50 protein-coding genes (2 of these 50 only partly in view) are annotated in these 57,170 nt (G+C 71.8%); 18 read left to right on the forward strand and 32 right to left on the reverse strand.

What is annotated here, in order from left to right:
- A protein-coding gene (locus ACZ4N5_RS22300) for a bifunctional FO biosynthesis protein CofGH (protein ID WP_467758805.1) crosses the window boundary here: on the reverse strand, nt 1–488 show its 5' portion. The gene continues 2,107 nt to the left of window position 1, outside the view; only the first 488 of its 2,595 coding nucleotides appear in the window; it begins with the start codon at nt 486–488; its stop codon lies off the left edge, out of view.
- 194 nt (nt 489–682) lie between these two features.
- On the opposite strand from ACZ4N5_RS22300, the gene ACZ4N5_RS22305 reads away from it, so the two are divergent.
- Nucleotides 683–2,197, forward strand: coding sequence for a CehA/McbA family metallohydrolase (locus ACZ4N5_RS22305; RefSeq protein ID WP_467758806.1), 1,515 nt, complete (start codon nt 683–685; stop codon nt 2,195–2,197).
- Between the two features lie 231 nt (nt 2,198–2,428).
- Here ACZ4N5_RS22305 and ACZ4N5_RS22310 read toward each other — a convergent pair whose 3' ends face one another.
- From ACZ4N5_RS22310 to ACZ4N5_RS22345, 8 genes are all read right to left on the reverse strand, one after another.
- Nucleotides 2,429–3,112 (reverse strand): TetR/AcrR family transcriptional regulator, encoded by a 684-nt coding sequence (locus tag ACZ4N5_RS22310; protein WP_467758981.1) that lies wholly within the window; start codon nt 3,110–3,112, stop codon nt 2,429–2,431.
- 153 nt (nt 3,113–3,265) lie between these two features.
- On the reverse strand, nt 3,266–4,015 hold the full coding sequence (locus ACZ4N5_RS22315; protein WP_467758807.1) for an SDR family oxidoreductase: 750 nt from the start codon (nt 4,013–4,015) through the stop codon (nt 3,266–3,268).
- 175 nt (nt 4,016–4,190) lie between these two features.
- Complete coding sequence (locus ACZ4N5_RS22320; protein WP_467758808.1) at nt 4,191–5,669, reverse strand: aldehyde dehydrogenase family protein; 1,479 nt, start codon at nt 5,667–5,669, stop codon at nt 4,191–4,193.
- Nucleotides 5,666–7,396: an N-acyl-D-amino-acid deacylase family protein gene (locus tag ACZ4N5_RS22325; RefSeq protein ID WP_467758809.1), complete on the reverse strand. Its 1,731-nt coding sequence runs from the start codon at nt 7,394–7,396 to the stop codon at nt 5,666–5,668. The genes ACZ4N5_RS22320 and ACZ4N5_RS22325 overlap by 4 nt, the downstream gene beginning before the upstream one ends.
- Before the next feature lie 14 nt (nt 7,397–7,410).
- The gene (locus tag ACZ4N5_RS22330) at nt 7,411–8,529 is read right to left on the reverse strand and encodes an LLM class flavin-dependent oxidoreductase (RefSeq protein WP_355847288.1); all 1,119 of its coding nucleotides are present in this window, start codon (nt 8,527–8,529) and stop codon (nt 7,411–7,413) included.
- A gap of 98 nt (nt 8,530–8,627) precedes the next feature.
- Nucleotides 8,628–9,404 (reverse strand): SDR family NAD(P)-dependent oxidoreductase, encoded by a 777-nt coding sequence (locus ACZ4N5_RS22335; protein WP_467758810.1) that lies wholly within the window; start codon nt 9,402–9,404, stop codon nt 8,628–8,630.
- 11 nt (nt 9,405–9,415) lie between these two features.
- A complete protein-coding gene (locus tag ACZ4N5_RS22340) occupies nt 9,416–10,357 on the reverse strand; it encodes an LLM class F420-dependent oxidoreductase (protein WP_467758811.1) in 942 nt (313 codons plus the stop codon).
- A 145-nt stretch (nt 10,358–10,502) separates the two neighbouring features.
- Entirely contained in the window at nt 10,503–11,762 is a 1,260-nt protein-coding gene (locus tag ACZ4N5_RS22345; protein ID WP_467758812.1) for an amidohydrolase family protein, read from the reverse strand.
- Nucleotides 11,763–11,997: 235 nt separating this feature from the next.
- On the opposite strand from ACZ4N5_RS22345, the gene afsR reads away from it, so the two are divergent.
- On the forward strand, nt 11,998–14,952 hold the full coding sequence (gene afsR / locus ACZ4N5_RS22350) for an SARP-family global regulator AfsR (RefSeq protein WP_467758813.1): 2,955 nt from the start codon (nt 11,998–12,000) through the stop codon (nt 14,950–14,952).
- A gap of 207 nt (nt 14,953–15,159) precedes the next feature.
- Entirely contained in the window at nt 15,160–15,339 is a 180-nt protein-coding gene (locus tag ACZ4N5_RS22355) for a hypothetical protein (RefSeq protein WP_467758814.1), read from the forward strand.
- A gap of 140 nt (nt 15,340–15,479) precedes the next feature.
- Here ACZ4N5_RS22355 and ACZ4N5_RS22360 read toward each other — a convergent pair whose 3' ends face one another.
- The 4 genes from ACZ4N5_RS22360 to ACZ4N5_RS22375 are packed head-to-tail and all read right to left on the reverse strand — an operon-like array spanning nt 15,480 to nt 17,827.
- On the reverse strand, nt 15,480–15,722 hold the full coding sequence (locus ACZ4N5_RS22360) for a hypothetical protein (RefSeq protein WP_467758815.1): 243 nt from the start codon (nt 15,720–15,722) through the stop codon (nt 15,480–15,482).
- Entirely contained in the window at nt 15,719–15,874 is a 156-nt protein-coding gene (locus ACZ4N5_RS22365) for a hypothetical protein (protein WP_467758816.1), read from the reverse strand. The genes ACZ4N5_RS22360 and ACZ4N5_RS22365 overlap by 4 nt, the downstream gene beginning before the upstream one ends.
- Entirely contained in the window at nt 15,874–16,161 is a 288-nt protein-coding gene (locus ACZ4N5_RS22370) for a ribbon-helix-helix domain-containing protein (RefSeq protein WP_467758817.1), read from the reverse strand. The genes ACZ4N5_RS22365 and ACZ4N5_RS22370 overlap by 1 nt, the downstream gene beginning before the upstream one ends.
- 19 nt (nt 16,162–16,180) lie before the next feature.
- Nucleotides 16,181–17,827: a fatty acid--CoA ligase family protein gene (locus ACZ4N5_RS22375; RefSeq protein ID WP_467758818.1), complete on the reverse strand. Its 1,647-nt coding sequence runs from the start codon at nt 17,825–17,827 to the stop codon at nt 16,181–16,183.
- A gap of 98 nt (nt 17,828–17,925) precedes the next feature.
- On the opposite strand from ACZ4N5_RS22375, the gene ACZ4N5_RS22380 reads away from it, so the two are divergent.
- The 3 genes from ACZ4N5_RS22380 (at nt 17,926) to ACZ4N5_RS22390 (ending at nt 20,531) form a co-directional block, all read left to right on the forward strand.
- Nucleotides 17,926–19,074, forward strand: coding sequence for a lipid-transfer protein (locus tag ACZ4N5_RS22380; protein ID WP_467758819.1), 1,149 nt, complete (start codon nt 17,926–17,928; stop codon nt 19,072–19,074).
- Between the two features lie 36 nt (nt 19,075–19,110).
- Nucleotides 19,111–19,584, forward strand: coding sequence for a Zn-ribbon domain-containing OB-fold protein (locus ACZ4N5_RS22385; protein WP_467758982.1), 474 nt, complete (start codon nt 19,111–19,113; stop codon nt 19,582–19,584).
- A 188-nt stretch (nt 19,585–19,772) separates the two neighbouring features.
- Nucleotides 19,773–20,531: an enoyl-CoA hydratase/isomerase family protein gene (locus ACZ4N5_RS22390; RefSeq protein ID WP_467758983.1), complete on the forward strand. Its 759-nt coding sequence runs from the start codon at nt 19,773–19,775 to the stop codon at nt 20,529–20,531.
- Nucleotides 20,532–20,901: 370 nt separating this feature from the next.
- On the opposite strand, the gene ACZ4N5_RS22395 is transcribed toward ACZ4N5_RS22390, so the two are convergent.
- Together ACZ4N5_RS22395 and kbpA are read right to left on the reverse strand one after the other, a co-directional pair.
- A complete protein-coding gene (locus ACZ4N5_RS22395) occupies nt 20,902–23,232 on the reverse strand; it encodes an outer membrane protein assembly factor BamB family protein (RefSeq protein WP_467758820.1) in 2,331 nt (776 codons plus the stop codon).
- 395 nt (nt 23,233–23,627) lie between these two features.
- Nucleotides 23,628–24,362: an AfsK-binding protein KbpA gene (kbpA, locus tag ACZ4N5_RS22400; protein WP_467758821.1), complete on the reverse strand. Its 735-nt coding sequence runs from the start codon at nt 24,360–24,362 to the stop codon at nt 23,628–23,630.
- A gap of 588 nt (nt 24,363–24,950) precedes the next feature.
- Here kbpA and ACZ4N5_RS22405 point away from each other — a divergent pair.
- The gene (locus ACZ4N5_RS22405; RefSeq protein ID WP_261701778.1) at nt 24,951–25,598 is read left to right on the forward strand and encodes a TetR/AcrR family transcriptional regulator; all 648 of its coding nucleotides are present in this window, start codon (nt 24,951–24,953) and stop codon (nt 25,596–25,598) included.
- A 231-nt stretch (nt 25,599–25,829) separates the two neighbouring features.
- On the opposite strand, the gene ACZ4N5_RS22410 is transcribed toward ACZ4N5_RS22405, so the two are convergent.
- Together ACZ4N5_RS22410 and ACZ4N5_RS22415 are read right to left on the reverse strand one after the other, a co-directional pair.
- Nucleotides 25,830–26,420, reverse strand: coding sequence for a nitroreductase family deazaflavin-dependent oxidoreductase (locus tag ACZ4N5_RS22410; RefSeq protein WP_467758822.1), 591 nt, complete (start codon nt 26,418–26,420; stop codon nt 25,830–25,832).
- A gap of 98 nt (nt 26,421–26,518) precedes the next feature.
- Nucleotides 26,519–27,706, reverse strand: coding sequence for an acyl-CoA dehydrogenase family protein (locus ACZ4N5_RS22415; protein ID WP_467758823.1), 1,188 nt, complete (start codon nt 27,704–27,706; stop codon nt 26,519–26,521).
- Between the two features lie 209 nt (nt 27,707–27,915).
- On the opposite strand from ACZ4N5_RS22415, the gene ACZ4N5_RS22420 reads away from it, so the two are divergent.
- Nucleotides 27,916–29,109 carry a thiolase C-terminal domain-containing protein gene (locus tag ACZ4N5_RS22420; protein WP_467758824.1) on the forward strand — a complete coding sequence of 398 codons (1,194 nt, stop codon included), beginning with the start codon at nt 27,916–27,918 and terminating at the stop codon, nt 29,107–29,109.
- Between the two features lie 97 nt (nt 29,110–29,206).
- A complete protein-coding gene (locus tag ACZ4N5_RS22425; RefSeq protein ID WP_467758825.1) occupies nt 29,207–29,863 on the forward strand; it encodes a pyridoxine/pyridoxamine 5'-phosphate oxidase in 657 nt (218 codons plus the stop codon).
- A 64-nt stretch (nt 29,864–29,927) separates the two neighbouring features.
- Here ACZ4N5_RS22425 and ACZ4N5_RS22430 read toward each other — a convergent pair whose 3' ends face one another.
- From ACZ4N5_RS22430 to ACZ4N5_RS22445, 4 genes are all read right to left on the reverse strand, one after another.
- Nucleotides 29,928–30,803, reverse strand: a complete 876-nt coding sequence (locus tag ACZ4N5_RS22430; RefSeq protein ID WP_467758826.1) for a GNAT family N-acetyltransferase — start codon at nt 30,801–30,803, stop codon at nt 29,928–29,930.
- A 259-nt stretch (nt 30,804–31,062) separates the two neighbouring features.
- Entirely contained in the window at nt 31,063–31,665 is a 603-nt protein-coding gene (locus ACZ4N5_RS22435) for a GNAT family N-acetyltransferase (RefSeq protein WP_467758827.1), read from the reverse strand.
- Nucleotides 31,666–31,771: 106 nt separating this feature from the next.
- The gene (locus ACZ4N5_RS22440) at nt 31,772–32,218 is read right to left on the reverse strand and encodes a Zn-ribbon domain-containing OB-fold protein (RefSeq protein WP_467758828.1); all 447 of its coding nucleotides are present in this window, start codon (nt 32,216–32,218) and stop codon (nt 31,772–31,774) included.
- A 116-nt stretch (nt 32,219–32,334) separates the two neighbouring features.
- Entirely contained in the window at nt 32,335–32,787 is a 453-nt protein-coding gene (locus ACZ4N5_RS22445; protein ID WP_467758829.1) for a DoxX family protein, read from the reverse strand.
- A 351-nt stretch (nt 32,788–33,138) separates the two neighbouring features.
- On the opposite strand from ACZ4N5_RS22445, the gene ACZ4N5_RS22450 reads away from it, so the two are divergent.
- The 3 genes from ACZ4N5_RS22450 to ACZ4N5_RS22460 all read left to right on the forward strand — a co-directional run bounded on the left by ACZ4N5_RS22450 (nt 33,139) and on the right by ACZ4N5_RS22460 (nt 38,274).
- Nucleotides 33,139–34,347, forward strand: coding sequence for a flavin-containing monooxygenase (locus tag ACZ4N5_RS22450; RefSeq protein ID WP_467758830.1), 1,209 nt, complete (start codon nt 33,139–33,141; stop codon nt 34,345–34,347).
- A 590-nt stretch (nt 34,348–34,937) separates the two neighbouring features.
- Entirely contained in the window at nt 34,938–37,163 is a 2,226-nt protein-coding gene (locus tag ACZ4N5_RS22455; protein ID WP_467758831.1) for an acetate--CoA ligase family protein, read from the forward strand.
- Nucleotides 37,164–37,404: 241 nt separating this feature from the next.
- Nucleotides 37,405–38,274 carry an enoyl-CoA hydratase/isomerase family protein gene (locus tag ACZ4N5_RS22460; RefSeq protein WP_467758832.1) on the forward strand — a complete coding sequence of 290 codons (870 nt, stop codon included), beginning with the start codon at nt 37,405–37,407 and terminating at the stop codon, nt 38,272–38,274.
- 265 nt (nt 38,275–38,539) lie between these two features.
- Here ACZ4N5_RS22460 and ACZ4N5_RS22465 read toward each other — a convergent pair whose 3' ends face one another.
- Complete coding sequence (locus tag ACZ4N5_RS22465) at nt 38,540–39,448, reverse strand: hypothetical protein (protein ID WP_467758833.1); 909 nt, start codon at nt 39,446–39,448, stop codon at nt 38,540–38,542.
- A 223-nt stretch (nt 39,449–39,671) separates the two neighbouring features.
- Here ACZ4N5_RS22465 and ACZ4N5_RS22470 point away from each other — a divergent pair, with 223 nt between their 5' ends.
- The gene (locus tag ACZ4N5_RS22470) at nt 39,672–40,301 is read left to right on the forward strand and encodes a flavin reductase family protein (RefSeq protein ID WP_467758834.1); all 630 of its coding nucleotides are present in this window, start codon (nt 39,672–39,674) and stop codon (nt 40,299–40,301) included.
- 102 nt (nt 40,302–40,403) lie between these two features.
- Here ACZ4N5_RS22470 and ACZ4N5_RS22475 read toward each other — a convergent pair whose 3' ends face one another.
- Complete coding sequence (locus ACZ4N5_RS22475) at nt 40,404–41,738, reverse strand: MFS transporter (RefSeq protein WP_467758835.1); 1,335 nt, start codon at nt 41,736–41,738, stop codon at nt 40,404–40,406.
- 71 nt (nt 41,739–41,809) lie between these two features.
- Here ACZ4N5_RS22475 and ACZ4N5_RS22480 point away from each other — a divergent pair, with 71 nt between their 5' ends.
- Nucleotides 41,810–42,847, forward strand: coding sequence for a GlxA family transcriptional regulator (locus ACZ4N5_RS22480; RefSeq protein ID WP_467758836.1), 1,038 nt, complete (start codon nt 41,810–41,812; stop codon nt 42,845–42,847).
- Between the two features lie 16 nt (nt 42,848–42,863).
- Here the strand turns inward: ACZ4N5_RS22480 and ACZ4N5_RS22485 are convergent, their stop codons facing one another.
- The 3 genes from ACZ4N5_RS22485 to ACZ4N5_RS22495 form a co-directional block, all read right to left on the reverse strand.
- On the reverse strand, nt 42,864–43,913 hold the full coding sequence (locus tag ACZ4N5_RS22485) for a Zn-dependent alcohol dehydrogenase (RefSeq protein WP_467758837.1): 1,050 nt from the start codon (nt 43,911–43,913) through the stop codon (nt 42,864–42,866).
- 77 nt (nt 43,914–43,990) lie between these two features.
- Nucleotides 43,991–45,160 carry an acyl-CoA dehydrogenase family protein gene (locus tag ACZ4N5_RS22490; protein ID WP_467758838.1) on the reverse strand — a complete coding sequence of 390 codons (1,170 nt, stop codon included), beginning with the start codon at nt 45,158–45,160 and terminating at the stop codon, nt 43,991–43,993.
- 58 nt (nt 45,161–45,218) lie between these two features.
- Nucleotides 45,219–46,130, reverse strand: a complete 912-nt coding sequence (locus ACZ4N5_RS22495) for an SDR family oxidoreductase (protein WP_467758839.1) — start codon at nt 46,128–46,130, stop codon at nt 45,219–45,221.
- Between the two features lie 96 nt (nt 46,131–46,226).
- Here ACZ4N5_RS22495 and ACZ4N5_RS22500 point away from each other — a divergent pair, with 96 nt between their 5' ends.
- Nucleotides 46,227–47,162: a cyclase family protein gene (locus ACZ4N5_RS22500; RefSeq protein WP_467758840.1), complete on the forward strand. Its 936-nt coding sequence runs from the start codon at nt 46,227–46,229 to the stop codon at nt 47,160–47,162.
- A 677-nt stretch (nt 47,163–47,839) separates the two neighbouring features.
- On the opposite strand, the gene ACZ4N5_RS22505 is transcribed toward ACZ4N5_RS22500, so the two are convergent.
- The 4 genes from ACZ4N5_RS22505 to ACZ4N5_RS22520 form a co-directional block, all read right to left on the reverse strand.
- Entirely contained in the window at nt 47,840–48,298 is a 459-nt protein-coding gene (locus ACZ4N5_RS22505) for an ATP-binding protein (protein ID WP_467758841.1), read from the reverse strand.
- Nucleotides 48,299–48,777: 479 nt separating this feature from the next.
- A complete protein-coding gene (locus ACZ4N5_RS22510; RefSeq protein ID WP_467758842.1) occupies nt 48,778–49,830 on the reverse strand; it encodes an acyl-CoA dehydrogenase family protein in 1,053 nt (350 codons plus the stop codon).
- A gap of 9 nt (nt 49,831–49,839) precedes the next feature.
- Complete coding sequence (locus tag ACZ4N5_RS22515; protein ID WP_467758843.1) at nt 49,840–50,994, reverse strand: acyl-CoA dehydrogenase family protein; 1,155 nt, start codon at nt 50,992–50,994, stop codon at nt 49,840–49,842.
- Entirely contained in the window at nt 50,994–52,181 is a 1,188-nt protein-coding gene (locus ACZ4N5_RS22520; RefSeq protein WP_467758844.1) for an amidohydrolase family protein, read from the reverse strand. The genes ACZ4N5_RS22515 and ACZ4N5_RS22520 overlap by 1 nt, the downstream gene beginning before the upstream one ends.
- A gap of 193 nt (nt 52,182–52,374) precedes the next feature.
- Here ACZ4N5_RS22520 and ACZ4N5_RS22525 point away from each other — a divergent pair, with 193 nt between their 5' ends.
- Nucleotides 52,375–53,907 carry a class I adenylate-forming enzyme family protein gene (locus ACZ4N5_RS22525; protein WP_467758845.1) on the forward strand — a complete coding sequence of 511 codons (1,533 nt, stop codon included), beginning with the start codon at nt 52,375–52,377 and terminating at the stop codon, nt 53,905–53,907.
- A 145-nt stretch (nt 53,908–54,052) separates the two neighbouring features.
- Here ACZ4N5_RS22525 and ACZ4N5_RS22530 read toward each other — a convergent pair whose 3' ends face one another.
- Nucleotides 54,053–54,565, reverse strand: coding sequence for an EF-hand domain-containing protein (locus ACZ4N5_RS22530; RefSeq protein WP_467758846.1), 513 nt, complete (start codon nt 54,563–54,565; stop codon nt 54,053–54,055).
- A 277-nt stretch (nt 54,566–54,842) separates the two neighbouring features.
- Nucleotides 54,843–55,202 carry an STAS domain-containing protein gene (locus ACZ4N5_RS22535; protein WP_355847427.1) on the reverse strand — a complete coding sequence of 120 codons (360 nt, stop codon included), beginning with the start codon at nt 55,200–55,202 and terminating at the stop codon, nt 54,843–54,845.
- A gap of 515 nt (nt 55,203–55,717) precedes the next feature.
- On the opposite strand from ACZ4N5_RS22535, the gene ACZ4N5_RS22540 reads away from it, so the two are divergent.
- Entirely contained in the window at nt 55,718–56,299 is a 582-nt protein-coding gene (locus ACZ4N5_RS22540; RefSeq protein WP_467758847.1) for a sigma-70 family RNA polymerase sigma factor, read from the forward strand.
- Nucleotides 56,300–56,472: 173 nt separating this feature from the next.
- On the forward strand, nt 56,473–57,170 hold the 5' portion of the coding sequence (locus ACZ4N5_RS22545; protein WP_467758984.1) for a zf-HC2 domain-containing protein. Its footprint extends 598 nt past the window's final position; 698 of the gene's 1,296 nt are visible here — the first part of the coding sequence; its start codon is at nt 56,473–56,475; the stop codon falls past the right edge of the window.

Consider the following 57,170-nt stretch of genomic DNA (forward strand, 5'->3'; position numbering starts at 1 on the left):
CGTACGTACGCGATCGTGTCGTCGTAGCCGTGCGCGTCGAGCCACTCGCGGGCCTCGGGCCAGCGGTCCTCCGGCTTGTCGCCGAGGGTGATCAGGGCTTCCTTGCAGCCGAGTTCGGCGCCCCGGCGGGCGATGTCGAGGACCTCGTCCGGGGACATGAACATCCCGTGGCCGGCCCGGCGCAGCTTGCCGGGGACGGTGACGAAGGTGCAGTAGTGGCACTTGTCGCGGCACAGCCGGGTCAGCGGGATGAAGACGCTCTTGGAGTACGTGATGAGACCGGGGCGGCCGGCCGCTTCCAGGCCGGCGTCCCGCACCCGCGCGGCGGAGGCGGTCAGGTCGTCGAGGTCCGCGCCGCGCGCCCGGAGCAGCACCGCCGCCTCGGTCACGTCGAGCGCGACGCCGTCCCGCGCGCGCCTCAGCGCACGCCGCATGGAGTTCGCCGTCGGACCGGATCCGGGAGTCGCGCCCGTAGCGGAGGTCGTCATCCTTCGAGCATACGGTCGAGGTGATCAGGTATCGGCGGGCCTGCCCCATTCGGGCGGCGCGGTATCTGTCGGTCTCCCCGAAAGCCGCCGATTCCCCTGGCGTGCACCTCTGTTCACAACCTGCTCCCACAGTGGTAGACGACACTTCGCACCACTCATGTCACTGTCACGCTCGACACCCGGGGAGCAGCAGTATGTGTGAGGACGACCACGGCATAGGCAGACGCGCGCTGTTCGTGACGGGAGCGGCGGCCGCGCTTACGTTGGGAAGCGTGACCTTCCCCAGCGGTGCGCACGCGGAAGCGGCGGACGACCAGGAGACGAGGACCGTGCGCGGCACCCTCCCCACCGGCTCCCCCGACTTCGTGTATCTCCCGGTCGAAGTACCGGCCGGGGTCGCGGAGATCAAGGTCTCCTACACCTACGAGAGGCCGTCCGTCCCGGCCGGCACCGCGGGCAACGCCCTGGACATCGGCATCTTCGACGAGCACGGCACGGAACTGGGCGGCCGGGGCTTCAGGGGCTGGTCGGGCGGCGCGCGCACGGAGTTCTTCATCAGCTCCGACGACGCGACCCCCGGTTACATCCCCGGACCGGTCCGCCCCGGCACCTGGCACATCGCGCTCGGCCCGTACACGGTGGCGCCGCAGGGACTGACGTACGAGGTCACCATCACGCTGACGCACGGCAAGGGGGCCGCGGCCCCGGAGCCGGTGTACCCGCCCTCGCGTGCCAAGGGCCGCGGCCGTGCCTGGTACCGCGGCGACTGCCATCTGCACTCCTGGTACTCGGACGGCCGGCGCACCCCCGCGGAGATCGCGGCGCTGGCGCGGGCGGCGGGCCTGGACTTCATCAACTCCTCGGAGCACAACACGCATTCCTCGCACCCGCACTGGGCGGACCAGGCGGGCGATGATCTGCTGATCATGCTCGGCGAGGAGGTCACCACGCGCAACGGGCACGTGCTGGCGCTCGGCACGGACCCCGGCACCTTCGTCGACTGGCGCTACCGGGCCCGCGACAACCGGTTCGGCCGGTTCGCACGCCGTATCCGCGCTGCCGGCGGGCTCGTGGTGCCCGCGCATCCGCACGCCACCTGCGTCGGCTGCGGCTGGAAGTTCGGCTTCGGTGAGGCGGACGCGGTCGAGGTGTGGAACGGCCCGTACACCCCCGACGACGAGATCGCCCTCGCCGACTGGGACAACACGCTGGTCGCCTCCGTGCGCGGGGGACACGACTGGCTCCCGGCCATGGGCAACAGCGACGCGCACCGCGACCCCGACCCGGTCGGCAGCCCGCAGACGGTCGTCCTCGCCGACGACCTGACCCGCGAGGCCATCCAGGAGGGCCTCCGCGCGGGCCGCTCCTACGTCGCCGAGTCGAAGCTCGTCTCCCTCTCCTTCTCGGTGTCCGGCGCCAAGGGCGAACACGCGGGCATCGGGGAGCGGTTGAGGGTCGCTCCGGACGCCCCGGTCACCGTCCGCCTGGAGGCCACCGGCGCCCCGCGCTGCACCGTCCGCTTCGTCACCGACCAGGGCGTGCTGTTCACCAGCGACCCGCTGCCGGTCGCTGGCTCCGGAACGGTGGAGTGGCGTACGACGGCTCAGTACGCGGCCTACGTACGAGCGGAGCTGCGCCACGAGACGGCGGCGGGACCGGTGCCGGGGGCGCTGGCGGCGTTCACCAACCCGATCTTCTTGGGGGCGTAGGCGAGCCGACCCACGAGCGGCATTCGTGCCTGTCAGGGCCTACCGGTGGATCGCGGAAGTAGTACACGACGGTCACTCCCAGCCCGGGGGTGTGCGTGTGGACGACGGTGATCGCTTCGGCCGAGTCCCGGGCCGACGGCGTGGTGTACGGGTACTCCACGGAGGGAGGATGCCGGCCGGGGATCTCGCGGCCGACCGCCGGAGCGGCTGAGATCGCGATCCGAGTACGGCCTACTGCGGCGTCGCGTTGGAGAGGCGGTCCAGCCACTCGGTGAACATGGCCGCCTCCGCCGCGGTGAACGCGGGGCTCGGGTTCTGGCGGAGCTGTGCGCCGAGGCGGGTCGCGGTGGCCGGGACGCCGGAGACGACGACGTCCGCTCCCGTTCCGGGCGCGGTCACGTCCGGGGTGAAGACGACGGCGTGCACCGCGTCCCGTACGCGGCGCGACAGGGTCTCGTCCGAGAACGTCGCCGGGCGGGAGACCAGCATCAGGCAGACGCCGACGTTGGACGACATGATCATCTGCGCGGCGAGTTCGGGGGCGAGCCGCAGCTTGCCCTGCTCGGCGGCGCGGCGCAGGTCGGCGGTGAGGATCCGGTGGGCCTCCAGGGCCGCCGCCGGCGGGGTGCGCATCGCCGGGGAGTTCATCAGGCGGTAGAGGTTCGGGTTCCGCAGGGCGAACTCGGTGTGGCCGTCCCAGCCGTCGCGCAGGTCCTGGACCGGGTCCGTGCCGGGGTGGCGCTCGCGCTTGGCCGCCAGGTAGCGCTCCCAGCCGTGGTCGACGACGGCCGACAGCAGGCCTTCCTTGTCGCCGAAGTGGCGGTAGAGCGCGGGGGCGCCGACCCCGGCCGCCTCGCACACGGCCCGGGTCGAGACGTCCCCGTCCGGGGACCGTGCGACCAGTTCGGCGGCCACGGCGAGGATGCGGGCTTTGGTGCTCGCGGGGGCGGCGCCTATGCCGGAACCGGCGCCGGTGGCGCGGTCGGCCCCGCCCGGGATCGTGGGGTCGCTCGTGGCGGACATGGCGGGGCTCCTGACGTCATCGGAACAGCGGGCGGACAGGCGACGTCAGGCGATGCCGCCGTTGGCGCGCAGGACCTGGCCGTTGACCCAGCGGCCCGCGGGGCCGGCGAGGAAGGCGACGACCGCGGCGATGTCCTCGGGGGTGCCGAGCCGCTCCAGGGGCGGCTGGGCGGCCATCCGCGCGATGGTCTCCTCGTCCTTGCCGTCCAGGAAGAGGGCGGTGGCGGTCGGGCCGGGGGCCACGGCGTTGACGGTGATGTCCCGGCCGCGCATCTCGCGGGCGAGGATCATGGTCATGGCCTCGACGGCGCCCTTGGTGGCGGCGTACGCGGTGTATCCGGGGATGGCGAGGGCCAGCACGGAGCTGGAGAAGTTGATGATCGCGCCGCCCATGCGCAGCCGGCGCGCGGCCTGCTGGTCGACGACGAACGTGCCGCGGATGTTGGTGCGGTGCATCCGGTCCAGGGCGTCGAGGTCGAGGTCGACGAGCGGGGCCAGGGTCATGACACCGGCCGCGTGGACGACGACGTCGACGCCGCCGAAGGTCTTCTCGGCCGTGTCGAAGAGGGCGGCGACCTCCGCCTCCTCGGCGACGTCGGCGCGGAAGGCGATGGCCTGTCCGCCCGCCTCGCTGATCGCCGCGACCGCCTTGTCGGCCTCGGCCTCGTTGCCCGCGTAGTTCACGACGACGGCGTATCCCTCACCGGCCAGCCGCTCGGCGGTCTCGCGGCCGATACCGCGGGAGCCGCCGGTGACGATCGCGACGCGCGGGGAGGTGCTCGGCTGCTCACTCATGGCGTTGCTCCTTGTCTCGGCCGGGGTGGCGGCGGCCACCATCCCGATGAGAGCAACGCTAACACTCACGCCGTAGCGTCGCTACCCGAGTGAGTCCGCCGTTCCGGTAGCGGCGCTACGGCAGCCGAGGGGAAGCGGGCCGGAGTCCGGCCGCTTCCGTCCCGCACCGCGGACTTCACCCCGGCCAGACGATCGCCTGCACCTCGCTGTACGCGTGCAGGGCGTACGAGCCCACGTCCCGTCCGACGCCGCTCTTCTTGAAGCCGCCGAAGGGGGCCTCCATGTTGCGGCCGACGGTGTTGACGCCGACGCCGCCCGCGCGCAGCCGGCGGGCGACGCGGAAGGCTCGGGCCACGTCACCTGACCAGACGTAGTCGATCAGGCCGTAGTCGGAGTCGTTGGCCAGGGCGATCGCCTCCTCCTCGTCGTCGAAGGGCAGGACGACGACGACCGGGCCGAAGATCTCCTCCCGGACGACCCTCATGTCCGGTGTGCAGTCCGCGAGAAGGGTGGGCGCGACATAGAACCCGGTAGGCAGGGACGGCCGTTCGCCGCCCGCCACTACCCGCGCGCCTTCCTTGCGCCCGAGTTCGACATACGACTCGACCCGGTCGCGGTGCGCCGCGGAGATGACCGGGCCGACCACCGTGCCCTGCTCCCGCGGGTCCCCCACCTTCAAATGGCCGGCGTAGGCCGCCAGTTGCTGCACCAGCAGGTCGTGCACGCCCCGCTGCACCAGCACCCGCGTCGGCGCCGTGCAGATCTGTCCGCTGTAGAAGGAGAAGGTGGTGCCGATGCCCGACACCGCCGAGCCCAGATCCGCGTCGTCGAAGACGATCGCCACGCCCTTGCCGCCCAGTTCCATCAGCTGGCGCTTCATCCCGCGCCCGCACACCTCGGCGATCCGCTGACCGACCGCCGTCGAGCCGGTGAAGCTGACCATGTCGACGTCCGGGGAGTCGACCGCGGCCTCGCCGGACTCCGCCGTCGAGCCGCTGACCACGTTGACCACGCCCGGCGGCACACCCGCCGCCTGAAGCGCCTCGGCCATCCGGTACACGGACAGCGGGTCCTGCGGGGCCGGTTTCACCACCACGGTGTTGCCCATCGCGAGGGCGGGGGCGATCTTGCCGGCCGGGTTGGCCCAGGGATTGTTGTACGAGGTGATGCAGGTGACCACGCCGACGGGCTGGCGTACGGCGAGCGCGCCCATCACGGCGGCCCCGCCGAACGGGCCCGCCTCGTTGATCTGCGGCGGCAGCGGGGTCTCGACCGGTTCGGGCCGCGCGTAGCGCCGGAAGCGGGCCACCCCGACCCCGACCTGCATGCCGCGCGCCGTCCCGGTGGTGGCGCCGCTCTCCGCCTGCGCGAGGGCGGCGTACGGCACGAAGTCGCGCTGGATGAGGTCCGCCGCGCGTGCGAGGACGGCACCCCGCTCCTCGGCTGATGTGCGCGACCACGGTCCGAGGGCCTCGCGGGCCGCCGCCGCTGCCGCGTGCACCTGGGCCCGCGAGGCCTCGGGGGCGAGCCCGACGACCGCCTCGGTCGCCGGGTCGGTCACCTCGTAGAAACCGTTGTCGGGGGCCACCCACGATCCGCCGATGAACAGCCGCTGCTCGGCGGCCTCGGGGGTCTTCCCGTCGGCGCCCGTCACCGGGTGCTCACCGTCCGGGTGTCGCGGCCCGACCGCAGCACCTTGCCCGGTACCGCGCCCGTCACCACGTCCTCCCGGATCGACTCGACGCCGTTGACCCACACGGCCGTCACCCCGATCGCCCGGGAGTCCAGCCGCGGACTGTCACCCGGCAGGTCGTGCACCAGGGTGGCCTTGCCGGCGTCGATCCGCTCCGGGTCGAAGAGCACCAGGTCCGCGTGGAAGCCCTCCGCGATCCGCCCGCGATCCCTCAGTCCGAAGAGCCGCGCCGGGTCGTCCGTGAGCATCTTCACGGCCGTCTCCAGCGTCGTCAGTTTCCGCCCGCGCAGACAGTCCCCGAGGAAGCGGGTCGTGTACGGGGCTCCGCACATACGGTCCAGATGGGCGCCCGCGTCGGAGCCGCCGAGCAGGACGTCCTGGTGCTGCCAGGTCTCGGCGCGCAGCGCCCAGGAGTCCGGGTCGTTGTCGGTGGGCATGGGCCACAGGACCGTCCGCAGTTCGTCGGCCGCGCAGATCTCCACCAGGCACGCGAAGGGTTCCTGGCCGCGCTCGGCGGCGATGTCCCGCACCACGCGCCCGGTCAGGCCCTCGTTCGCCGCGCTGTAGGTGTCGCCGATGACGTACCGGCCGAAGTCGGCGAGCCGCCGGAAGACGCCCGCCTCCTTGCTCTCCGCGCGGCGCAGCATCTCGGCGCGGACCCCGGGGTCGCGGAGCTTCGCGATGCGCTCGGGGACGGGCAGCGCGAGGACCGGTCCCCAGCCGGGGATCAGGTTCAGGGCGCAGAAGGTGCCGAGCGACATGTTCATGGGGGTGAGGATCGGCATGGTGAGCGCGACGACGCGGCCGCCGGACTTGCGGGCGCGTTCGCTCGCCTCCAGCTGGCGCGGGACGCGCTCGGGGACGGCGGCGTCGATCGTCAGGACGTTCCAGTTGAGCGGGCGCCCCGCCGACGCGCTCATCTCGACGAACAGATCGATCTCGGCGTCGCTGAACTGGTCCAGGCAGCCGGCCACGATCGCCTCGATCTGGGTGCCCTCGTGCTCCCCCACGGCCTGTGCGAGGGCCAGCAGTTCGGCGGGCCCCGCGTGCCGGGAGGCGACCGGCCTGCCGTCGCCGTCGGAGTGGGTGGAGGACTGGGTGGTGGACAGGCCCCAGGCGCCGGCGTCCATGGCCTCGTGGAAGAGCCGCAGCATGTCGGTGAGTTGCTGCGGGGTGGGCTGTCCGCCGACCGCGTCGGGGCCCATCACGTACCGGCGCAGCGCGCAATGTCCCACCATGAAGCCCGCGTTGACGGCGATCCGTCCCTCCAGGGCGTCGAGGTACTCGCCGAAGCTGTGCCAGGTCCAGGGGGCGCCCTCCTCCAGGGCGACCAGGGACATGCCCTCGACCTTGGACATCATGCGGCGCGTGTAGTCGGCGTCCCCCGGACGGTCGGGGTTCAGCGGGGCCAGGGTGAAACCGCAGTTGCCGCCCGCGACGGTGGTGACGCCGTGATTGAGGGAGGGCGTCGCGTACGGGTCCCAGAAGAGCTGGGCGTCGTAATGCGTGTGCGGGTCCACGAAGCCGGGGGCGAGGACGAGTCCGTGCGCGTCCTCGCTCGTCCGGGACGGCTCGGTGACCGTGCCGATCACGGCGATACGGCCGTCCCGTATCCCCACGTCCGCGGTGTACGCGGGCGCGCCCGTCCCGTCCACGACGGTCGCGCCCTTGATCAGGTGGTCGAGCATCGCGGAGGTACCCCCTAGACGGCTTGGCGGAACCGGGTCGTGCGGTGCACCGGGTCCGTGTCGATCTTCGGAATGACGTGCTCGCCGATCAGCCGGATCGTCTGGAGCGTCTCCTCCTTGGGGACCCCGACGGGCAGTCCGAAGCTCAGCTGATCGGCGCCGGCCTGCTCCCAGCGCTTGCACTGGGTGAGCACCTCGCCGGGGTCTCCGCAGATCAACAGCTCTTCCTCGATGAGGAGTTCGACGAATTCCGCGTTGTACTCGGGAAGCGTCTCGGGCCAGACGGGGAAGCCCTCGGGGCGCGGGAAGGTGTCGTGGTAGCGGAAGACGAGGGAGGGCAGGTAGTGCAGCCCGCCGGCGACGGCGATCCGGATCGCCTCGTCGTGGGTGGGCGCACAGATGGCGGTGGTGGTCACCATGACGTTGTCGTTGACGAAGTCCCCGATGGGTTCGGCGTTCACGACGGCGGTCTTGTACTGCTCCAGGACCCACTCCATGTCGGAGACCTTCTGGACGCTGAAGCCGAGCACCCCGAGGCCCTTGCGGGCGGCCATGGAGTACGAGGGCGGCGACCCGGCGGCGTACCACATCGCGGGGTGCGACTTCCCGTACGGCTTGGGCAGGATCTTGCGCGGCGGGAGCGACCAGTGCTTGCCCTGGAACCCGACGTACTCGTCCTGGAGCCACATCTTCGGGAACTCGGCGATGGTCTCTTCCCAGATCTCCTTGGTGTAGTTCATGTCGGTGATACCGGGGAGGAAGCCGAGGATCTCGTGCGAGCCGGCGCCGCGTCCGGACCCGAACTCGAAGCGGTTCTCGGTGAGATGGTCGAGCATGGCGACCTTCTCGGCGACCTTCACCGGGTGGTTGACCTGGGCGAGCGGGTTGAAGATGCCGGAGCCGAGGTGGATGCGGTCGGTGGCGTGCGCCAGATAGCCGAGGTAGACGTCGTTGGCCGAGAGGTGCGAGTACTCCTCCAGGAAGTGGTGTTCGGACGCCCACGCGTACTTGAAGCCGGACGTGTCCGCCTGGATGACGTACTCGGTCTCCTCCATCAGCGCCTTGTGCTCCGCGAGCGGGTCGGTCTCGGCCCGCTTGCCCACGTATCCCTGTACAAAGAGCCCGAATTCCAAGGAGGTTCACCGTCCCCATCCAGTTATCTGACGTACCGTCAGATTCTTTGAGCCGACTGTTCCACCGTGCGCACGGACCGTCAATAGCTGATACACCGTCAGAGAACACTCACGCCCGCGAGCCAGCCGCCGTCGATCACGAACGGCTGCCCGGTGATGTACGAGGAGTCCTCACCGGTCAGGAACAGGGCCAGCCGGGCCACCTCCTCCGGGCGCCCGATCCGGCCGAGCGGCACCAGCTTGCGGTACAGCTCGTCGAGCGCCTGGGAGGCCTCCTCGGTGTTCGCGCCCGGGTCGAGCTGCGCCGGGTTGCTCATCGCCGTGTCCACGGCCCCCGGGCACACGGCGTTCACGCGGATCTTCTTGGCCGCGAGTTCGAGCGCCGCCACGCGCGTGAGACCGACGATGGCGTGCTTGGTCGCCGCGTACGCGCCGACGTACGCCATGCCCGTGAGCCCTGTGTACGAGGCCGTGTTCACGATCGTGCCGCCGCCCGCGGCCGTGAGTTCGGGCGCGAGGGTCTTGATCCCGAGGAACACCCCGACCTGGTTGACCTGCACGATCCGCATGAACTCGGCCAGCGGGGTGTCGACCAGTTCGTTGAAGCGAAGGATGCCGGCGTTGTTGACCAGCCCGTCGATCCGCCCGTAGGCCGCCTGCGCGGACCGCACCGCCGCGGCCCAGTCGTCCTCCTGGCTCACGTCCAGGTGGACGTAGTGCGCGCCGATCTCCTTGGCGAGCGCCTCCCCCTGGTCGTCGAGCACGTCCGCGACGACCACCCGCGCGCCCTCCGCCACGAAGAGCCGCGCCTCCTGCTCGCCCTGCCCGCGCGCCGCGCCGGTGATGAGGACGACCCGCCCGTCCAGCTTGCCCATGGCCTGACTCCCTAGTTGAGGTGGGGCGCGACGTCCGCGCCGAACGCCGTGATCTGGTCGAGGAGTTCGCCGCGGCTCCGGCTGCGGAACCGCACCTGTATCTGGTGCACACCCATCGCGCCGTACTCCCGCAGCGACTCGGCCAGCACCTCGGGAGGCCCGCTCAGCGTGCGCCGCCCGACCTCCCAGCCGGGCTCACCGACGTACAGCGGCTCGGTGATGGCGCCGATCGTCAGGGGTTCCTCGATGCCCGCCTCGGCGCGCAGGCTGCCGAGCCGGGCGATCTGCCCCGGCAGCCGGTCGCGCGGGTCGCCCTGCGGCAGCCAGCCGTCGCCGCGCAGCGCGGCCCGGCGCACGGCGGCGGGCGAGGATCCGCCCACCCAGACGGGCACCCGCTCCTGGGCAGGCCTCGGCCGCTGTCCGAGCCCTTCGAAGTCGTACGTCTTGCCGTGATGGACGGGGAACTCGTCCGGTCCGAGCGCGGCGCGCAGCGCGTCGATCGTCTCGTCGAGGACGGCTCCCCGGCGCGCGAAATCGGCCCCGACCGCCTCGAATTCCTCCTGCACGTGCCCGGCGCCCACCCCGAGGACCAGGCGGCCGCCCGAGAGATGGTCCAGGGTCGCGTACTGCTTGGCCGTGACGAGGGGGTGCCGGAGCCCGACGATCGCGACATGGCTGAGCAGCCGCACCCGCTCGGTCACGCCCGCGAGGTAGGCGAGCGTGGCGACCGGGTCGTACCAGACGGTGCTCATCGCGCCCGCGAGCCGGCGCGGAATGGCGACGTGGTCACAGCTCGCGACATAGGCGAATCCGGCGCGGTCGGCGGCGCGGGCGATCTCGACGAGGTCACCGGGGCCCGCGTCCGCCTCCCACGGCTCCGCGTAGATCGTGCTCTGGGACTGGACCGGGAGCTGCATCCCGTACGCCAGTCGCCCTTCGGGCAGTACCTGCATGGGCCCGCACCTCTCATCTGACGGTCCGTCATTTTCCAGGCCGCGCTGCCCATAGTCATTGCTGACGCATCGTCAGACAAGAGGCGGGCGGGGATCGGCCGCGCGGTCCGTCCGAGCGCTCGGCGCGTCGCGGGACCCGGGGTGTTCAGCCCGCCCAGAGGCCGTCCGCCGTCAGTCCCAGCAGGTCGATCGCGTTGCGCCGGACGATCCGGTCGATCACGTCGGCGTCCAGGTGGCCCATCTGGGCCTCGCCGACCTCCCGGGACTTCGGCCAGGTCGAGTCGGAGTGCGGGTAGTCGGTCTCGTAGAGGACGTTGCCGACGCCGATCGCGTCGAGGTTCTTCAGCCCGAACGCGTCGTCGAAGAAGCAGCCGTACACATGCTCGGCGAAGAGCTCGGAGGGCGGCCGGTGGACCTTGTCGGCCACACCGCCCCAGCCGCGGTTCTCCTCCCACACCACGTCGGCGCGTTCGAGGATGTAGGGGATCCAGCCGATCTGGCCCTCCGCGTACATCACCCTCAGGTTCGGGAAGCGCTCGAACTTGCCGCTCATCAGCCAGTCGACCATCGAGAAGCAGCAGTTGGCGAAGGTGATCGTGGAGCCGACCGCGGGCGGCGCGTCGGCCGAGGTCGACGGCATCCTGCTGCTGGAGCCGATGTGCATGGCGATGACGGTGCCCGTCTCGTCGCACGCGGCGAGGAACGGGTCCCAGTCGTCGGTGTGCACCGACGGGAGCCCGAGATGCGGCGGGATCTCGGAGAAGGCCACCGCGCGTACACCACGGGCGGCATTGCGCCGTACTTCGTCCGCCGCAAGCCGGGCGTCCCACAGCGGCACGAGGGTCAGCGGTATCAGCCGCCCCTGGGCCTTGGGCCCGCACCAGTCCTCCACCATCCAGTCGTTGTAGGCCTTCACCCCGAGAAGGCCCAGCTCACGGTCGGTCGCCTCGGTGAACGTCTGCCCGCAGAAGCGGGGGAAGGTGGGGAAACAGAGGGCGGACTGGACATGATTGACGTCCATGTCGGCCAGTCGCTGCGGTACGTCGTACGAGCCGGGGCGCATCTGCTCGTACGTGATGATTTCGAGTCTGATCTCGTCACGGTCGTAGCCGACGGCCGTGTCGAGGCGGGTGAGGGGCCTGTGCAGGTCTTCGTAGACCCACCAGTCCCCGACGGGGCCGTCGTCGCCCGGTGCGCCCATCACCGGGGCGAACTTCCCGCCCAGGAAGGTCATTTCCTTCAGCGGTGCGCGGACGATGCGGGGCCCTGTGTCCTGGTACTTCGCGGGCAGCCGGTCCCGCCAGACGTCGGGGGGTTCGACCGTGTGGTCGTCCACCGAGATGATCCTCGGGAAGTCGGTCCCGGCGTCCGCCGAGGGGCTCTGCGCGGTTTCCGTGGTCTCCATACGGGCCACGGTAGCGCCGATCTGACGACCCGTCAGCTACCCGGCGGCTCTCCGACGGACGGCGCGGTCGGCGGCAGCGGACGGACGAATTCACGCGGAAGCGTGGGGAGTCTGTGTGAGAACCGTGTGTCCTACTGGGCGGCACCCTGTGATCGCTGTCTCGCACGGCTGACGCATCCGCCATGAACAAGGCAAACTGGCCTCGTTGTACTGACAGTTCGGCAGGGGGACAGCGATGGACGGTGTGCCGCGAGTACCGAAGCAGTGGCACCCGGGCTCCGAGGAGCCCGCGGCGTTGCGCTTCAGCGTGCTCGGCCCGGTGCGCGCCTGGCTCGGGGACGACCCGCTTCCGGCCGGGTCCCCGCAGCAACGCGCCCTGCTGGCCGCGCTGCTGCTCCGCGACGGGCGTACGGCCACGGCCTCCGAGCTCATCGACGCCCTCTGGGGCGACGAGCCCCCTTCCCAGGCGCTGGCCGCCCTGCGGACGTACGCCTCACGCCTGCGCAAGACGCTCGGCGCCGAGGTCCTGGTGAGCGAGTCCGGCGGCTACGCGATCCGCTCCCTGCGCGATGGAGCGCTCGATCACGTACGCGCCCAGGAACTCGCCGCCGACGCCGAGAAGGCGCGCGGCACGGGCGACCGGTCACGCGCCCGCGACCTGCTCCGGGACGCCCTCGCGCTGTGGGACGGCGAACCGCTCGCGAGCATCCCCGGCCCCTACGCGGAGACGCAGCGGGCCCGTCTGGAGGAGTGGCGCCTGCAACTCCTCGAATCCCGGCTCGACATGGACCTGGAGCAGGGCTTCCACGCGGAGGCGGTCTCCGAACTCACGGCGCTCACCGCGGCGCATCCGCTGCGCGAACGCCTTCGTGAACTCCTGATGCTGGCGCTGTACCGCTCCGGCCGCCAGGCGGAAGCCCTCGCCGTGTACGCGGACACCCGGCGGCTGCTCGCCGACGAGCTGGGGGTGGACCCGCGGCAGGGCCTGAAGGAACTCCAGCAGCGCATACTCCAGGCGGACCCGGGCCTCGCGGAACCCTCCGCCCCGAAGGCGGAGCCTGCCGCCGCCCTCGTCCGCCCGCACCAACTCCCGGCAACCGTCACCGACTTCACCGGCCGGGCGTCCTTCGTGCAGGAACTGAGCGACGTCCTCGCCTCGGCATCCTCCGAAGAGGGCCGGGTCATGGCCGTCTCGGCGCTGGCGGGCATCGGGGGCGTGGGCAAGACGACGCTCGCGGTGCATGTGGCCCACCAGTCCCGTGCGGCCTTCCCCGACGGGCAGTTGTACGTCGACCTGCAGGGAGCCGGATCGCGGGCGGCCGAACCGGAGACGGTCCTCGGCGCCTTCCTGCGGGCCCTCGGCACGGCGGACTCGGCGATCCCGGACTCCCTGGAGGAACGCGCGGCCCTCTACCGCTCCGTCCTCGACGGCCGCCGCGTCCTGGTCCTGCTGGACAACGCCCGCGACGCCGCCCAGGTACGCCCGCTGCTGCCCGGCACCGAGGGCTGCGCCGCCCTGGTGACCTCGCGCATACGGATGGTGGACCTGGCCGGTGCCCATCTGGTGGACCTCGACGTGATGTCTCCCGAGGAGGCCCTGCAGCTCTTCACGAAGATCGTGGGCCAGGAACGGGTCGCCTCCGAGCGGGAGGCCGCCCTCGACGTGGTCGCTGCCTGCGGCTTCCTTCCCCTGGCCATCCGTATCGCGGCGTCCCGGCTCGCCGCCCGCCGCACCTGGACGGTGTCGGTGCTCGCGGCGAAGCTCGGCGACGAGCGCCGCCGGCTGGACGAGCTCCAGGCCGGGGACCTGGCCGTCAAGGCCACCTTCGAACTCGGCTACGGCCAGCTGGAGCCGGCCCAGGCCCGCGCCTTCCGCCTGCTGGGCCTCGCCGACGGCCCCGACATCTCCCTGGCGGCCGCGGCGGCGGTGCTCGACCTCCCGGCCGAGGCCACCGAGGACCTTCTGGAGTCCCTGGTCGACACCTCCCTCCTGGAGTCGGCGGCCCCCGGCCGCTACCGCTACCACGACCTCGTACGCCTCTACGCGCGTGCCTGCGCAGAACGCGACGAACAGCCCCCGAGCGAACGGGCGGCGGCCATGTCGCGGTTGCTGGACTTCTACCTGAGTACGGCGGCCGGGGTGTACGCGATCGAACGGCCCGGGGACCGCCTGGTGGATCACCTGGAGGCGACGGCTTACCCGGGCCTGTCCTTCGCGGACCGGCAGGCGTCCTGGGACTGGCTCTATTCGGAGGCCGTACCCCTTCTCGCCTGCGTACGGCAGTCGGCAGGCACGCGGACGCTCCGGCGCGCGATCGATCTCCTGTGGGCGGCGGTCGACCTTGCCGAGTCGGGGGCCAACTCGAAGGAGTACGAGGCGGCTGCCACCGCTCTACGGGACGCCGCCCGCGCGGCTTCGGACACACATGCGGTAGGGAGGGCAGGCGTCGTCCTGAGCAACGCGCTGCTGTTCTCGGGGGTGTTCGACCAGGCGTACCGGGAGGCCAAGGAGGCGCTCCGGCTCGCCGAGGCGTCCGCCGATCCGCTGCCCTGCTGTTGGGCGGCGAACATCCTCGGAAGCATTGCCTTCTACCAGAAGCGGTATACGGACGCAGAGGGGTACTTCAGCCGAGCCATCGAGGAGTTCCGTGGCTGCGGCGACCTGGCGGGGTCGGCGAGCCCGCTGTGCAACCTGTCGAGGCTCCATCTCGCGACGGGCCGCGCCGACAGCGCCGTCGTGCTCGCCGGCCAAGGCACCGAGATCTACGAGACGCTGGGTCACTCACTTCGCGTGGCAAACGGCCGCTACGCGCTCGGGATGGCCCTCGGCAAGAGCGGTCGCCACACCGACGCCACGACCGAACTCGAAGAAGCGCTGCGGGTCTTCCGCGACAGCCGCCAGCGCCTGTGGGAGGGAATGGCCCTCTGTCGGCTGGCGGAGGTCGACCTGGAGGCCCGCAAGCCGGCCCGGGCGGCCAGCAACGCCGAGATGGCACTCACGGTGCTGCGCGGCATCGGCGGGGAATGGCGCCGGGGCAACGTACTGACCGTACTGGGCAAAGCACTGAACGGAATTGGCCAGTCCGGCAGGGCCCAGGTCTGCTGGCGCGAAGCCCTGGAGATCTACGAGAAGTTGGATTCGCCGGAGACCGCCGAGGTCCGCGCGCTCCTGACTCCCATCGCCGCCTAGGTGCGGCGGGCGTTCATCGTTCGTTTATCGCCGCCCGGCAGTCTCTCTGTTGTCGATCCGTCGCGTCGGGGGGCAGACGGACCGCCGGAGTGGTCGCCGAACTCACAGTTTAGGGTTGGCGATCCGAGTGGCCCGCCCGGCCGTCCTCGGGGGAATGGCCGGGCGGGCCCCACAGTCCCAGAAGAAGCCACAAGGGGAGGCAGCACCATGAGCGAGACCGAGAAGCCGATCGCCGAGCCGGACAACACTCACGTCACGGGCGGTGAGGACGGCGAGCAGATCACGCCGATGAACACCCACGTGACGAGCAGCCCGATCAAGCCGCTGAGCGCGACCGACGGCGAGGCCACTCCGGACAACACCCACGTGACGGACGAGCCGGTCTAAGTCCCATCCCGGGGGGGGCGGACTTACACCACACGGGGATCGGCCGCGGCGGCGCGGAGGGGGAGCCGCCGCGGCCGCCGTGTGTCCGGGGGCAGTACGCACGTGGTGTGCTGGGGGTGGTGCGGCGGCGGGACGCCGGCCTACAGCCCCCGGACCGCCACCCTGGGCCCGCACAGCTTCTTCAGGTCGTCCTCGTCCGACGTGTAGAGGACCACGTTGCCGCGCTGCCGCTCGGCGATGGCCGCCAGGGCCGCGTCGATGGCGTACTTGTGGCCGTGCAGTCCGCTCTCCGCCAGCAACGCGATCGCGCCATCGGCGATCTCCCGCGTCACGGGTTCGACGACGATACGGGACATCACCCAGGACCAGGCCGACCGCTTCACCTGGCCTTGGTAGGCTCGATCAGGGACATGGAACTGGTCACGACACCGATTCCGGCCCGGTGCGCATCCACGAGCCGGGCGGTCATCCGTCGTTCGCGCAGCGCCGCCCGGGACAGGGCCTCGCAGTCCAGCACATAGATGTCGGTGCTCATCAACCCGCCATCGGCAGGCTGGATCCGCCCGTGCCGGACGCGGCATCACGCTCGGTGAAGTAGCGGTCGAGCTCGCGCCGCTCGGCCTCGGCCGCCGCCAGCTCCTCCTCCGTGAGGGGCCCGCCCTCCTCCTGCATCCATACCACCAGCTCCCGGAGCCGGTCCCGCTCCCGCTGGCGCTCTATGGCCTGACTGACATACGCGCTGAAGCCCCCCGGCCCCACCTCGCGCCGGATCTCCTCGGCGAGCTCCTCCGGCAGCGTGACGGTGCACTTCTTGGTTGCCATACCGATTGCCATACCAACCTCACCGCGCCCGCAGCTCTCCCTTGACCACCTTCCCGCTCGCGTTCCGCGGCAGTTCGCCGACGAACTCGACCGTGCGCGGGACCTTGTAGTTGGCCATCTCGCGGCGGGACCAGGCGATGAGGTCGTCGGCCGTGAGGACCGAGTGCGGGCGGCGGACGACGTAGGCCTTGCCGACCTCGCCCAGCCGGCTGTCGGGTATGCCGATGACCGCCACGTCGGCGACGTCGGGGTGGAGGCCGAGGAGCTGCTCGATCTCCGCGGGGTAGGCGTTGAAGCCGCCGACGATGTACATGTCCTTGATGCGGTCGGTGATGCGGAGGTTGCCCTCGGGGTCGAGGACGCCCACGTCGCCGGTGCGCAGCCAGCCGTCCTCGGACAGGACCGCCGCCGTGGCCTCGGCGTCCTCGAAGTAGCCCCTCATCACGTTGAAGCCGCGGACCAGGACCTCGCCGGGAGAGCCGGGGGCGGCCGGGGCTCCCGAGGCGTCCACCACCCGCACCTCGGTGTCCGGGATCGTCCGGCCCGAGGTCGAGGCGATCACCGCGGGCGGGTCTCCCCTGCGGCACATCGTGACGATGCCGCTCGCCTCGGAGAGCCCGTAGGCCGTCAGGACCGTGTCCACGCCGAGTTCCGTACGCAGGCGTTCCACCAGGCGCAGCGGCACCACCGCCGCACCCGTGACCACCAGGCGCAGAGCCGAAAGGTCGTACGAGTCCCGGGAGGGGTGGTCCAGCAGCGACTGGTGGAGGGTGGGCGGGCCGGGGAGGACGGAGACGCGTTCCGCGGCCACGTTCGCGAGCACCGTGTCCACGTCGAACACCGGCTGGGGGATCATCGTCGCCCCGCGCATCAGGCAGGCGATGATGCCGGCCTTGTAGCCGAAGGTGTGGAAGAAGGGGTTCACGATCAGGTAGCGGTCGCCCTCGCGCAGGCCGGCGAGGTCGCTCCAGATCTCGTAGCCGCGCAGCGTCTGCGCGTGCGTGATCAGGGCGCCCTTCGGGCGGCCCGTGGTGCCCGACGTGAAGATGATGTCCGAGGGCAGGGCGCCGGACACGGCCGCGCCCCGACGGCGTACGTCGTCCCGCCCCACACCCTCTCCGTCCGCCAGGAAGTCCTTCCAGGTACGGAAGTCGGCGGGGGCGTCGTCCGCGAGGACCACCACCTGCTCCAGGTGCGGGAGGCCGGGGAGCGGGCCGATCCCGCCCGCGGTGTCGGTGTCGGTGTCGGCTCTGGTGCCGGGGCCCGTTTCCGGGGGCTCCCCCGCCGCCCGGCGCAGCGACGCCACGTACGAGGTGCCGAGGAACGTTCCCGTCACGAACAGCAGCTTCGCCCGGCTCCTGGCCAGTACGTACGCCGCCTCGGCGCCCTTGAAGCGGGTGTTGAGGGGGACGAGGACCGCGCCCGCGGACACCGCGCCGAGGGCGGAGACGATCCAGTCGAGGGTGTTCGGGGCCCAGATGGCCACCCGGTCGCCGACGCGTACACCGCTCGCCATGCAGGCCGCCGCCGCGCGTTCCACACGGGCGCCCAACTCCTCGTAGGAGATGCGCGTCCGGCCCTCGACGACCGCCTCGCGGTCCGCGAAACGGGCCGCCGCCGACCGTACAAGACCCGGGACGCCGCCCCACTCCAGGTCACCGCGCATCGCGTACCTCCCGCCCGAACAGCACTAGCTGACTGACCGTCAGATTAGCTGTAGCCTGACGGCCTGTCAGCAGCCGGGACCGTGTGCGGAGGTCACCCATGCCAGGGATCAAGGACGCCACAGCCGTCGTCGGAATAGGACAGACCCCCTTCGCCAAACAACTCCCCGAGTCCGAGAAGGCCTTGGCCTGCCGTGTGATCCTCGCCGCCCTCGACGACGCCGGTATCGCGCCCGCCGAGGTCGACGGGCTGGCCTCCTACACCATGGAGGAGACCGACGAGGTGGAGGTCGCCAAGGCCGTCGGGCTCGGCGACCTCACCTTCTTCGGCAAGGTCGGTTACGGAGGCGGCGGTTCCTGCGCCACCGTCGCGCATCTCGCCGCCGCCATCGCCGCCGGTCAGGCGACGGTGGGCGTGGCCTGGCGCTCGCGCAAGCGGGGCAGCGGGCCGCGTCCCTGGAAGAACACGGCCGTCCAGCTCCCCACCCCGGCGCAGTGGACCCGGCCCTTCGGGCTGCTGCGGCCCGCCGACGAGATCGGGATGCTCGCCCGCCGGTACATGCACGAGTACGGGGCGACCCGCGACCACCTGTTCAACGTGGCCCTGGCCTGCCGCAACCGCGCCAACCAGAACCCCGCCGCGATGATGTACGAACGCCCGCTGACCCGCGAGATGTACATGACCTCCCGCTGGATCAGCGAACCCCTCTGCCTCTTCGACAACTGTCTGGAGACGGACGGCGCCCTGGCCTGCGTGATCGTCTCCGCCGAGCGGGCCCGCGACTGCCGGCAGCGTCCCGTGTACGTCCATTCCGCCGCCCAGGGCCTCCCCGCCGAGCACCACGGCATGGTCAATTACTGGAACGACGACCCGCTCACCGGACCCGCCTGGACCGCCGCCCGACACCTGTGGAAACACGCCGACTTCACGCCCGAGGACGTGGACGTGGCGCAGATCTACGACGCGTTCACGCCTCTCATCCCGCTCTCGCTGGAGGGATACGGCTTCTGCGGGCGGGGTGAGGGCGCGGCCTTCACCGAGGGCGGAGCGCTGGAGATCGGCGGACGGCTGCCCGTGAACACCGGGGGCGGCGGGCTCAGCGAGGCCTATGTGCACGGCTTCAACCTCATCAACGAGGGCGTGAAGCAGTTGCGGGGCACGAGTACGGCACAGGTGCCGGGGGCGGCCACCTGCCTGGTCACAGCGGGGGAAGGGGTCCCCACCTCCGCACTCCTGCTGAGGAGCTGAGGAGCCGAGATGAACGAGATGGCCGAGCTGAACGGGATGGCCGAGCTGAGCAAGACGGACGAGCCGGGCAGGACGGACGAGCCCCTCCTGTCTCCCGTCCTCGACGACGACGGCGCGCCCTTCTGGCAGTACGCCGCCCGGGGCGAACTCCGCGTCCAGTCCTGCGCCGACTGCGGTGAACTCCGCTTTCCGCCCCGCCCCTGCTGCCCGCACTGCCACTCCTTCGCGAGCGAGTGGCGAAGGATGAGCGGGCTGGGCCGGATCTGGTCGTACGTCGTCCCGCATCCCCCGCTCCTTCCCGCCTACGCGGCGCGGGCCCCGTACAACGCGATCGTGGTGGAGCTCGCCGACGCGCCACGGATACGGCTGGTCGGAAATCTGGTGAGCGGGCCGGACGATCCCATCAACTCCGTTCCACCGGAACGGATTCGGATCGGCGCACGGGTGCAGGCGGTGTTCACCGAGGTGAACGGCGTGACCGTCCCGCGCTGGGTCCTGGAGCGGACGTGAACGGGGACGCGGGTGAAAGCAGGGACAGGGCCGGGGCGGGGGCGAACGCGAGTGCGGGAGGGGCGGGATCGGGCTCGGGCAGTGCGGCGGCCGCCGGTCCGGCGAGCAACGGCGAGGCGGTGAACGGCGAGCGCGCGGCAGGCGCGGGCTCCGTCGAGGCCGGCGGGGCGAAGGGCGGCGGGCTCGCGGTGAGCGTCGACAAGGACGCCGGTGTCGCCGTTCTCACGCTCGACCGGCCGGACCGGCTCAACGCCATCGACCTCGGCACGGCGGCCGAACTGGTCGCCGCCTGGCGCGAGTTCCGGTTCGACGACACCGTACGGGCGCTCGTCGTCACCGGCGCGGGACGGCGGGCCTTCTGCACCGGGATCGACCGGGGTGTCGATGTTCCGCAGCCCAACTCCCCCTACATGGTGGACGACCCGCTCGCCACGATCGGCCCGAAGGCCAACGACCTGTGGAAGCCGGTGATTGTTGCCGTGAACGGGATGGCGTGCGGCGGCGCCTTCTACCTGCTCGGCGAGGCTGAGTTCGTGGTCGCCGACGAGGAGGCGACCTTCTTCGACCCGCACACGACGTACGGAATGGTCAGCGCGTACGAGTCCGTCTACCTCGCGCAGCGGATGCCGTTCGGGGAGGTGGCGCGGATGGCGCTGATGGGGACCGCCGAGCGGATCTCCGCGCGGCGGGCGTACGAGGTGGGGCTGGTGTCCGAACTCACCTCTCCGGGCGGGGCGTTGGCGGCGGCCCTCGAGTGCGCGAAGGTCATCGCGTCCTACCCGGCCGAAGCCGTCCAGGGGACGGTACGCGCGCTGTGGCTGGCGCAGGAGGCGACCCGTGCTGCGGCCCTCGCGCACGCCCCGCACCTCGTCACCCTCGGCAACCTCCCGGGCGAGCGGCAGGCGGGACTGTTCTCGGCACGGCGACGGGGGTTCCGACTGCGCTAGGGCCTGTCCGACCCTTCGCGTCGGATCGACCGCGGCGTCCGGTGCCGTGCGTCGCAAGGCGGAGGGATCGCCCTCGTACCGGGCGTACTCGGGCGTGCCCGACAACGCGGCGTGGGGGTCCCCCCTGCTCGAAGAGCTTGGGGGAGTGCGGTGCCAGGCGCCGTGGGCCCGGCGGGAACGGTCGGACAGGCCCTAGGGAGCGTCGCGCCGGGCCGGGCCGTCGCTCCGTGTGGCGGGTTGGTCACGCCGGGCGTAGCGTCGGCAGCCGGAGCGGCTTCCCGCAGGCCGCTCGCGCGAACGACGGCCGCCGTCCGGAGATCCTTCCGTGCCCGGTACGGCGGCCGTCACAGAGGTCCCGGGCGGAGCCGTCTCACGTCGTGCGGGCCGTCCCGGTCCCCTTCTCCGCGTCCAGCGCGTAGACGCAGCGATCCTTGCTGCACGCGTACACGACACCGTCCTTGACCACGGGCGCCCCGGTGATCTCACCGCCGGTGGCCAGCTTCCAGCGCAGGCGCCCGTCGTCGGCCTTCAGGGTGTACAGGAGATGGTCCGTGGAGCCGAAGTGGATACGGCCCTCGGCCACCACCGGGGCGCCGACCAGGTCGCCCCCGGCCTGGAAGCGCCACTTCGGGGTGCCGGTGACGGCGTCCAGCGTGTACAGGCCCTTGCCGCTGCCCACATGGACGTGTCCGGCGGCGACGAGGACCGGCTCCGTGGAGGCACGGGACTCGGTGGCGATGCGCCAGCGGTCGCGGCCGTCGGTCGCGTCGAGGGCGTACACCGTGCCGAGGTAGTCGGCGAGGTAGACGCCACCGCCCGTCACCGCGGGGCCCTGAGCGAAGGTGGGCGGGCAGAGGAAGACGGCCGGGGCCTCGAAGTGCCAGCGGACGTGACCGCTGGCCACGTCGACGGCGAGGACGCGGGTGCCGGCGCAGATGTAGACGTAGCCGTCGGGCGCGTGGGTCATGCGGACCGGTACACCGCCGCAGGAGGCCGCGTCGCCGATCGGGTACGACCAACGCTCCTCGCCCGTACGGGCCTCCAGCGCACGCAGCCGCGCGTCCTTCCAGACGTACACCGTGCCGTCGTGGATCGCCGGACCGGCCTCCGGGGACTCGAAGTCCGTCTGAGCGCCGCTGATCTCCCAGAGCTTCTGGCCGTTCGAGGCCTCCCACGCCTGGACGCCGCCCCCGCGCGTGCCGGTGACGACCGTTCCGCGCTCGGCCTGCAGGGAGTAGACCCAGGCGTCGGTGGACAGGCGCCAGAGGTCCGCGCCCTCCCTGGCTTCGAGCGCAAACAGCGTGGGCCCGTCGGACGCGTGGATGCGGCCGTCCGCCACGGCCATCGACCAGGCCACGTCACGGGTCTTGAAACGGCGGCGGCCGGTCGCGACGTCGAGGGCGTGGACTTCGAAGGAGGTGACGTAGACGAGGTCGTCGGCGACCGAGGGAGTGCCCCAGACATCGTTCGACATACGAAAGCGCCAGGGGCGCCAGCCGGCCGACGAGTCGGGCACGGGGGGCGCGACCGTGGGCACGGGCGCCGGTTCGGCGCCGTTCACGCCGATACGCGGCCGGGACCAGGACGCCGCGAGCCCGGCCTCCGGGGGCGGCGCCTTCACGGCCGCCGCACGGGCGTCCAGGACCCGCGGGCCGGGACCGATGGGTACCTTGGCGCCCGCGAGGCGCACGGGGCCGGTGTCGGGCGCTCCCACGGGCACCGGGGCGTGCGAAGGGGGCGGAGGAACCACTGCGCGCCCCCCGCCACTGCGTCCGCTCCCCCCGGCCGGCGGCTTGACCGGCGGACGGCCGCCGCGGCGCGTCTCGATCAGGCCCACCGCCCGCTCGGGCAGCCACGCCGACGCCGTACCGCTGTCGTCGGAGCCGGAGCCGAAGAGGTGGGGTGCCAGCTGTGCCTGGAGGTCGGCGGGGTTGGGGCGGGCCGTGGCGTCCATCTGCATGCAGGACTCGATGAGCGGGCGCAGCTCATCGGGGAGGCCTTCGAGGTCCGGGCCCTCGCGGAGCAGCATGAAGACCGTCTCCACGGGGTTGGCGCCATGGAAGGGGGCGTGTCCGGTGGCCGCGAAGACGAGCATCGAGCCGAGCGAGAAGACGTCACTCGCGCCGGTGACGCTGCGCGAGTCCTTCGCCTGCTCGGGCGACATGTAGGCGGGGGTGCCGACGGCGACATTGGTCATGGTCAGACGGGTGTTCGAGACGCCGGACGCGATACCGAAGTCGATCACGCGCGGTCCGTCCTCGACCACCAGGACATTGGAGGGCTTCAGGTCGCGGTGGACGAGTCCCGCGCCGTGGATCGACTGCAGCGCCTCCGCGACGCCGGCCGCCAGCCAGCGCACCGCCTGGGCCGGGAGCGGCCCGCACTCATTCACTATTTCTTCGAGCGAGGGCGCGGGCACGTAGGCGGTGGCCAGCCACGGCACCGCGGCACGGGCGTCGGCGTCGACCACGGCCGCCGTGTAGAAGCCCGAAACGGCGCGGGCCGCCTCGACCTCGCGCGAGAAGCGGACCCGGAACAACTGGTCCTCGGCGAGCTCCGTCCTGACCGTCTTGATCGCCACGCGTCGGCCGGAAGCCGAGCGCGCGAGATAGACCAGCCCCATGCCGCCGGCACCCAGCCGTCCCAGCACCTCGAACGGCCCGATCCGGCGCGGATCGTGCTGCGTCAGCTGATCCACCACTTGCCTGCCACCTCCCCGTACGGGTCGCGTCATCCACGTATGAACGCGGCCCAGTGCAGCGTCTCACCACCGCACCGCCATGGCGGCACGCACCCCGATTCTTCCTGGCCGAGCCGCCGGTTGCGAACCAGGGGGCGGATCGGGGTGTCTCGTGACAAACCAACCGCCCCGTTCAGAAGTACGGCCGCCAGGGCGCGACGGTTCAGGGCCGAAATGCGCCCCTCACCCCAGAAGTACCCCGCCCCGCACCCCCAGAAGTGCCGTCCCTCACTTCGAAATACCGCACCCCTCATCGCAGAAGCGTTTCGGCCCATGTCGTCGAAGCGATCGTCCAAGCAATTTAACGTTGAAGCATCGTCAGTACTGAAGAGGTGTCACGGCTGGTCGAAGCACGTTCACCGTTCAAGTACCGCGAACGACGCACCCTGGTTGTCCGTGACGACGGCCAGCCGCCCGTACGACGTGTCGAAGGGTGTCACCTGGACACGGCCGCCGAGCCGGTTCACCGTCCCGAGTGTTTCCTCGCAGTCCTCGACTCCGAAATGGACGAGGAAGTGGGGAGGCATCTCGGCCGGAAAGACGCTCGATACGGGGACGCGGCCGAAATCGGGCGTCGCGTCGGGCCCGAACAGCGCGTCGTGGAACAGGGCGCCGTAGAAGCGGTCGACGGTCGCGGTGTCGCGCGCGTACAGCTCGGCCCAGCAGAACGTGCGCCGCTCGTGGCGCTTGGCGAAGCCCGCGTGGGAGCCGGGCTGCCACAGGCCGAAGACGGCGCCCTCCGGGTCGGTGGCGAGGGCGGCCGTGCCCAGCTCGCCCGACGCTCCGGCCTCGGTGGGCGCGGTGATGATCTGGCCGCCCGCCTCCGTGATCCGCCGGGTGAGCGCCACGGCGTCCGGCGTCGCGAAGTACACCGTCCACACGGTGGGCATCCGGCCGTCCCGCTTGGGCGTGAGCGCCGCTACCGGCTCACCGTCCAGCTCCGCCCAGCCCGCCGGGCCGGACTCCTCGGGGAACGTCCAGCCGAAGAGCTCACCGTAGAAGCGCTTGCCCGCCTCGACGTCGGGGAGCTGTGCGTCGATCCAGCAGGGCACACCCTCGGAGAACTCGGCGACAACGGCGGATTCGGCCATGCGGCCAAGCTAACGGCCCTTTCCGCATCCCGCAGGGCATGCGCACCTGCTCCGGTGACGCCCGCCCCCTGCTCAGGGGGCCGCAGGGGAACGTTCGCGCCATTTCCGGGGAGGCCGGGCGGGAACGCGAGCGGCCCTCCCGGGGGCTGGACGGGACACGAGCGGCCTTCCCTGAGAGGCCGCTCGGGAAGGCGAGCGGTCTTTCCCCGGGACGACCGCACAGGAGGGTCGCGCATCACGCCCGGAGCGAACGTACGGGAGGTGGAGCATCACGCCGGGGCGACCGCACGGGGCTCGTGATCACGCCTGCGGCGACCGTACGGGAACCCGTGCACCCTACCGTACGGGAACCCGTGCACCGTCCCGGGGTGTCCGTACGAGAAGGCCCCGACCGTCCACGGGCATCCGCACCGGAACGCGCGAACCGTTGCCTGGGGTTCGCGTGCCGCCTCAGGGAATGCCGGAGAACCCCTCGGAGTCCCTGGTGAACCCCCCGTTGAACCCCCGCTGAACCCCCGCGATGTACGGCCGCACCCCATTTGCAGTCGGCCGAATCGCGCTCCGATCACCCCTCGGTAAGCTGACGGCATGACAGGACAAGTGCGTACCGTCGACGGCCGCGTGGCCGGACGACGTGGGCAGGCGACCCGGCAGAAGCTGCTCGACTGCCTCAGCGAGATGCTCAGCTCCTCGCCCTACCGGGATGTCAAAGTCATTGACGTCGCCCGGAAGGCAGGCACTTCACCGGCGACCTTCTACCAGTACTTCCCGGACGTCGAAGGCGCCGTCCTGGAGATTGCCGAGCAAATGGCCGCCGAGGGCGCGGGGTTGACCCAGTTGCTCGAAGGGCGTTCCTGGGTCGGCAAAGCCGGTTGGCAGACCGCGCAGGAACTCGTCGACGGCTTCCTGGAGTTCTGGCGGAAGAACGACGCGATCCTTCGAGTCGTCGATCTCGGTGCCGCCGAAGGCGACAAGCGGTTCTACAAGATCCGCATGAAGATCCTGAACTCCGTGAACAACTCCCTCACTGACTCGGTCACCGATCTCCAGGCCAAGGGCAAGGTCGACAAGGACGTGAACCCGGCCGCGATGGCCGGTTCCCTCGTCGCCATGCTCGCGGCGGTCGCCTCGCACCAGAAGGGGTTCCAGAGCTGGGGCGTCAAGCAGGCCGAACTCAAGCCGAACCTAGCGCTGTTGGTGTATCTGGGCGTGACCGGAAAGAAGCCGACGAAGTAGATTCCCGCATCCGAACGCCCCAGCTCCTGTCATGCGGGCGGCAGTTCATTCCGGAGGAACATTCCGGTGGACTGCCGCCCGCTGCGCTGTACGGGCGAGGAGGACCGGCCGTGGTCGTCCACGGGAACCCCTGACCGCCACCGGACCAGGCGGACCGGGCGGACCCGGCCGGACCCGGCTCACCGAACGGACCGAACGATCGGCCGGACCGTCGTTCAGCCCGACCGTCGTTCAGCCCGACCGGACCTCGCCTTCCGCGGTATCGGCAGGCACCGGGCGGCGCACGATTCTGAAAAGCCGTATCTCCCGGTCCACCCGGGCCTGATAGGTGGCGTACGGCGGCCAGAACGCCAGCGCCGCCCTCCAGACCGCGGCCCGTTCCTCACCCGTGAGGAGTCGGGCGGTCACGGGAATGTCCTCGCCCTTCCAGTTGATGACCGCGTCGGGATGGGCGAGCAGATTCGCGGTCCAGGCGGGGTGGTCCGTACGGCCGAAGTTGGACCCGACGAGGATCCAGCCGGCCCCCGCCGCCGCACTCGAGCCGGCATCCGGCACCGCACCCGACACCGCACCCGAGCGGGCACCCGGCACCGCACCCGGCGCATCGCGCTCCGGCATGCACGCCAGCGGGGTGCGGCGCTCCAGGCCGCTCTTGGCGCCGCGCACGGTGAGGACGACCCCCGGCAGCATCTGCGCGCTGAGCAGCACCTTGCAGCGCGTGAGCCGGTGCACGGCACGGTCGAGGGCCGGGATGAGGTGAGGAGCCACTCTGGCGAAGGTCCGGGTGGAGGACACCCTCTGCACCAGCCGCACGCCGGGCATCCTTCTCGCCCCGGTCCCCGTACCCGCCCTTCCACCGGCGCCGGATCCCGCACCGCTCTCCGCGCCGCTCCCCGTTCGCGAACGCCTCGCCGCCGCCATCAGACCGTCACCTCTCCGCCGTCGAAGAGACGCGCGACGTCGGCGGCGTGGGCGCGCAGCCGGTGCACGGGGCCGAAGAGCAGTTCGTCGCCGGACGCGCGCTTGAAGTAGAGATGGGCGTCGTGCTCCCAGGTGAAGCCGATGCCGCCGTGCAGTTGGATGCCCTCGGAGGCGGCGGTGCGCAGGGACTCCAGCGCCTGGGCCAGCGCGAGCCCGCCCACGCGCTCGCCGCCCGTCCCGGTGGCCCACGCCGCGTAGTACGCCGCCGAGCGCGCCGACTGCACGCCCACGTACACGTCCGCGAGCCGGTGCTTGACCGCCTGGAAGGAGCCGATCGCCCGCCCGAACTGCTCACGCCGGCGCACGTATTCGACGGTGCGTTCCAGCGCGCGGTCGGCGGCGCCCACGGCCTCCACGGCGAGGACGGCGGCGGCGGTGTCCCCGACGGCGGCCAGCGCGGCGGGCACGTCGGCCTGTTCGTCGCCCAGCAACTCGGCTTCCACGTCCCGCAGTTCGAGCCGGGCCTGTGGCCGTGTCGCGTCCAAGGACGTCTGCCGAGCGCGTACGAGCCCGTCGGCATCGGACCTCACCAGGAACAGCAGCGTCCGCGACCGCGCGAACCCGCCGGTGTGCGCGGCCACGACCAGCAGCCCGGCGCTGTGCCCGTCGAGCACCTGCGCCGCCTGCCCGTAGAGCCGCCAGGCACCATCCACCCGGCGCGCCTGGACACCCCCGGCGCGTCCGCCGCCGGCCCAGTCGCCGTGGTTGTCGCCGACCAGCCCGAGAGCGGTGGCGAGGCCCGCGCCGGGTATCGCGAGGGCGGCGGTCGGCGTGCCCGAGGCCAGCGCCGGCAACAGGGCGGCTCGCTGGGCCTCTGTGCCGAGGGCCAGGATCAGCGGGGCGGCGAGGACGGCGGTGGACAGCAGTGGTGAGGGGGCGAGAGCACGGCCCGACTCCTCGCAGGCGAGGGCGAGTTCGGTCATCGAGCAGCCGACACCCCCGTATGTCGCGGGGAGGGCGAGTCCGGGCAGCCCGAGCTGCTGAGCGAGGGCTTCCCAGAGCGCCGGGTCGTAGCCGCCCGGGGTCTGCTCGGCGGTCCTCAGCTCCTCCGAGCCGCACCGTTTCACGAGCAACTCCCGCAGCGTACGGCGGATTTCCTCCTGCTCCGCGGTGAGATGGGCATCCATGGGCGGGCTCCTCCCTCGTCGGGCAGCGAGACGGCTGGACAGCGGGACAGCGGGGCGGCAAGGCACCTGGACAGCGGGACGGCCGGGCAGCGGACTCCCGGATCTGACGGGCCGTCATGTTAGGGCGGGGGGTTCCAGATGCACAGGGGTGCGACCACCTCCCGGCGAGGCAGTTATCCGATGCAGTCATCTGATGTACCGTCAGATTCATGACTCACGCCACCCCGGGCCACAGCCGTCGAAAGGTCGCCGTCGTCGGCATATCCCTGTCCGACTGCGGCCGCGTGGACGAGGCGACCCCGTACGCGCTGCACGCCCAGGCGGCGCGCCGCGCGCTGGCCGACTCCGGCCTGGACCGTTCGGTGATCGACGGCTTCGCGTCGGCGGGGCTCGGCACGCTCGCACCCGTCGAAGTGGCCGAATACCTGGGGCTGCGGCCCACGTGGGTCGACTCGACCTCCGTCGGCGGGTCCACCTGGGAGGTCATGGCGGCCCACGCGGCCGACGCCATCGCGGCGGGCCACGCCGACGCCGTCCTGCTCGTCTACGGCTCCACCGCCCGCGCCGACATCAGGGCGGGCCGCCGCACCGGCAACCTGTCCTTCGGCGCCCGGGGCCCGCTCCAGTTCGAGGTCCCCTACGGCCACACGCTCATCGCCAAGTACGCGATGGCCGCACGCCGCCACATGCACACGTACGGCACCACCCTCGAACAGCTCGCCTCGGTCGCCGTCCAGGCCCGCGCGAACGCCGCCCACAACCCGGAGGCGATGTTCCGCGCCCCGGTCACCGTCGACGACGTCCTGTCGGGGCCGATGATCGCGGACCCCTTCACCAAGCTGCACTGCTGCATCCGCTCCGACGGCGGCGCGGCGGTGCTGCTGGCCGCCGAGGAGTACGTGCGCGACTGCCGTACGGTCCCGGTGTGGGTGCTCGGCACCGGCGAGCACGTCTCCCACACCACCATGTCCGAGTGGGCGGACTTCACCGTCTCCCCGGCGGCGGTGAGCGGCCGGCTCGCCTTCGAACGCGCCGGAATCCGCCCGGCCGAGATCGACTTCGCCGAGATCTACGACGCCTTCACCTACATGACCCTCGTGACCCTGGAGGACCTCGGCTTCTGCGCCAAGGGCGAGGGCGGCGCCTTCGTGGACGCCGCGAAGGGGCGGCTGCTGGTGGACGGGGAACTGCCGGTGAACACCGACGGGGGCGGTCTGTCGGCCCAACACCCTGGAATGCGCGGCCTGTTCCTGCTCGTGGAGGCCGTACGGCAGCTGCGGGGCGAGGTCCCGGAGCAACGGCAGGTACGACGTCCCGACGGCACGCTGCCCGAGCTGGCGGTGGCGTCCGGGACGGGGGGCTGGTTCTGCTCGTCGGGGACGGTGGTGCTGGGGCGGGGGTGAGGGCTCGGCACGCGACGCGGGGCGCGAGGGGCATGAGGGGTGGGTGCGAGCACCTTCACACGGCGGTGTCGACCCGTCCCGAGTGATACTCGGTGCCATGGAACCGGATCTTCATGAGCTGCTGAGATCGCTGCGGGTGTGGGACACGGAGCTGCCCGGCTTCGCACCGGAGGAGGCACCGGCGGACCCGCTGGCCCTGTTCACCCGGTGGTTCGCGGAGGCGGTGGCGGCCGGGCAGACCGAGCCGCACACGGTGTCGCTGGCGACGGCCGACGAGGACGGGCTGCCCGACGTCCGGACGGTGATGCTGCACGGCGCGGACGACCGGGGCTGGGCGTTCGCCTCGCACATGACGAGCCGCAAGGGACGCCAGCTGACCGCGCGGCCGTACGCCGCTCTCGGCTTCTACTGGCCCGCGCAGGGGCGCCAGATCCGGCTCCGCGGCCCTGTCACGGTCGCACCGCCCGAGGAGGGCCAGGCGGACCTGCACGCCCGGTCCACCGGTGCGCTGGCCGCCGCGCTGGTGGGGCACCAGAGCGAAGTCCTGCCTTCCCGGGCGGAGTTGGACCGGGCGTCGGAACTGGCCTGGGAACGGGCCGAGAGCGCCCCGGACTCCCCCGCCCCCACCTGGACCCTCTACCGCCTGCGCCCGGACGAAGTCGAGTTCTTCCAGGGTGACGCCCGCCGACGCCACGCCCGGCTCGTCTACCGCCGCGCGGACGCCGGCTGGTCCACCGAACTGCTGTGGCCGTGACACCGGCGACGACCACGGACGCGACGGCCTGCTCGTCGCTCCTGGGTGTCGCCCTCCGCGTCGCCTACACGTCGTACGTGAAGTCGTATGTCGCGAAGTCCGAGACGGGGCGGTAGCCGATGCGCCGGTACAGGCCGTTGCTGGTCGGATTGGCGAGGTCGGTGAAGAGGAGCACCTCCTGGAGGCCGGCGGCGACCGCGGCGCGGCTCACCTCGGCGGTGACGGCACCGGCGTACCCCCGGCCGCGCAGGTGGGCCGGGGTGTAGACGGGGGCGACGCGGAGCTGTCCGGCGATCGGGGGTGTCGCGCCCGCCATGGCGACGGGGGTGCCGTCCGGGGTCTCCCAGAGGGTGATGCCGCCGTAGGAGATCCGGTCGTCGGCCCAGGCGCCGCCGTCGCGGTGAGCGCCTTCGCCGATCGTCTCGGCGAACTCCGTGTACCAGCGGGCGAGCAGGTCCCGGTCGGCCTCGCCCGCGACCCTGGCCCGGCCGGGCGGCGCGGGCTCGGGCACCGTCAGGTCGCCGAGCCGGTAGAGCCGCTCGCCGCGCAGCAGCGCGGCCGTCGCTCCGGTCCGCCGCTGCCAGGCCTCCACGAAGGCCGCCACGGTGTCGGTGTCGGCGGAGACACCGGGCACCTCGATCTCCGCGTCCGCGAGCAGCGCGGCGAGCGCGCCCGCGCCCCGCTCGTCCAGCGGCGTGACGTTCAGCCGGTACGGCGGCGTGCGGAAGAAGGCCGCCCGGACCGCCCCGTCCCGCTCCAGGAACCCGAAGACCGGCGCGCTCCCTCCGAACCCGTCCATGCCGCGCCTTCGCAGCGCGTCCGTCACGGTCAGCGCGACGGTGTGCTGCGCGGGCCGCGACCGGAGAAAGTCTCCGGCCGTGCCGAGAAACACGTCGAGGTCACGGGTGAGCTGCCAGTCGTACGTCACGGAGGAGGTCATGTCCGATGATCCCGTGCGACCACCGCGCCGTGCCTCCGATTTTTCGGCGGGCGCCGACCTCGTCCACCAGGGCCTGTCGACCGTTCCCGCCGGGCCGCGACGCCTGGCACCGCACTCCCCCAAGCTCTTCGAGCAGGGGGGACCCCCACGCCGCGGTGTCGGGCACGCCCGAGTACGCCCGGTACGAGGGCGACCCTCCCTCTCGCGATGCACGGCACCGGACGCCGGGCCCGATCCGACGCGCATGGTCGGACAGGCCCTAGCCGGCCGGCGCCGGGTCCGGATCCGACGACAGCCGGCCGTGCAGGTGGACGTCGCGGAACGCGTCGTGGCGGCCCGCCTCGAACATCGCGCCGCGCAGGGTCCCCTCGTACCGGAATCCGCAGCGCTCGGCGACCCGACAGGACACCTCGTGGCCCACGGCGTGGCCGAGTTCGAGGCGGTGCAGGGCGAGATCGACGAAGCTGTAGCGGGCGGCGAGGGTGAGGGCGCGGGTGGCGACCCCGCGGCCGCGGGAGTCCGGGAGGACCCAGTAGCCGACTCGGGCGCAGCCCATCACGTGGTCGATCTCGTTGACGCCGATGTGGCCCAGTGTCTCGCCGGTCTCGGCGTCGGTGACGCAGAAGGAGACCCCGGTGCCGCTCGTCGCGGCGGCGACACGCCTCCCGAGCGCCTCACGGGCTGCGTCGATGTCCCGGACGGACTTGAGCGGGGTGTTCCAGCGCTGTAACTCCGGATCGGCCAGCCCGCGCAGATACGCAGAGACATCGGCGTCGGACTCCGGGTCCCAGGGGCGCAGCAGCAGACCGAGGCCTGCCAGCTCGGGGAAGGGATGGACAGCGAACTGCTCATGGACGGACATCCAACTATTCAAACCCGTTCACGCCCTCAGGTCACTCCCACAACGGACCGGGCTTTCGGAAGGACCCCGCGGCAGCCCGGCTTCCGGTCGGTCTCCGCAAAAGGACTCAGTCCGTCTCCAGCGCGTGATGCGGGGCCGGCCGGAACACAGGGACACCCTCCCGGAACGCCACCTCCAGGTTCATCCCGATCCGCAGCGCCGCCTCCTCGCACTCGACCACCTCGGTCATCATCCGGGGGCCCTCCGCCAGGTCGACGACGGCGGCGACGTACGGCACGCGCCCGCCGAACGGCGGCAGGTCGTTGCGGTGCACGACGGACCAGGTGTAGAGCGTGGCGCCTCCGCTCGCGGGGCGCCAGCTCACGTCCTCGCTCCAGCAGTGCGGACAGAACTCCCGGGGGTAGTGGTGAACACGGTCGCAGGCCGCGCAGTGCCTGATCAACAGCCGCCCCTCGGCCGCCGCGTCCCAGTACGGCCGAGTGAAGGCATCCACCTCGGGCACGTCGAACCCGCCGCCGGAGCCCCCCGCTCCCACGGAACCTGTCGCACTCACGGAACCGGCGGCACTCACCGAACCGGTCGCACCCGCCGAACCGCTCGCACTCACCGAACCGGTCGCACCCGCGGAACGCGCCGCGCCCGCCGCTCCCCCGCCCCGCACGGTCCCGCTCACTGGAAGAGCCCCAGCGCGTTGTCCAGGGACCATGTCTGCCAGGACATCGCGAACAGGCCGACGGCCGAGACCAGCGCCATCATCGCGTTCTGCCCCTGTTCCGCCCAGTCGTGGATCATGAGCGTGAAGTAGAGGACGTTGAGGAGCAGGCCCGCGACCAGGGCGACGGGTGTCAGCAGTCCGGCCACCAGTCCGAGGCCGAGGGCCAGCTCCGCGTAGACGACGACGTAGGCCATCGTCCGCGGGCGCGGTGCGACAATCGCGTCGAAACCGGACCGTACGGCGTTCCACCGGTGCTTGGACGCGACATCCGCCGCCCACGCGATCCCGGTCCCGCGCTCGAACCAGCCCTTCTTGTCCTTGTGCCGCCAGCTCTCCAGCCACCACAGCCCGAGCCCGATACGGAGCACGGCCAGCCATTCCGCCCCGCCGAGCCAGATCGTGTCCATGGCCGAACCTCCCGCAGAGCCGCCGAATCTGACGGAACGTCAGTTTCGACTGCCCGGGGCGCCCGCGCAAGAGGCCGGCACCCGTCGGCGAGGAGTACGCGATCGGCACCGCGCCGACACCCTCCCGCTTCAGCCTTCACAAGGAGCGCGGGGAGCCGATCCCCCGCTCCCGCAAAAGGCGTACGCCAAGGTGCCCACCTGCGACGACAACGCGCTTTTCGCACACCATCGCCACACTGAAGTGATCTACGACACCAGTCGCACCCACCTTTCCCACAGTCGTGACCAGTTCGCAACCGATTCCGGTCTTGACCGAGACCTATCAAGCAAAGGCGTGATTACGCTCGCGCTATGGCCGACTCGACTGCTTCCACGACCCCCCGCACGGTGCCGTCCCACGAGGACCGCCCCGTGTACGTGATCGGGGGCGGCCCCGGGGGGCTCGCGGCCGCGTACGCGCTGCGCGCCCGGGGCGTACGAGCTGTCGTACTGGAGAAGTCGGACCAGGTCGGCGCGTCCTGGCGCGGCCACTACGACCGGCTGCACCTGCACACCACCCGGCGGCTGTCCGCGCTGCCGGGGCTGCCGATGCCGCGCTCGTTCGGGCGGTGGGTGTCGCGCGACAACGTGGTGCGCTATCTGGAGAAGTACGCCGAGCACCACGCGCTGGAGATCGTCACGGGCGTCGAGGTCTCGCGCATCGAGCCCGCCCCGGGCGGCGACGGCTGGCTGCTGCACGCCACCGGCGGCCGTGAGTTGACCGGCAGCGCGGTGGTCGTCGCGACCGGCTACAACCACACCCCGCGCGTCCCCGACTGGTCCGGCCGCGACACCTACACCGGCAAGCTGCTGCACGCCGGTGAGTACCGCAACCCCACCCCCTACGCGGGCCGTGACGTCCTCGTCGTCGGCGTCGGCAACACCGGCGCCGAGATCGCCGTGGACCTGATCGAGGGCGGCGCCTCGCGCGTACGGCTGTCCGTGCGCACCGCGCCGCACATCGTGCGCCGCTCGACGGCCGGCTGGGCCGCGCAGTTCACGGGCATCCTCGTACGGCGGCTGCCGGTGCGCCTCGTGGACGGGCTGGCCGGGCCGATGGCGAAGCTGAGCGTGCCCGACCTGGCGGCGCAGGGTCTGCCCCGCCCCGGCACCGGGCTCTACTCCCGCGTCAACGAGGGCTCCATCCCCGTCCAGGACGTCGGTCTCATCGACGCCGTCCGCAAGGGGAAGGTCGAGATCGTGGCCGCGGTGGAGGGTTTCGAGGACGACAAGGCCGTCCTCGCCGACGGGAGCCGGATCGACCCGGACGTGGTGATCGCCGCGACGGGATACCTGCGAGCCCTGGAAGGCGTGGTCGGACACCTCGACGTGCTCGACGGTCGCGGGCACCCGGTCGTGCACGGCGGACACACCCCGAAGAACGCGCCCGGCCTGTACTTCACCGGCTTCACCAACCCCATCAGCGGCATGTTCCGCGAACTCGCCCTGGACGCCGAGAAGATCGCGAAGGCGGTCGCCCGGCACGCCTCCAAGACCGAGGCCAAGTCGGCCACGCGCTGACACACCCACCACCCGCCGACCCCGAAGTCCGGCCGGGGGCCTGGACCTGTTCGACCTGACGCACCGGCTCGACCAGCCCGCACCGGTCCTCATGCGCATCGACACCGCCGCGCCGCGCACCCAGGCCCGCGCCGGCACCATGGCCCCGCTGCTGCGCGGCCTGGCGCCCACCCGGCCGACACGCCTACCGCCCGCCGACACGCCGCACCGGGCCGACGCAGTCACCGCCCGCACGCACGCCCACCGGGCCGAGACAGCCACCATCCGCGGGCACGACCACCCGACCGACGGGCCCACCACCCGCCGGCACACTCACCGGCGACGACACCCAGGCGTGCCCTTTCCGGCGCGCCCATCCCGGTATGCCCGCAGCCGACCGTCACGTCGCCGCACGGCGTCGGGTTCCCCGGCGGCGCGTGGCGGGTACATAGCTGGAGCCCGCCGCGCATACTCGCGCGCCCCGCGTCCGGCGCTCTCCCGTTCCACCTCCACAGCCTTTGCCTGCACAACGGTTCCTGACATGGCGTCAGTTAAGTAATCTGACACTGCGTCAGTTAAAAGTTGGCTGTCACACAGGAGCGGGCGGACCGATGCTTGGATCAACCCACGGCACCCTCACCACCGACTCCCGCCGGGCCCGGGTCATCGCCTGCGGCGAGCAGCCCTCGCCGGTCGTGCACGGACGGCCGGCCGAGGTCGACGACCTGGACGTCAGCGGTCGCCCGCTGTACGCCACCGTGCCCGATCTGGACCGCTTCTTCCGTCCCGAGTCCGTGGCCGTGATCGGCGCCTCGGACACCGAGGGTCGGCCGAACACGGGGATCACCCGGCAGCTGATCGGCTGGGCCGAGCGGGTCGGCGCCCGGCTGCACCCGGTGCATCCCACCCGTCGGTCCGTCTTCGGCCTGCCGTGTCTCCCTTCCGTCGCGGACCTGCCGGAGCAGGTGGATCTGGCCGTGCTCCTCGTCGGCGACCCCCTTCCGGTGATCGAGGAACTGGCCGAGGCCAAGGTCAAGTTCGCGGTCGCCTTCGCGTCCGGGTTCGCCGAGACCGGGGCCGAGGGCGCCGCCGCGCAGACCCGGCTCGCCGCCGCCGTGCGCGGCTCCGGTCTGCGGCTGCTCGGGCCCAACACCAACCTCAACGCCTTCGAGAACTTCCGCGACGACCTCGACGGCCCCGCGGTCGCCCTCATCACCCAGTCCGGCCACCAGGGACGGCCGGTGTTCGCGATGCAGCAGCTGGGCGTCCGCCTCTCCCACTGGGCGCCCACCGGCAACGAGGCCGACCTGGAGACCGCGGACTTCATCTCCTACTTCTCCGAACGGCCCGAGGTCGGCGCCATCGCCTGCTATGTCGAGGGGCTCAAGGACGGCCGCTCCTTCCTGCTCGCCGCCGACCGCGCCGCCCGGCGCGGAGTGCCCGTCGTCGCGGTCAAGGTCGGCCGCACCGAGACCGGCGCCCGCACCGCCGCGTCACACACCGGCAAGCTGACCGGCGCCGACACCGTGGTGGACGCGGCGATGCGGCAGTTCGGCGTGATCCGCGTCGATGGGCTCGACGAACTCCAGGACACGGCGGCCCTGTTGGCGCGGGCCCGCGCCCCGCAGGCCGACGGGGTCGTCGTCTATTCGATCTCGGGCGGCACGGGCGCGCACTTCGCCGACCTGGCGAGCGAGGCCGGGCTGGACCTGCCGGTTCTCTCGGACGCCAAACAGGCCGAGCTGCACACCTGGATACCCGACTACCTGAACGTCGCCAACCCGGTCGACAACGGCGGTCACCCGGTCGGCGACTGGCGCGGCCGGAAGATCATCGACGCGATCCTCGCCGACCCCGCCGTCGGCGTACTGATCTGCCCGATCACCGGGCCGTTCCCGCCCATGAGCGACAAGCTGGCGCAGGACCTGGTGGACGCGGCGGAACAGACGGACAAGCTGGTCTGCGTGGTGTGGGGATCGCCGGTCGGCACCGAGGCGGCCTACCGCGAGACGCTGCTCGGGTCGTCCCGGGTCGCCACCTTCCGTACGTTCGCCAACTGCATCACCGCCGTCCGCGCCCACCTCGACCACGCGCGCTTCACCGCCGCCTACCGCTCCCCCTTCGACGAGGCCCCGCGCACCCCGTCGCCCTCCTTCCGCAAGGCACAGGCCCTGATGCGCCCGGGTCAGCAGCTGAGCGAACACGCGGCCAAGCAGCTGCTGCGCGCGTACGGGATCCGCGTACCGCGCGAGCAGCTGGTGACCAGCGCGGCGGCGGCCGTGCGGGCGGCGAGCCAGGTCGGCTACCCGGTGGTCATGAAGGCCTCCGGCGCCCAGATCGCCCACAAGACCGAACTCGGCCTGGTCAAGATCGGGTTGACCTCCGCCAGCCAGGTCCGCGACGGCTATCGCGAGCTGACCGACATCGCCCGCTACGAGGGCGTCTCCCTCGACGGCGTCCTCGTCTGCCAGATGGTCGAGCGGGGCGTCGAGATGGTCGTCGGCGTCACACACGACCAGCTCTTCGGGCCGACCGTGACCGTCGGGCTCGGCGGGGTCCTCGTCGAGGTGCTGCGCGACGTCGCCGTACGCGTGCCGCCGTTCGGCGACGACCAGGCGCGGGCCATGCTGTCCGAGCTGCGGGGGCGGGCGCTCCTCGACGGGGTGCGCGGGGCTCCGCCGGTGGATGTGGACGCGCTGGTCGAGGTCGTGATCCGGGTCCAGCGCATGGCGCTCGAACTCGGGGACGACATCTCGGAGCTGGACATCAATCCGCTGATGGTGCTGCCACGCGGACAGGGGGCGGTGGCCCTGGACGCACTGGTGATGTGCCGCTGATCCAACGCCCACACCGGCTCCGGCCTCGGCTCCGCCGCCCCGGCTCCGTCCGGCTCCGGCTCCGCCTTCGGCTTCGGACTCGGCTTCGGGACGGTCGCGCGCGCCGGCCCGTCGCCACGCACCGGCCCGTCGCCACGCACGGGCCCGCCGGCGCGTTCCCACGCGCCGACACGCGCCGACCAGGCCATGCGCGCCGCTCGGCGGACCCGTCCGCGACCCCCGTACGAAACGGAGCACCCTCATGACCGACTCCCCCCGTGCGTCCCGTGAAGCTCCCGAATCTCATGAAACAGCCACATCCCATGAAACAGCCGAAAAGTCCCTCGACTCATTGATACGTCACGCCACTGACAATGCGGTCTCGTGGATCACCCTCGACCGGCCCGAGGCGATGAACGCGCTCACCTGGGACCAGCGGGAACGCGTGATCGAGCTGCTCGCGGCGGCGTCCGCCGACCCCGGCGTGCGGGCCGTGGTCATCACGGCGACGGGGCGCGGGTTCTGCGCGGGAGCGGATCTACGGGGCGGTCCGCCCGCCGGGGAGCGGGTGCCCGGCGATGTCGCCCGCACCATCCGGCTGGGCGCACAGCGTCTGATCGCCGCCGTCCTCGACTGCGAGAAACCGGTGATCGCGGCGGTCAACGGCACGGCGGCCGGGATCGGCGCGCACCTCGCCTTCGCGTGCGACCTCGTCCTGGCGGCCGAACCGGCCCGGTTCATAGAGGTGTTCGTGCGCCGCGGTCTCGTACCGGACGGCGGCGGGGCCTACCTCCTGACCCGGCTTGTCGGTCCGCAGCGGGCCAAGGAGCTGATGTTCTTCGGCGACGCGCTGAGCGCCGCGGACGCCGAGCGGATCGGGCTCGTCAACAGGGTCGTACCGCCGGAGGAATTGGAGAAGACGGCGCGTAAGTGGTCCGAGCGGCTCGCCGCCGGGCCCACCCGGACCCTCGCCCTCACCAAACAGCTGGTCAACGCCTCCCTCGACACCGACCGCGGCAGCGCCTTCGCGGCGGAGGCGGCGGCGCAGGAGATCAACATGACGACGGTGGACGCCAACGAGGGTGTGGCGAGCTTCGTGGAGCGGCGGAGTCCCCGCTACAAGGGCCGCTGACCTGACGCGGCCGGGCAGCACCAAGGCCCGACCGCGCGAAGAGGAGCGCCGGCCCGCGCTGAAGCAGGGGCGGCCCGTACGGAGGCAGGCTCGGCCCGCACTGACGCAGGGTCGGCCCGCGCGAAGAGAGCACCCGCCCGCACGGAGACAAGGCGGCCCGCACAGAAGCAGGGTCGGCCCGCGCGAAGAGAGCACCCGCCCGCACGGAGACAGGGCGGCCCGCACGGAAGCAGGGTCGGCCCGTGCTGGAGCAGCGCCCGCCCGTTCAGCTCTGTTTCAGTATGCGTAGGTCGCCCGCGTCGGGGTCGCCGAAGAGGACGAACAGTTCCGGGTGCGCCGCGGTGCCGCCGATCGTCCAGTACGTGTCGTGGCCGCAGTCGTCGACGCGGACGACGACACCGTCCCGCCGCTCGGAAATGGGCCCGTCGACGTACGGGTCGTAGCGGCCGCCGGTGTCGAGGAACCACGTGCCGGTGCCGTCGCAGCGCGTGAACTCCTCGGTGGCCACGTCCCCGAACTCGGGCTGGGCGGGCAGCGCCGCGAGCTCGGCCCGGCCGCCGGCGCGCAGCCGCAGCACGGCCCCGTGATCACCGTGCCAGACGCCGGTGAGCTGGTCCGCCCCGAGTTTCGGAGGCTCGTACTCCTGGACGAGTCCGGTGGCCAGGCCCACCGTGCCCGCCGCGACGACCAGTCCGCACCCCCCGAGGGCCGCGAGCGCCGAGCGGAGCCAGATGCGCCGGCCGGCCGGCGGACGTCCGGTGACACGCTCGCGCCACCGCATCCGGGCGACACCCAGTGCGGGCGGGACACCGGACACCGCGATCAGCAGGGCCGTGGTGCCGGTGGGTGCGAGGCCGAAGAGTGCGACCGCGAGCGCGGCCCACAGCGTGCCGAGCGCCGGCACGAGGGCCGGATGCCAGACACCCTCGGAACCGGGTGCGCGACGGGTCACCAGCCGGGCGAGCGTGGCCGCCGGCATCGTGAACGTCACCGCGTGCAGCAGTCCCAGAAGGCCGAGCAGGGGCGGCCCGAAGACCAGCAGGCACAGCACCCCGACGGCGGCGAATCCACCTCCCAGCCCCGCGCCGTGGTCGTCGTCGTCGAACGTCCCGACCCACCAGACGGTGACCGCGACCGCGAACTGCGCCGCACAGATCGCCGCGGCGAGGTTCACCTCCACAAGCGTCCATCCCGACCGGGGGCGCTGAGGCCTCCCGGAGTTTCCCGACCCCATGGGGCGAAAGATACGCGGGCGAGCCACGGTGCGCCGCAAGGGGTTCCGGGCCACCACTCGGGCACCCTTGCCGGGCCGCCGCCCCGACCTGTCGCGCTGCCGCGCTCCCGGCCTCGCGAACCCCTTCCCATCTGACACTCCGTCAGCTTCAATGGTCGGTGTGATGGGACACGCAGGGATGGCCGCCGCCGCCGTCCGCTACCTCAGGTCGGCCGGGGCCCCCACCGTCGCGGGGCCCGTCGAGGCGCTGCCGCGGCCGGATCTGCGGGCGGTCGGCGAGGACGAGCGGGCGCCGGTCGATCCGGCCCGATTCCGGCGGGTGCTGGGGCACTTCGCGACGGGCGTGACCGTGGTGACGGCACCGGCCACCGGCGCCGAGGACCCGGCGGGCCCGGCCGGCTTCGCCTGCCAGTCGTTCGCCTCGCTCTCCCTGGACCCTCCGCTGATCTGCTTCATGGTCGGCCGTACGTCGACGACCTGGCCGCGCATCGCCCGTTCCGGCGTCTTCTGCGTCAATGTTCTCGGCGCGCACCAGGGCGACTTGTGCCGCGGCTTCGCGGTGAGCGGCGCGGACAAGTTCGCCGGGGTGGTCTACGACGCCGCTCCGGTCTCCGGCTCCCCCCGCCTCGCGGGCACCGCGGCCTGGATCGACTGCACGATCCACGCGGTGCACACGGGCGGGGACCACCTGATCGTGGTGGGCCGGGTGGACGCGCTCGGCACGAGCGGCGACGGCGACGGTGACGAGGACGTGCCGCCGCTGCTCTTCCACAGGGGCCGGTTCCTCACCTGACGGGAGACGTCGGGCAGAGTGCGGACCGACCCGCCAGCGGCAGCGGACCGACCCCGCCAACCGGCAGCGGGTGACACCGCCACCGGGCAGCGGGCGACACCGTCACGCGGCAGCGGGCGACAGCGCCACGGTCAGCGGAGCCGTCGGCCGGTGGCGCCGGATGACCAGGGCCATCAGCGCGGCCGCCGCGCACAGGGCGCCCGAGGCGTACCAGACCACGTCGTACGAGCCGAAAGTGTCGCGCGCGACGCCGCCGAGGAAGGCGACGAGGGCGGCGCCGACCTGGTGGGAGGCGAGGACCCAGCCGAAGACGATGGCGCTGTCCTCGCCGTACTGCTCACGGCACAGGGCCAGGGTGGGCGGGACGGTGGCGACCCAGTCGAGGCCGTAGAAGACGATGAAGAAGATCATCGGCGGGTGCACGGTCGCGGCGAGGAGCATCGGGAGGAACAGCAGCGAGATGCCGCGCAGGGCGTAGTACACCGCCAGCAGACGGCGCGGCTCGAAACGGTCGGTGAACCAGCCCGAGGCGACCGTGCCGACCACGTCGAAGACGCCGATCACGGCCAGGAGTGAGGCGGCCGCGGTGACGGGCATGCCGTGGTCGTGGGCCGCGGGCACGAAGTGCGTCTGGACCAGGCCGTTCGTCGAGGCGCCACAGATCGCGAACGTTCCGGCCAGCAGCCAGAAGGGACCCGTGCGGACGGCGGAGAGCAGCACGGTCACCGCACGCCGGGCGGCGCCCCGCACCGGCTCGGGCTTCGGCACGAACTCCGTTGCCCCGTACGGCTTCTGGCCCACGTCGGCCGGGTGGTCGCGCAGCAGCAGCCAGACGAAGGGGACGACCGCGAGGGCGGCGAGGGACACGGTCACCGCGGCCGGCCGCCAGCTGTGCTCCGTGACGATCCAGGACAGCAGCGGCAGGAAGATCAGCTGGCCCGAGGCCGAGGCCGCCGTCAGGATGCCCGTCACCAGGCCCTTGCGCTCGGTGAACCAGCGGTTGGTGACCGTCGCCGCGAAGGCGAGCGCCATCGAACCGGAGCCCAGGCCCACCAACAGGCCCCAGCAGAGAAGCAGTTGCCAGGCCGCGGTCATCCACACCGTCAGCCCCGAGCCGAGCGCGATCACGGTCAGGGCGACCGCCACCACGCGCCGGATGCCGAAGCGGTCCATGAGCGCCGCCGCGAACGGTGCTGTGAGTCCGTACAGCGCGAGGTTGAGCGAGACCGCCGCGCTGATCGTGCCGCGCGACCAGTGGAACTCCTGGTGCAGCGGGTCGATCAGCAGTCCGGGCAGCGACCGGAAGGCCGCCGCGCCGATGATCGTCACGAAGGTGACGGCGGCGACGAACCAGGCGCGGTGGATGCGGTGCCGGGCTGCGGGTCGGGTGGGCCGGGAGTCCTCGGGGGCCGGGGCGGCTTCGGTTGTCTGGGTCACGCCATAGAGCTTCGGGGAACGGACCTCGCCGAACCACTGGCCCGAAGGACAGCGTTCGCTAGGATCGGGCCATGGCCCCTTCGGATTCGTTCCGTCCGCACCGCGTCGTCGTCCTCGCCCTCGACGGACTGCTCCCCTTCGAGCTGGGCATTCCGCAGCGCATCTTCGGCAAGGCGCGGGACACCGACGGTCGGTCGCTGTACGAGGTCGTCACCTGCTCGGTGCGGCCGCCCGGCCCCGTCGAGACGGACGCCGACTTCGCCGTCCTCGTCGCCAACGGACCAGAGGCGCTGGCCACCGCCGACACCGTCGTCGTCCCGGCCTCGTACGAACTCGGCCCCGTCCAGCAGGAAGGCATACTGACCCCCGAGCTGGCCGCCGCCCTCGCGCACATCCGCCCCGGCACCCGCCTGGTCTCCATCTGCACCGGCAGCTACATCCTCGCCGCCGCCGGATATCTCGACGGCCGCCCGGCCACCACGCACTGGATGCACGCCGAGCACTTCCAGCAGCTCTTCCCGCAGATCCAGGTCGACGCGGACGTGCTCTTCATCGACGACGGCGACGTCCTCACCTCCGCCGGGGTCGCGGCCGGGATCGACCTGTGCCTGCATCTCGTACGCCGCGACCACGGCGCCGCCGTCGCCAACGAGGTCGCCCGCCGCACCGTCGTACCGCCGCACCGCGACGGCGGGCAGGCGCAGTACATCCAGCGCCCCGTGCCGGAGGCGCAGTCGGCCGGCACGACCGCCGCCCGCGCCTGGGCGCTCGGCCGCCTCCACGAGCCGATCCAGCTGCGCGACATGGCCGAGCAGGAGTCCATGTCGGTGCGCACCTTCACCCGGCGCTTCCGCGAGGAGGTCGGCGTCAGCCCCGGCCAGTGGCTCACCCGGCAACGCGTCGAACACGCCCGCCATCTGCTGGAGTCCAGCGACCTGTCCATCGACCACGTGGCCCGCGACGCCGGATTCGGCACGGCCCAGTCGATGCGCCAGCACCTGCAGGCGACCCTGGGCGTCACCCCGACCACCTACCGGCGCACCTTCAGGTCGGGAACCGGGGCCGACGCGGCCGACGGCGGGAACTCCCGCGCCTCAGCCGGGATGTGACGTTCCGGGATCCGCCCTAGAACGTCAGCACCGCCCGCGCCACCTTCCCCGCGTGCGCGTCCTCGGCGGCCCTGTCGAAATCCTCGATCGGGTACGTCGCCGTCACCAACTCGTCCAGGAGCAACCGGCCTTCGCGGTACAGCTCGGCGTACAGGGCGATGTCCCGCTGGGGACGGGACGAGCCGTAGCGGCAGCCGAGAATGGACTTGTCGAGGTACATCGAGGAGACGAGGAAGGACGCCTCGGCCGTCGCCGGGGGGACGCCGAGGAGGATCGCCTGGCCGTGCCGGTCGAGCAGGTCGACTGCCTGACGGATGAGTTCGACGCGTCCGACGCACTCGAAGGCGTGCTGGGCGCCGGTGGGGAGGATGTCCTTCACCCCGTCCGTCGAGGTCAGGAAGTGCGTCGCGCCGAACTGGCGGGCCACGGCCTCCTTGGCCGGATTGGAGTCGACGGCGACGATCCGCAGGGCGCCGGCGAGCCGCGCGCCCTGGATGACGTTGAGGCCGATGCCGCCCGTGCCGATGACGAGGACGGTGTCGCCCCGGTCGACCCGGGCCCGGTTCAGGACCGCTCCGACGCCCGTGAGGACCCCGCAGCCGATCAGCGCGGCGGACGTCAGCGGGATGTCCTTCGGGATCCGGACCGCCTGCACGGCCTTCACCACCGTGTGTTCCGCGAAGGCCGAGTTGGCGGCGAACTGGTAGAGCGGCTCCCCGGACCGCGCGAACGGCCGCTGCGGCATGCCGATCGCCTTGCGGCACATCGTGGGCCGCCCCCGGTCGCACTCGGCGCAGGTACCGCAGTTGGCGAGGGTGGACAACGCCACATGGTCGCCGGGCTCGACATGGGTGACACCCGAGCCCACGGCCTCCACCACGCCGGCGCCCTCATGGCCGAGAACCACAGGAACAGGGAAGGGTATGGTCCCGTCCACCACGGAGAGATCGCTGTGGCAGAGCCCCGCCGCGGAGATCGCCACCCTGACCTCTCCGGGGCCCGGGTCCCGTATCTCCAGATCGTCCACGACCTGGGTCCGCTTCCCGTCGAAGATCACGCCTCGCATCGCGCCAGCTCCCCTCTTCCCGGGCCACCCCGGGCTGTTCCTGGACCGTTCCTGGGCCGTGCCGGGGCGGGTCGTGGCTAGCCCCGGGGCTCTTTCGGCAGGCCGAGCGTGCGCTCGGCGATGATCGTGCGCTGGATCTCGTCCGAGCCGCCGTAGATCGTGTCGGCCCGGCTGAAGAGGAACAGGTGCTGGGCGGCGTCCAGTTCGTACGGCAGCGCAGCAGACCAGTCCGCCGGGCCCACCGCCGCTCCGGGCCCCCGCACCTGCACCGCCAGCTCGCCCAGCCGCCGATGCCAGTCGCCCCACAGCAACTTCGCCGCACTCGGCGCCCCCGCGCCTCCGGGGCTCCCCGAACCGCCCAGCGTGCGAAGGGCGTTCCACCGCATCGTGCGCAACTCGGCCCACAGCCGCACGAGTCGGTCGCGTACGACGGGATCCGTGGCCGCCCCCGTCGCGACGGCCGTCCGCAGCACGCGCCCCAGCTCCTCCGCGAACCCGATCTGCTGGGCGAGCGTGGAGACCCCGCGCTCGAATCCGAGCAGGCTCATGGCGACCCGCCAGCCGTTCCCCTCGCCACCGACCACATGCTCGGCCCGTGCCACCGCCCCGTCGAAGAACACCTCGTTGAACTCGCTCGTGCCGGTCAACTGACGGATCGGACGGACCTCGACGCGACCCGGCTGGTCCATGGGGACGAGGAGGAAGGACAGGCCGTGGTGACGGGTGGACCCCGGCTCCGTACGGGCGAGCACGAAGCACCAGTCCGCCTCGTGGGCGAGCGAGGTCCAGACCTTCTGCCCCGTGACCCGGAACGCCTCCGCCGGAACGGCCCCCGAGTCCCGTACGGCGGTCGTCCGGACGCCCGCCAGGTCCGAGCCCGCGCCGGGTTCGCTGTATCCCTGGCACCACAGCTCCCGGCCCTGGGCGATCGGCGGCAGGAAGCGTCGTTTCTGTTTCGGCGTCCCGTGCGCGATGAGCGTGGGCGCCAGCAGGTTCTCGCCGATGTGCCCGGACCGGGCCGGCGCCTTCGAGCGCGCGTACTCCTCGGCCCACACGACCTGTCGGGTCAGTTCCGCGCGCCGGTTCCCGTACCCGTCCTCGTCCCAGCCGAGTCCGATCCAGCCGCCCCTCCCGAGTCCCCGCTCCCAGTCGCGGCGCGCGGGCGTGCCGGCGGCCAGGTGCTCCTCCAGCCAGGCCCGCGCCTCGCGCCGGAAGACCTCGTCCTGCGGACCGAATGCGAAATCCACGCGCTCTCCTCCCACCGGACCCGACGACGGACTCACGAGACGAAGTCACACAGCGGACTCACGCGTTGGGGCGCGTCCGCTCCGCCGCCGCCCGCGCCATCGCCTCCAGTTGTTCCAGCAACGGCATCGGATCGACGCCGACGGTCCCGGGCAGGAAGTCGGCGATCTTCTCCGGGGTCCAGGCGCCCTCGGCGTATCCGGCGCGCAGTTCGCGGGGCTGGGCCCATACGGCGATCTTGGGTCCGGCGATCGTGTAGACCTGCCCGGTGATGCGTTCCTCGCGGGCCCGGTCCGACAGCAGGTAGACCACGAGGGCGGCCACGTCCTCCGGTTCGCCGATCTCCTTCAGCTCCATCGGGACGTTCGCCGACATGCGGGTACGGGCGACGGGCGCGACGGCGTTCGCGGTGACTCCGTACTTGTGCAGTCCGAGGGCCGCGCTGCGCACCAGCGAGATGATTCCGCCCTTCGCCGCGCTGTAATTGGCCTGGGCGACCGAGCCCTGGTGGTTGCCGCTGGTGAAACCGATCAGCGTGCCCGAGCCCTGTTTGCGCATCACCGCCGAGGCGGCCCGGAAGAGCGTGAACGTGCCCTTGAGGTGGGTGGCGACCACCGGGTCCCACTCCTGTTCGGACATGTTGAAGAGCATCCGTTCGCGCAGGATTCCGGCCACGCACACCACGCCGTCGATCCGCCCGTACGACGCGAGCGCGGTGTCGACGACGTGCTGCCCGCCCGTCATCGTCGAGATGTCGTCGGCCACCGCGACCGCTTCCCCGCCGGCCGCCTCGATCTCCTTGACGACGGTGTCCGCGACCGAACTCGTGGGCTCGGCGCCCTCGACGGACACGCCGTAGTCGTTGACGACGACGCGCGCGCCCTCGGCCGCCGCGGCGAGGGCGACCGCCCGGCCTATCCCCCGCCCCGCGCCCGTGACGGCGATGACCTTGCCCGCCAAGAAGTTCCCCACACCCGGCCCCTTCCCGCAGTTTCTGACGGTCCGTTAGATTCAACTCGGATTCTACGACCCGTCAGATACCTGGAGGCAAGCCCCCGGGGAGGACTCATGTCAGGGCCGACGCTTCATCCGGAGTTCCACGAGATCGCCAAACGCGTGAACAACTGGGGGCGCTGGGGGGCCGACGACGAGATCGGGACGCTGAACCTCATCACCGACGAGGTGGTCCGGGAAGCCGCCGCGGCCGTGCGGACCGGGCGCCGCGTACCGCTCGCCCTCCCGCTCCAGCAGGACGGCGTGCAGACCGGCATGATCCCGGGGCGGGTCAACCCGCTGCACGCGATGGTGCAGATCAACCAGGAGATCTTCGGCCCCGGCACGGTGGCCTGCAGCGACGACGCCGTGACCATGGGCCTCCAGGCGGGCACCCACTGGGACGCGCTGACCCACGTCTCGCACTCCGGCAAGCTCTACAACGGCCGCCCCGCCTCCACCGTCACCCCGCACGGCGGCGCCGAGTTCGGCGGGATCGACAAACCGCGGCACATCGTCTCGCGCGGTGTCCTGCTCGACGTGGCGCGGGCGCGCGGCGAACACCGGCTTGCCGGCGGGCACGCGGTCACCCCCGAAGATCTGGAGGCGGCCGAGGAGTTGGCGGGCACGCGGGTCCGGGCAGGCGACATCGTGCTCGTACGGACAGGGCAGATCCAGGTGTACCTGGCGGGCGACAAGCACGGGTACGGGTATCCGTCGCCGGGCCTGTCGGTGCGCACCCCGGAGTGGTTCCACGCGCGCGATGTCGCGGCGGTCGCCAACGACACCCTGACGTTCGAGATCTTCCCGCCCGAGATCGAGGACCTGTGGCTGCCCGTACATGCACTCGATCTGGTCGAAATGGGGATGTTGCAGGGCCAGAACTGGAATCTCGAAGAGTTGTCCACAGCCTGTGGACAAGAAGGCCGCTACGCGTTCCTTCTGTCGGCGATGCCGGAACCCTTCGTCGGGGGTACCGGCACACCCGTGGCGCCCGTGGCGGTTCTCTAGGGGTCCGTTCGCGCGAGGGCCGAGTGGCGGCGCGCCTCCCCCACTCTCGACTGCGCCCGACCGGGAGGTCCCCCACCTCACCCCGGGCACGGCACCGCGCGCCGCCATCCGCCTCCGGCGTACCCGCCCTGCCCCCCTGGCCGCGGGGGAGCCGACGCCGAATCGCGACTCGCACTCGCCGAGGGCCCCCGTCACCGGAACCCTCGTCGTCCCCTCGCGGCGAATCGCTGAACACAAGCGTGATCAAACGGACACGCCACGTCAACACCCGCTCGGGGATTTATGGCGTTACGCCCTATTTAAGACAGCGCGTACGGAAGCACGGCCCGGCGCATTCGGCCACTACCGCGGCCGTGTACAGAGGTTTCGTGCATACATGCACAAAACCGTGCGCCGCCGTCCACGGTCTGCCACACGGAAACCGGGCGGCCGGGCGATCCGCACGGCCGGGAACTCGAACGCGTCGCGCCGCGGAGGGCAGTAGGCGCCTGGCGCGCCACATGCACGGGAAGAGCTGCACCGCCTCGCACGAGGCGCGCGGGGAAGGCGGGATCACCTCGGTGACCGGATCGGACCGTACCGCCTCCCGGCATGGTCACGGGTGAGGCGGGATCGCCTCGCCGACCGGACCCGGTCGGCCCGCACGGCGCGCGCGGGAAGTGACCGCCGGACCGCCGCTAGACCGCCTCGTACGCGAAGCCGTCGGCCGCGTACGGGGCATCCGGCGAGACGCCCGAAGCGCAGCGGTCCACCTCGCACCAGATGCGTTTGCCGGCACCCTCGGGATTCCAGCCCCAGCGGTCCGCGAGGCCGTCGACGAGTTCCAGGCCGCGGCCGTTGGTCTCGTCGCCGTCGGCGTGCCGGGGCATCGGCGGACGGGTGCTGGAGTCGGCCACTTCGAGGCGCACGGTGGCCCCGCCCCCGCTGCCCGGCAGACAGAGGCGCAGCACGGCCGGACACCCGGTGTGCACCACGGCGTTCGTGACAAGCTCGGAGACGAGCAGGATCAGCGTCTCGGCGAGTGGTTCATCGGCTTCTATCCCGGACCCCGCGAGCCTCGAACGGGCCCACTGCCGGGCTCGCCCCACCTCTGCGGGGTCGGGCCGGATCTCCAGCTGCACTTGAAGCACCTGCACCGCTCACACCATCCGAACCGGCGGACACATCGCCTCGCGCCTCACAAGGGCCACGATCGTAGCCATTTTCTGCATGGCCAGAACAAGGATCACGGAACGTGATTCCCTTGCGAGACAGCATGGTTGACGTACAGTCACCCCAACAAGCGCTTCGGGCATATTCCAGCGCGAAGGAGTACGCGTGCGGCATACTGTGCGACGCTCGCCACGGGGAGTCGAACAGGCAGGTACGGGGGTCCGCCCTGCCTTGCGAACGGCGCGCATCGCCGGGTTCGGCGCGGCCTCGGGGGCAACACCGGGATGGCTCAGCCTCAGAACCACTCGCATCCCACACAAGGTACCGGAGCCCGGCGCCGACTCCAGGCCGTGACAAGTCACGCCTAGGACACAACCCGGTCTCAACGCTCCGTGATTCCGGTCTGCCACGATCCGCGACATCCGCCCACGTTCGTCCCGCAGCACCCCAGGACAGCGGCCCCTTACGCCGTCCCGGCCACCAAGTCGTCCGCCAGCTCCTCCTCGCTCTGTGTAGCGCCACCCGCACGATGTGTCCGTATCCAGGCCCTCTTCAGGTGCAGATGGACGTCGGACTCCCAGGTGAAGCCCATGCCGCCGAACACCTGGAGACAGTCGCGGGCGCCGCGCACGGCGGCGTCGTCCGCGAGCAGACGGGCCGCCGCGATGTCCACCGGGTCGGCGGTGACCGAGGCGGCATAGACGGCCGCGCGGGCCACCTCGACCCGTACGAGCATGCCCGCACACAGGTGCTGCACCGCCTGGAAGGCCCCGATCGGCTGCCCGAACTGCTCGCGCGTCCGGGCGTGTTGCACGGCCGCCTCACAGGTCCGGGCGGCGCTGCCGAGCTGCTCGGCGGCGGTGAGGAGCGACGCGAGCAGCGCGTCCCCGGCCCGCGGAGGCGCGGGACTGCCGAGCGCATCCGGCGCCGGGGAGCCACCGAACCCGTCCGGCACCAGCGGACCGCCGGGCCCGCCCGGTGTCCAGGGACCCCGGAGTGCGCCGCTCCCGGGCCGCGCGTCGGTGGCGGCGGGCAGCCGGTGCAGGGGGGTCAGCGGGTCCACCGAGGCCAGCGGTTCGGCTCCGGTGGCGTTCCCGCGGACGACGTCGGCCTCGGCCAGCCATTCCACGAGCCCTCCGTCGACGGACGTGACGACCACCTCTCCGGTGGCCGCCCCGGCCACGGCGCCCGCGGCGACATGCGTGGCGATCAGCGGGCCCGGCAGCAGGACCCGCCCCGCCTCCTCGAAGGCCAGCACCGCCTCCGGGAGACCCTGTCCGACGCCGCCCTCGGCCTCGGGCAGGCGCAGCGCGAAGAACCCCGCCGCACCGAGCTCGCGCCACAGCTCCCGGTCGAGGACACGCCCACGCTCCGGGTGCTTCCCGTCCGTCGTCCCGGCCCGCCCGTCCGCCCGGTCGACGGCCGCGCGCAGTGCCTCCCGCCCGAACCGGCCCTCCAGCAACTCCCTGATCCCCTGCCGCAGAGCCCTTTGATCATCCGTGAGTCGGAAGTCCATTTTCCGAACTCACCTCCCCCTGGGAAGGCCGAGGATCCGCTCGGCCACGATGTTCCGCTGGATCTGCGAGGTGCCGGCCGCGATGGTGTACGACAGTGAGGACAGCCGGTCCAGGGTCCACTCCCGTCCCAGATCCAGGGCTTCGGGGCCGAGGACCTCGGCGGCGGCGTCGAACAGTTCCTGGCGGGCGTGCGAGTAGCTCAGTTTGAAGACCGAACCGCCGACGCCGGGCACTCCCCCGGTCCCCTGCGCCTCGCTGACGTTCCACTGGGTGAGCCGCCACAGCGCGCGGAACTCGGCGTTCAGCCGGCCGAGACGGCGGCGCAGCACGGCGTCGTCCCAGCGTCCGTTCTTCCGCGCCTCGCGCGCGACCTCGGCCAAGACGCGTCGGCAGGCGACCACTTCGCCCACGAAGGCGGTGCCGCGCTCGTAGGACAGCGTCACCATGGTCACGCGCCAGCCGTCGTTCTCGGCGCCGACGCGGTTGGCGACCGGGACGCGCACCTCGTCGAGGAAGACCTCCGCGAACTCGGTGGAGCCCGCGAGCGTCCGCAGCGGCCGGACGGTGATCCCTGGTGCGTCCATCGGCATCGCGAGCCAGGTGATGCCCCGGTGCTTGCGCGCGGCGGGGTCCGTCCGCACCAGGAGCTCGCACCAGTCGGCGACCTCGGCGTGGGAGGTCCAGATCTTGGACCCGCTCACCACGTAGTCGTCGCCGTCCCGCCACGCGCGCGTGCGCAGGGCCGCGAGGTCCGAGCCGGCGCCCGGCTCGCTGAAGCCCTGGCACCAGACCTCCTCGCCGCGCAGCACGGGCGGCAGCCAGCGCGCCCGCTGTCCGGCGCTCCCTTCGGAGGCGATGGTCGGACCGGCGTGCAGCAGCCCGACGAAGTTGGCCCCTACGTAGGGAGCGCCCGCGTTCTCCGTCTCCTCCAGGTAGATGAGGTGCTGCGTCGGGGTGGCGCCCCGGCCGCCGGCGTCGACGGGCCAGTGCAGGCCCGCGTACCCGGCGTCGTACAGCATGCGCTGCCAGCCGAGGTCGTACGCCCGTCGCGCGGGCCAGTCGTCCGGGGACGGTTTCGGCGGCAGCGTCGGAAGGACCCCGGCGAGCCACGTCCGCAGGCGCGCGCGGAACTCCTCCTCCTCGAGCGTGTACGTCAGGTCCACTACAGGTCCAGGTCCAGCATGCGGATGGCGTTGCCCCGCATCAGCTTGTGGATCGTCTCGTCGTCGAGGCCCTTCACATGGTCGAGGGCGACTTCCTTGGTGTGCGGGAAGGTCGAGTCGACGTGCGGGTAGTCGGTCTCGAAGGTGGCGTTGTCGCGGCCCACCACGTCCAGGGACGCCACGCCGTGCTTGTCGCGGAAGAAGCAGCAGAAGATCTGCCGGTAGTAGTACGTCGACGGGGGCTCCGGGATCAGGTCCCTGACCCCGCCCCAGGCGCGGTGCTCCGACCAGACGTCGTCGGCGCGCTCCAGGGCGTACGGGATCCAGCCCATCTGGCCTTCGGAGTAGGCGAGTTTGAGGCGCGGGAACTTCACCAGGACGCCGCTGAACAGGAAGTCCATCATCGAGGCCATCGCGTTGTTGAAGGACAGCGAGGCCTGGACGGCTGGGGGCGCGTCGGGGGACGCGGCGGGCATCTGGGAGGACGAGCCGATGTGCATGTTCACCACCGTCCCGGTCTCCTGGCAGACCGCGAAGAACGGGTCCCAGTGGCCGGAGTGGATGGAGGGCAGCCCCAGGTAGGTGGGGATCTCGGAGAAGGTGACGGCCTTCACGCCCCGGGCCGCGTTGCGGCGGATCTCCGCGACGGCGAGGTCGATGTCCCACAGGGGGATGAGGCACAGCGGGATCAGCCGACCGCCGCTGTCGCCGCACCACTCCTCGACCATCCAGTCGTTGTACGCCCGCACACAGGCCAGGGCCACTTCCTTGTCGTGCGCCTCGGCGAAGGTCTGGCCGCAGAAGCGCGGGAAGGTGGGGAAGCAGAGGCTGGCCTCGACATGGTTGAGGTCCATGTCCTTGAGGCGCTCGACGGGGTCCCAGCAGCCGCGCCGCATCTCCGCGCGGGTGATGCCCTCCAGCGTCATCTCGTCGCGGTCGAAGCCGACGGCGGCGATGTTGCGCTTGTACGGGAACTTGAGGTCCTCGTAGATCCACCAGTCGGTCGGCGGACCGTCCGGGTCCATGGTGATCTGGTACTTGCCCGCGACGTAGGCGAGTTCGCCGATCCCGGCGGTGAGCGGCTGCGGACCGCGCTCCCGGTACTTCCGCGGCAGCCAGGCCTCGAAGAGGTGCGCGGGCTCGATCACATGGTCGTCGACGCTGATGATGCGGGGCAGTTCGGTCATGGTCCCCTCCGCCTGCGTACGGGTCCGTCCGCGGGTGTCCCCCACGACGTATCTGATGGGTCGTCAGATATCTGTTCAGAAGCAGGCTAGCTCCGCGCCTATGGACCGACAAGGCGGCGGGCCCTACGCTCTGCGCACGATCTGACTGCCCGTCAGCTTCGGGCGTCGAAGCGAACGACCGCAGGGGGCCGAAGTGAACGACACCGCACACGCCCTGAGTTCCGCGCGCAGGCTGTGGGATCTGGTCGCCCGCCGTGCCGACCTCACCCCCGACCGGCCGGTCCTGCTCCAGGACGACCGCTCCCTGAGCTTCGGCGAGTTGCGCGACCGCGCCGAGCGGGTGGCGGCGGGCCTCCACGACAAGGGCGTACGCCCCGGCACGGTGGTCGCCTGGCAGCTGCCCACCCGGATCGAGACCGCCCTGCTGTCCTTCGCGCTGGCCCGTATCGGCGCGGTGCAGTCGCCCGTCATCCCCTTCTACCGCGACCGCGAAGTCGGCTTCGCGTTGCGGGAGTCGAAGGCGGAGTACTTCGCCGTGCCGGGCGAGTGGCGCGGCTTCGACCACACCGCGATGGCGCACCGGCTCGGCGCGAAGAACGTCTTCGAGGCGTACGACACGCTGCCCGACGGTGATCCAGCCGTCCTGCCCGCCCCGCCCGCCGACGGCACCTCCGTCCGCTGGATCTACTGGACCTCGGGCACCACCTCCGACCCCAAGGGCGTGCTGCACACCGACCGTTCACTGATCGCAGGCGGCTCCTGCCTCGCCCACGCGCTGCGGCTGTCCGCCGACGACGTGGGCTCGATGGCCTTCCCGTACGCGCACATCGCCGGGCCCGACTACACGGTGATGCTGCTGCTGTACGGCTTCCCGGCCGTGCTGTTCGAGCACTTCGCGCTGCCCGCCGCCCTGGAGGACTACCGCAAGCACGGCGTGACGGTGGCGGGCGGATCGACCGCGTTCTACTCGATGTTCCTCGCCGAGCAGCGCAAGCGGCCCGGGGAGCCGGTCATTCCCACACTGCGGCTGCTCGCGGGCGGCGGAGCCCCGAAGCCGCCCGAGGTCTACCACTCCGTGGTCCGGGAGATGGGCGTGCAGCTCACCCACGGGTACGGGATGACCGAGGTCCCGATGATCACGATGGGCGCTCCGGACGACACGGTGGAGAACCTCGCGACCACGGAGGGCAGGCCCCCACACGGCATGGAGATACGGATCGTGGACCCGGCGGGAGCCTCCCGGCCCTGCGGTGTCGACGGGGACGTACGGCTCCGGGGGGAGGCCGTGTGCCAGGGGTATCTGAACCCGGCGCAGACGGCGGAAGCGTTCGACGGGGACGGGTTCCTGATCACCGGGGACGTGGGGCATCTGACCGAGAGCGGTCACCTCGTTCTCACCGGCCGGGTGAAGGACGTCATCATCCGCAAGGGGGAGAACATCTCCGCCAAGGAGATCGAGGACCTGCTGCACCGGCACCCGGCGGTCGGGGACGTCGCCGTGATCGGCCTGCCCGACGCCGAGCGCGGGGAGCGCGTCTGCGCGGTCGTCGAACAGCCGCCGGGAGCAGCGGAGTTGACGCTGGCCGCGGTGACGTCGTATCTGCGCGGAGAAGGCCTGTCCGTGCACAAGCTGCCGGAGCAGCTGGAGGTCGTGGACGCCCTTCCGCGCAACGAGACGCTACGGAAGGTGCTCAAGTACCGGCTCAGGGAGCACTTTTCGGGGTGAGGTCCGGTCGGCCGGCCCGGTCCACACGGGGTCGGCCGTCCGAGGTCCCGGAGCGGGCGGACCGACCCGTCCCGGGTTGAGCGGTCGGCCGGACCGGTCCCCGCACCGGCCGGCCGGGGTGAGCGCCGGCCGGTCCCGGAGCGCCCTATTCCGGCACCGTGAAGTAGCGGGCGAACGCGCTCACGACCTCCGTCTCGCCGATCCGTCCGTCGGCGTCCGCGTCCAGGGCGGCTGCCGCGTCGGCGGCGATGTCGTCACCCACTCCGAGGGCCCTGAGAACGCGCGTGGTCTCCTCGACCGTGGCCACGCCGTCCCCGTCGGTGTCCGCCACCGCGAGGGCCGCGTGCAGGAAGGGGCGGGCGATCTCGGCGAACCGGTCGGGGTTGTCGCGCAGCCGCTTCACGGCGCCGCTCACGAACTCCTCGCGGGTGATCCGCTGGTCGCCGTCCCGGTCCGCTATCCCGGCCATGCCCTGCCAGAACGCCTCGGCTCCGATGTACAGGGCCTGGCCCTTGTCCGACCTGGCCGTCGTACCGAACTCGGCGAGAAGTGCCTTGGTCGCGGCATTGAAGTCCTCCCGGTCGATATAGCCGTTGCCGTCCTGGTCGAATCCGGCGAACCGGGCGGCAATCCTGCGCTCGTACTCGGTACTGACCATGGTGTGTTCGGACCGCCTCACTTCTCAGCCGGCCTGAGCCGGACTGCACTTCATCTGGGACGGAGCGTACGACGCCCGAGTCGGCCGGGGAGCCGGAAAGCGACGGTTGTACCAAGACCGCAAAAATTCTGGAACAACGGCGTGGCCGTGCGTCGCGCAACGAGCAGGGGGCGTCACTCCGGGCGAGCGCGGGGCAAGGGTAGGGGCGGGGCAGGGGCGGGGGCACGGTTCCGGGGCGGGTGCGGGCGACCGAACGGAAGGCGTGGCGGCCGGTCGGTCACGCCGACAGCGGGCGGGACTCCTCGTCGACGGCCGCGTCGACGTCTGGGTACACGTCGAAGAGACGGCGCACGCCGAGGGCCCCGAGGACGCGGTTGACGTGGGAGCCGTCGGCCGCACCCTGGGCGGGCAGGATCAGCCGCAGACGCCCCCGGCAGGAGCGCATGAGACGGCGGGCCGCGATCAGGACACCGACACCGCTGGAGTCGCAGAACACGACCTCTGAGAGGTCCAGGACGATGCTGTGCCGGCCCGCGGCCACCACGTCGTGCACGCTCTGGCGCAGCGCCGGCGACGTCACGAGGTCGAGCTCGCCCGACACCCGCAGCACGGCCCACTCGCCCTCCTGGCCGCCCACGGCGCCCGGACCGCCCGTACTCCCTCTCCCTGCGCCGCCCGCGCCGCCGTCGCCGTCGGTCACGTCGGTCACGTGGGTCACCTTGAGCGTCACCGCCACGCCTCTCGCTCGCCTCGCCCAGCAGAAACGGAAGCACTCCGTACGCTTCCTTCCAGCGCGGCTGCCCCGCCGTAGTTCCATGAAACACGGATCCCGCCAGGAAGAAACGCCTGTGTACGGTCGAAAATGCTTCAGGAGGGTTCCCTTTCGGTCGTGTACGACCAGTTGCGATCAGATCTAGGGACGGAAGTGGCGCGCCTCTACCATCCATCGCCTGTCCAGGGGCGCACATTGATGCAAAGGGGCGTGCGTCGTCGGACGTGCCGACTACATTCAGGACAGCAGTTGCGCACAGGCTGGACAGCAGCACCGCATGGCTGGACAGCGGCAGGGGACACGACCGGGACACCTGCCGGACACGGAGACAAACGGACACACGGACGGGCGCCGGACACGACCAGGGGTGAGGGGGCCGTATGGCGACGCAGGACGCACCGCCCCGCTGGGACCGCAAGATGCAGCAGCGGCTCTCACGCGGAGAGGCGGCAGCGCTCGGTGAGCTCTACGACCGGTTCGCCTCGCTCGTGCACGGTCTCGCCCATCGTGTGCTCGGAGACGAGCGGGCCGCCGACGGGATCACCCGCGAGGTCTTCGCCCACGTCTGGGAGAACCCCGACGCCTACGACCCCAAGCAGGGTCCGCTGCGCTCCTGGGTCGCCACGCTGACCCACCGCCTGGCCGTGCAGCGCCTGCGCGCCACCGAGACCGCCGCACTCGCCCAGGGCGGCGACGGCACCGCCGAGGAACTGGAGCGCAAGGTGCGCAGCGCGTCCGTCGCCGCCCGCGCGGACTACATCGTCACGTCCATGCCGACCCCGCTGCGGGCCGCCCTGGAGCTCGCGTACTTCCAGCGCCGTGACTACCGCCAGGCCGCCGCCGACCTCGGCGTCACCGAGGACGAGGCCCGCCGCCGGCTCCGCCTCGGCCTCCAGCTCCTGTCCACCGCCCACGACACCGGACCCACCGGCGCACCGCCGGAATACGGGGGTGCGCGGTGAGCGAGGGAACGGACCGTTTCGAGTCGTTCGACGACGAGGACGGGCGCGAGGGCATGCATGCGGACGAGGGCGTGAACAGGCACGAAGGCGTGCACGAGGCCGGGCACGAAGACGTGCATGAGGTCGTGGACGAAGTCGTGCATGAGGTCGTGGACGAGGACGGGCACAGCGGCATGCATGAGGACGGGCGGGAGGACGTGGGCAGCGGCGGTGACGCCGCCCCGCGGCCGGACGGGCCGCCGCGCATACCCCTGCCGCGCGTCTCCGTGGAGGACACCGGACTGCCGCTGCCCGAACCGGCCGCCGCCACCGGACCGGCGCCGCTCGTCCTCGAACACCGGGTCCTGAAGTCGCTGCTCGGCGCGTGGGCGCTGGCCGCCTGCTCGGCGGACGAGACGACGGCCGTCGAGGAACACCTCGGGCACTGCGGCTCCTGCGCGGAAGAGGCGCTGCGGCTGCGCGAGGCGGTCGGGCTGCTGCACCCCGCGGAGAGCCTCGACCTGAACCCGACGCTGCGCACCCGCGTCCTGACGAGCTGCCTGGGCCGACGCCCGCCGCGTATCCCGGTACCCGAGTGGGCCGCTCCGTACGACGCGGAGACCGCCCGCCTCGACGCCCTGCTCCAGGACATCGGCGGCTCCGAATGGCACGCCCCCGTGCGGCTGCGCTGGTTCGAGGGCGACGGGCCCGTGAGCCGCCGTACAACGGTCGCCGGGGTCATCGCCCATCTGCTGACCGTCGACGGACTGGTCGCCGTCGCGCTGGGACTGGACGACCCGCTCGGCGGGGCCGAAGCGGAGCGGCCGACACCGCAGGACCGTACCGAGGCGTACTGGCGTGCCTCGCGTGTCCCTCCCACCCGGTCCGTGCG

The organism is Streptomyces sp. NPDC026500 (assembly GCF_055567635.1).

Bases quoted from the DNA above. Each gene is read 5' to 3' on its own strand.
- ACZ4N5_RS22375 (WP_467758818.1), bottom strand. From the start codon at position 17,827: ATGCGCGGTGACCTGGAGTGGGGCGGCGTCCCGGGTCTTGTACGGTCG.
- ACZ4N5_RS22425 (WP_467758825.1), top strand. From the start codon at position 29,207: ATGGAACCGGATCTTCATGAGCTGCTGAGATCGCTGCGGGTGTGGGAC.
- ACZ4N5_RS22410 (WP_467758822.1), bottom strand. From the start codon at position 26,420: ATGCCCGGCGTGCGGCTGGTGCAGAGGGTGTCCTCCACCCGGACCTTC.
- ACZ4N5_RS22455 (WP_467758831.1), top strand. From the start codon at position 34,938: ATGCTTGGATCAACCCACGGCACCCTCACCACCGACTCCCGCCGGGCC.
- ACZ4N5_RS22380 (WP_467758819.1), top strand. From the start codon at position 17,926: ATGCCAGGGATCAAGGACGCCACAGCCGTCGTCGGAATAGGACAGACC.
- ACZ4N5_RS22325 (WP_467758809.1), bottom strand. From the start codon at position 7,396: ATGCTCGACCACCTGATCAAGGGCGCGACCGTCGTGGACGGGACGGGC.
- ACZ4N5_RS22430 (WP_467758826.1), bottom strand. From the start codon at position 30,803: ATGACCTCCTCCGTGACGTACGACTGGCAGCTCACCCGTGACCTCGAC.
- ACZ4N5_RS22485 (WP_467758837.1), bottom strand. From the start codon at position 43,913: ATGCGAGGCGTGATCTTCGACGGGAAGCGGACCCAGGTCGTGGACGAT.
- ACZ4N5_RS22315 (WP_467758807.1), bottom strand. From the start codon at position 4,015: ATGAGTGAGCAGCCGAGCACCTCCCCGCGCGTCGCGATCGTCACCGGC.
- ACZ4N5_RS22365 (WP_467758816.1), bottom strand. From the start codon at position 15,874: ATGAGCACCGACATCTATGTGCTGGACTGCGAGGCCCTGTCCCGGGCG.
- ACZ4N5_RS22335 (WP_467758810.1), bottom strand. From the start codon at position 9,404: ATGGGCAAGCTGGACGGGCGGGTCGTCCTCATCACCGGCGCGGCGCGC.
- ACZ4N5_RS22510 (WP_467758842.1), bottom strand. From the start codon at position 49,830: ATGGACTTCCGACTCACGGATGATCAAAGGGCTCTGCGGCAGGGGATC.
- ACZ4N5_RS22470 (WP_467758834.1), top strand. From the start codon at position 39,672: ATGGGACACGCAGGGATGGCCGCCGCCGCCGTCCGCTACCTCAGGTCG.
- ACZ4N5_RS22405 (WP_261701778.1), top strand. From the start codon at position 24,951: ATGACAGGACAAGTGCGTACCGTCGACGGCCGCGTGGCCGGACGACGT.
- ACZ4N5_RS22500 (WP_467758840.1), top strand. From the start codon at position 46,227: ATGTCAGGGCCGACGCTTCATCCGGAGTTCCACGAGATCGCCAAACGC.
- ACZ4N5_RS22370 (WP_467758817.1), bottom strand. From the start codon at position 16,161: ATGGCAACCAAGAAGTGCACCGTCACGCTGCCGGAGGAGCTCGCCGAG.
- ACZ4N5_RS22345 (WP_467758812.1), bottom strand. From the start codon at position 11,762: ATGGAGACCACGGAAACCGCGCAGAGCCCCTCGGCGGACGCCGGGACC.
- ACZ4N5_RS22540 (WP_467758847.1), top strand. From the start codon at position 55,718: ATGGCGACGCAGGACGCACCGCCCCGCTGGGACCGCAAGATGCAGCAG.
- ACZ4N5_RS22415 (WP_467758823.1), bottom strand. From the start codon at position 27,706: ATGGATGCCCATCTCACCGCGGAGCAGGAGGAAATCCGCCGTACGCTG.
- ACZ4N5_RS22460 (WP_467758832.1), top strand. From the start codon at position 37,405: ATGACCGACTCCCCCCGTGCGTCCCGTGAAGCTCCCGAATCTCATGAA.
- ACZ4N5_RS22340 (WP_467758811.1), bottom strand. From the start codon at position 10,357: ATGCAGGTACTGCCCGAAGGGCGACTGGCGTACGGGATGCAGCTCCCG.
- ACZ4N5_RS22480 (WP_467758836.1), top strand. From the start codon at position 41,810: ATGGCCCCTTCGGATTCGTTCCGTCCGCACCGCGTCGTCGTCCTCGCC.
- ACZ4N5_RS22450 (WP_467758830.1), top strand. From the start codon at position 33,139: ATGGCCGACTCGACTGCTTCCACGACCCCCCGCACGGTGCCGTCCCAC.
- ACZ4N5_RS22520 (WP_467758844.1), bottom strand. From the start codon at position 52,181: ATGACCGAACTGCCCCGCATCATCAGCGTCGACGACCATGTGATCGAG.
- ACZ4N5_RS22445 (WP_467758829.1), bottom strand. From the start codon at position 32,787: ATGGACACGATCTGGCTCGGCGGGGCGGAATGGCTGGCCGTGCTCCGT.
- ACZ4N5_RS22355 (WP_467758814.1), top strand. From the start codon at position 15,160: ATGAGCGAGACCGAGAAGCCGATCGCCGAGCCGGACAACACTCACGTC.
- ACZ4N5_RS22530 (WP_467758846.1), bottom strand. From the start codon at position 54,565: ATGGTCAGTACCGAGTACGAGCGCAGGATTGCCGCCCGGTTCGCCGGA.
- kbpA (WP_467758821.1), bottom strand. From the start codon at position 24,362: ATGGCCGAATCCGCCGTTGTCGCCGAGTTCTCCGAGGGTGTGCCCTGC.
- ACZ4N5_RS22420 (WP_467758824.1), top strand. From the start codon at position 27,916: ATGACTCACGCCACCCCGGGCCACAGCCGTCGAAAGGTCGCCGTCGTC.
- ACZ4N5_RS22305 (WP_467758806.1), top strand. From the start codon at position 683: ATGTGTGAGGACGACCACGGCATAGGCAGACGCGCGCTGTTCGTGACG.
- ACZ4N5_RS22385 (WP_467758982.1), top strand. From the start codon at position 19,111: ATGGCCGAGCTGAGCAAGACGGACGAGCCGGGCAGGACGGACGAGCCC.
- afsR (WP_467758813.1), top strand. From the start codon at position 11,998: ATGGACGGTGTGCCGCGAGTACCGAAGCAGTGGCACCCGGGCTCCGAG.
- ACZ4N5_RS22435 (WP_467758827.1), bottom strand. From the start codon at position 31,665: ATGTCCGTCCATGAGCAGTTCGCTGTCCATCCCTTCCCCGAGCTGGCA.